The following is a 57,671-nucleotide window of genomic DNA, read 5'->3' as shown; positions in this document are numbered from 1 at the left end:
CAAGGAAATCCTAGCCTCTGAAACCGTTTAGCTTCGGGGGATGTTCGATGAAAGGACTGCCAGCAAAAATCAAGCAGAAAGCCCACCTGGCTGTATCCTTGATACTCGCCTTATTATTCTTGTTGTTCATTTTTCAAAATTTTGAACAAACTCAAATTTCTTTCCTGTTTTGGACAATTTCAATCCCCCGTGCACTACTGCTTCTAAGCACCCTGCTCCTCGGTGTCTCCATAGGTGTTATATCGATGGCAGGAAAACGGGCATCCAAAATAATATCTCCCACTTCAACAAGTGATCACAAAAATTTGGAGCTCAAAAAAAAGATTTTGGAACAAGATAATATGATTGCCCAAATGCAGTCCGAACGAGTTAAAACAAACCGCATCCTCGAAGCACACGAGACAACCCGAATGGATTTCCTCTCAAAAGAGAACTCTCATGAAAAAAAACAACGCATTGCAGAGGGGAAAATAGCCAAGACTAGCCATGCTTTAAATGATGCCACTACATTCATCGCTTCCCTTGAAAGCGAGGTGCGGCTACTCAATGAGAATATCGAGAGCAAAAAACTCATTGATGCATTGATCCAACACGATCTCAGAAACACATTGATTGCTTCCGTATCTCTGCCGAAATCAATCCTTGATGATCCAAACCTAACTGAAAATCAGAAAATAGTTGTGAAGTTCATCCAGGACAACGGAAAAAGAATGCTTGAAATTCTTGATTCAAGTTTGACGCTCTACCGAATAGAGGAAGGGACTTACCAAAAAGAATTTGCCACAGTAAACCTCTACAAAACCATTTCCGACGTGGTCGCCCGGATCAGCAATACCCTCTCGGCCTCCAAACAAGAGGTCTCAATCAATTGCATGGATCCAACAGATCAAGACAACGATACTTTTCTCGTTTATGGAGAAGAGTTTCTTCTCTTCAGCTCCTTCATGAACCTTATAACGAATGCTTCAGAAGCGTCTCCTCCAGGAAAACCCATTTCAATAACTTTCAGCAGGAACGACTACTGCTCCATCGCAATTCGAAATTATGGAGAAGTGCCAAGCAGCATACAAAAAACTTTCTTCAACAAATTGGTTACATCGGGCAAGAAATTTGGAACAGGACTTGGGACATACTCAGCCATGTTGATGATCAAAGCCCAAAACGGCAATATTGAATTGGATTGTTCTGAATCGGGAATGACAACCGTCTATGTCACCCTGCCAAAGCCCCAGAACTAAGTATTCAGCCCAACCTATCCGATATCCACTTAGAGTCCTTCCTGATCCGTTAGCCGTTGGCATTGACCTGCCGAAGCGTCAGAAAACGGGGATCGGCATAGTTGTCGCTCCCGAGCAAGACAAGGTTTATGCCGCGATACACCGTGCCGGACATGGAATTGGACAACGGCGTAGCTCAAAACTACGGCCACAGGGAAGAATTGCCACAGAGGCATTATATGCTTAACTATTTTATTGATTTCTATTTGGCGGAGGGGGAGGGATTCGAACCCCCGGGCGGTTGCCCGCCGCTGGTTTTCAAGACCAGAGCAATAAACCGGACTCTGCCACCCCTCCGCGAGAAAAAGCCTCTGGGAAACAAGGCTTGTGAAGAGAATTGGTTGTAGGGACAGGGCTCAGGATTGTCAAGAAAAGCAATCCGGAAAAGGCAACATGCAGCACGTGCGAAAACGTATCCCAATGAAGAAAATGCCAAACGCAAATGTAAACCTCACCAACTTGGTACCACCCACAAGTAGAGATTTTCTGTGGTGAATAAGCATTGAGATGCTCAACGGAAGTCAATATTTTTTGTCTGGCAATGCCCGGCCGGCTTTCAGCCGACATGAAAATGAAATACACCCTCAAAAAAGTACCGGGAAAGGCATGGGCCAAAGGTTTTGCGAATTGACACAGATGGTGACATACCGTATCTTTCAGAAAAATTAAGACAAATCAAATCCTACAAGAAAGACTCATGACCAACTCACAAGAAGCCTTCTCCCGGTATCTGGCGGAAAAGAATCTGAAAATGACCCCCCAACGCCGCGTCATTCTGGACACGCTGCAAAAACAGGACGAGCACCTCTCCTCCGAAGAGCTGTACGCACTGGTCAAACGTCATGACCCGTCCATCGGACAGGCCACGGTTTACCGGACGCTCAAGCTCCTTAACGAGGCGGGCATAGTGGAACCGCTCGACTTCGCGGACGGCGTGACTCGCTACGAATCCAGCTATGGTCGCGAGCACCACGATCATCTCATCTGCGAAGCGTGCGGCAGGAACATCGAGATCATGGACGAAGTGATCGAGCGCAGGCAGGAAGAACTCGCCGAGGAACACGGGTTCACCCTGTTGCGGCACAAGATGTACCTGTACGGCCTGTGCCCGGACTGCCGAGGGAAAAAATAGGCTCTAATCGCCCTGAATCCTCTCCAGAAACTCTCCCAGCTCGGGAATTTCCCCCTGCAGGGTCTTCCAGGTATATCCGCTGCCCATCCTGTCTCCTCTGGCCACGAACTGGATACCGAGTCCGATGCCGCCACTCTTGACCTTGAAACGGCTGCGAATGGCTCCGACCACGTTGAAGTAGAAAAATTTCTTTGTCTCGGGATTCCATACGCTGATTCGAAGAACGAGTTGATTTCCTTCCTTGAGAGGTGGCAACTCCCCTTTCGGATTCAGGATATGCAAACGCACTCCGCCGGCTGAAATGTTGGCAACCTCCAGCCGCATCTTGTCCTCGTGCTTTGCCGGATTGCTCACAGTCTGCAAATCCGGGCGAACCATCCAGAACGTCTTGCGCCTGCGAACATCCCAGGCCTTGACCCGAACCGCTCCCTGCCGAGCGACCTTCTGGCGAACGTGTTTCCTGCGAATGACAAAACGGTAGCGAATGGGCGTGAGCAGGGTCAATTCCTTGATCACCGTGCCACGCCGATGCATGTGGCGGACATAGGTGACGAAGGCATTGATCTTCCGCCCGGAGTAGGTGAACGGCTTGACGAAACAGATCACGCGCTTGTTCTTGAGGTTCAGGCTGGTGGGATGCACCTGAACCAGATCGAGCGTCATGCCGCCTCCAGCCACGGCAGACACCCGGGCGTTGCAGACCTTTCTGTCCACGCCATGGGGCGAATACAGGTAGACCTCCAGCATCACTCCTTTTGAAACCAGATAGTTTTCAATGATCTGGCTACTTTTTGCCGAAAAGATCCGAGACAGGAATCGCCCGAGACCGAACCCGAAAATGCGTCGATAGTACCAGGCAGCCATGACCGAAACCAGAGGGACGGCCACGGCAAGAATCTTGGAAAACACGGTCAGCAGGTCCAGCCTGCCGGAACCATGATCAAACGTCCGTTGCACGCTACGGAGAAAATCCAGCTGTGCGTGCAGTTCCTGAACGCCATCAAGTCCGGTCAGCCAGCCAAGGTCCATATCCGGAAGTCTCCTTTCACCACAAAAATTCTTTCGTATTCTGATACATATAGCTCCGGTCGGAACGGCAAATCAAGCCCTGAAAGTCAGGGAACCGTCGCCCCTCCCCCTGCGAAACAAAAAATATGCAGCATCCGTGCCTGAAACAACAGGATGCTGCATCACAACCGACCAGAAACACGAAGTTAATCCCGAGTCACGGAAAACAGCCGCTCCGCGTCACTCTTTTTCAAAGAATACAACATGTCGTAAAAATGCATTTGCAGGGAGCCGGGACCTTGCGCCATGGCTCCGGCCATGCCCCCGGCAATGGCCATGAGTGCCATGGCATCGACCGCGGCTTCATTCCTGTTGCGGTTCACGGCGAGAAATGCACCGCAGATCGCGGTTGCCGTGCAGCCGAGGCCGGTAACACGAGGCATGAGCGCATGTCCGCCGTTTACGCGATACACGTGATTGCCGTCCGTGACGATGTCCACTTCGCCACTCACGACCGTGGTGCAGGAATGCATTTGCGCCAAGGCTCTGGCCGCAGCCACGGCGGCGTCCGCGCCAAGGGAACTGTCCACCCCCTTGGCCTGTCCGGCTTCACCGGCAAGGGTCATGATCTCGGAAGCATTGCCGCGAATGATATCAGGCCTGTACAGGCTGAGCAATTCCTGACTGGACGAGGTGCGCAGCGTGGAAGCTCCCGCCCCGACCGGATCGAAGACCACGGGAACACGCATGGCGTTGGCGGAAGACCAGGCCGCATGCATCAGCCCGATATCCTGAGTGTTCAGCGTGCCGATGTTGATGACGAGAGCGCCGCTGATCTTCATCAGATCTTCGACCTCACGGCTGGAAAAAGTCATGATCGGAGAGGCTCCGGCAGCCAGAAGCGCGTTGGCCGTATTGTTCGTCACCACATGGTTGGTCACATTCAAAACAAGCGGGTTGCCTGTCCGGACAAGCTGAAAATCATTCCAAAAAGTATCCATATCCATCTGATTTCCCCTGAAAAACGTATTGGTTTCGACGGATGGGCATACCTCGCCTTGGTTTTGGACGCAAGGCCGGGGACACGGTTTTCCAACTTGCCCGCGCACGCAAAAAGGGAGCGACGGAAATCCGCCGCTCCCGGGAGTTCACATTATTTCAACTAACTAGCCGTCTTCCTGAGAGGCCTTGTATGCGGCTACGATCTTTTCGGTTTCCTGCGGGGGGCATTCCTCGTACTGGGCAAACTCCATGAAGAAGGTCCCCTGCCCGGCGGTCATGGAGTTCAGGTCCGGAGCATATTTGAGCATCTCGGCCATGGGCACATGAGCCTTGATCTCGGTCACTCCGGCCTGCGAATCCGAACCGAGCACCTTGCCGCGACGACTGGAAAGATCGCCGATGACATCACCCATGAAGGAATCGGGCACGGCCACGGTCACGAGCATGACCGGCTCGAGCAACGCCATCTGGGCCTTTTCCGCCGCCTTCTTGAAGGCCAGCGAACCGGCCACCTTGAAAGCCATTTCCGAGGAGTCCACGGTGTGGAACGAACCGTCATACAGGGTCACCTTGAAGTCGATGACCTGAAATCCGGCCAGCACGCCGCGGCGGGCGGTTTCCTGAACGCCCTTGTCCACGGCCGGGATGAACTGACGCGGGATGGAACCGCCCACGATCTTGTCCTCGAACTCGTATCCAGCGCCATGCGGCTGAGGCGCCACATGAATCCAGCAGTCGCCGAACTGGCCGCGTCCGCCGGACTGCTTCTTGTGGCGGCCCTGAATCTCCGTGGCTCCGGTCTTGAAGGTTTCGCGGTACGGAACCTTGGGAGTCTTGAGCAGGATATCCACCTTGTAGCGGCGCTTGGCCTTTTCCACGGAAATCTCGATGTGGTTCTGGCCCATGCCGGAAAGCAGGATGTCCGCGGATTCCTCATCGCGGGAGAGGTTCAGGGTAATGTCCTCGTCCAGCAACTTGGCCACGGCGGAATAGACCTTGTCCTCCTCGCCCTTTTCGGCCGGAGCCAAGGCATAGGTGATGAGCTGGGGAGCGAGTTCCGGCTTCCTGAGCTTGAATTCGTTCTTTTCGGCGCACAGGGTATCGCCGGTGGAGGTATTCTTGAGCTTGGCAAGAGTCACGATGGCGCCCGGACCAACGGGCTCCTTGGCCGTGCCCTGTTCCTTGCCCTGCATGAGCAGGAGCTGACCGATGCGTTCCTTTTCCTCCTTGGTGGCATTGAGCACCACGGAGTCCGGGGACAGTTCGCCGGAAAGCACGCGGACAACCGTCAGCTGCCCGGCAAAGGAATCGGCCATTGTCTTGAACACGAACGCGGCCAGAGGGGCATCCGGGGAACTGGCCCGTTCGCCCTCCTCGCCTTCCCACACGGCGTGATCGAGCGGGCTGGGGAGCAGGTCCTGTACGGCGTCCAGAATGAGACTGCCGCCCATGTTGTTCAGGGCCGCAGCCACGACAACAGGCACCAGTTCGCCGGAAAGCACGCCTGCCTTGAGTCCCTTGATGATATCTTCGGAAGAGAGTTCGCCGTCCTCGAAGTATTTTTCCATGAGTTCTTCGTCGGACTCGGCAACATTCTCCACCATTGCCTCGCGCATAGGTTCCACGATGTCCGCGAGATCAGCGGGAATGTCGGCTTCGGTAACGCCGCCGTCCTCGCCGAACATCAGGGCCTTGCCGGACAGCATGTCCACGACGCCCTTGAAATTTTCCTTGCTGCCGATGGGATAGTAAAGAAGTGCCGGGCGAGCGCCCAAGGCTTCGGAAATGGATTCGAACGCGGGATCGAATTCCGCACGATCACGGTCCATCTTGTTGATCACGATAAGGGAGGGACGTCCGGCCTTGTGCACCTCGGCCCACACTTTGCGGGTCAGGGGCTTGACGCCGTCCACGGCATCGATAACAAAGACCACGCCGTCCGCGGCGGTCAGCATGTAGGAAAGATCGCCGCTGAAATTGGAGTCGCCCGGAGTGTCGATCAGATAATGCTGGTTCTTGTTCCACTGGTAGCTGGCCAGACCGGGTTGCACGGAGCCGCGACGCTTGATTTCCTCGGGTTCGAAATCGAGAACGGTGCTTCCTTCCTCGACCTTTCCGAGACGATTGACGACGCCGGCAGTGTAAAGCAACATTTCGGCGACGGAAGTCTTGCCGCTTCCGCCGTGACCTACAAGGGCATAGGTTCTCTGCGTGTTCAGATCCGACATTCTTTACTCCATCAATTTATGCAATTTACATACGCTGGGGCACCTCTCCCCTTCTTAACACTTCCCTCTTGGTTTCCGGCGGGTTACACCCTCGGGAGGAAGTGCAACGCGAAAACGCCTGTTGAGCGCCCGCGCTCGGAAAGGGATACATCTTCGTTAAATTAAAAGGTTGTTTTTCCAATTTTCCTCAACATCTAACACTAACGGATTGCAATCCGTAGCATGTATTTCAACCAAAATAAACCAGCAGGAGGGTGCTTTGCTCCTTTCCAATGAAATTATTGCGATTCAGCCCAAAACCCTGAACAGGAAAGGAAAACACCTGTTTTGGGCCGCCGCCCCTGACAAGTTCCTGCTTCAATCCCTGCGGGATTTCGGCCAGACCATGCCCGTGCTGGCCGAGGAAACCGACAAGGGCATGTCCCTTGTGACCGGGCATGCACGGGTTGCCGCCCTGAGCGAACAGGGCACTCCGGTTCTGGCCCGAATGGTGCGGGGCGCGGACCCGATTTCCCGAGGCCTGCTCTATCTTGCGGACAATGCGCAGCGCCCGCTGGACGATGGCATGCGGCTGGACGCCATGCTGTACTTCTCGGAATGGATGGACAGCAAGCGCCTTTCCGCTGAAATCCTTCCCAGACTCGGCGTCCGTCCGGGCAGCAAGGACGCCAAGGCCCTCTTCACATGGCTCGGCATGCCCGAAGCGTGGCGAGTCCACCTCAAGGCAGGCCGCGTGCCACTGGCCTCGTCAACCATACTGGCCCGGCTCAAACAGGACGAACTCGACGCGCTGGAGCCCTTTTTCCTGCAGCTTTCGTGGTCGCGCTCCAACGGCGTGAATTTCCTGACATGGATATACGAAGGCGCACGCATGCACGATTGCGGCATTGCCCAGGCGCTTGAACAGGCCGAACTCCCCGGCATGCTGACTCTGGGACTCTCCCCCAAGGACACCATTGCCAGATTGAGCGCATCGGCCCGCGCCTACAGATTCCCGGACCTGACCGAACTGCAATCCCGGTTCACCACCCTTTCCCGCGAGCTGTCCGCCGGAACGGTCTGGCGCGTGGGACAGGCCGACAACTTCGAGACCGGTGGCGTGGAAATCTCGGCCCGCATCAAGAACGACGGCCAACTCGCCAAGGCGCTTTCCGATCTGGGCATCATCTCGGAATCCCCACTCTGGGAACGGCTTTTTGCCTTGGGGAGGTCCGATGACTGATCTCCGCGAACTGCCCCGCCAATTCCACAAGATCAACAAGGTGTACGTGGACGAGTCCATGGTGGACGTGCCCATGGCCCGCCGCGTGCGTGAACGGTTGCAAGGCACGGTCAAGCAGGACATTCCATGGGAAACCGTTCCGGCCGGCACCGACCGCGTGGTGTTCGAGGAAGACGGTCAGGCGCTCTATCTCAAGGAATACAAGGGGAAATTCCTGCGGTTCTGTCCGGGAACCCGCGCCTACCACTGCTGCGGATACCGCATCATCCACATTGGCGAGAACTGCCCGCTGGCCTGTTCCTACTGCATTCTTCAGGCATATTTTCAGGACAGACTGCTCAAGATATGGGCCAATCAGGACGCCCTGTTCCGCGAGCTGGGCGATGCGTTCGGTGCGGACCCGGGCAAACAATACCGCGTGGGCACCGGAGAATTCACGGATTCGCTGGCATTGGAACACCTGACAGGATACAGTCACGACCTTGTTGCCTTTCTGGAAAACCACCCCAACGTGGTTCTGGAACTCAAATCCAAGGTCATCGACCTGTCGTGGATGAAGGCGGCCACACGCACGGACCGCGTGCTTCCTGCATGGTCCCTGAATGCGCCATGGGTGCACGAGCACGAAGAGATCGGCACCTATTCCCTGATCGAACGGCTGGAGGCGGCCCGCACCTGCGCCGAAGCCGGATTCCGGGTCTGTCTGCATTTCGACCCCATCATCTACTATCCGGGATGGCGCGAAGGCTATGCCGAAATCATCGACATGATCTTCGACTACGTAAAACCGGAACAGATCGCCTACATGAGCCTCGGCTCATTCCGATCCATGCCGCAGCTCAAGCCCATCATCGAACAGAACTTTCCGAAGGCCAGCTACATATACAATGAATTCGTGCCCGGTCTGGACGGCAAGACCCGCCTGCTCCGCCCAAAACGCGTGGAGCAGTTCAAGTTCATGGTGGACAGGCTGCGCAGACACGGCATGGACAAACAGATGTATTTCTGCATGGAATCCACGGAAGTATGGAACGAAGTGTTCGGCTATGCGCCCGCCGACCTCGGTGGCCTGAACCGACATCTGATGAACAGAGCCTTCGGCGAATAATGGCCCGAAATACGGGTCTGGCACTTGCCAAGCGCAAAAATATGGGGTACTGACCCCCGACTTCAAATTCACACATCCCGCAGAATCTCCGGGTGGCCCGCAGGTGCGCGGCTGTTTTTTCGGACAGCGGGATGGAGGAAAAACCCAGGAGGAATTATGGCTTACGTAACCATGAAGCAAATGCTGGAGACCGGCGTTCATTTCGGTCATCAGACCCGTCGTTGGAACCCCAAGATGCGCCCGTTCATTTTCGGCGCCCGCAACGGCATCCACATCATCGACCTGCAGCAGACCGTGAAGCTGTTCGCCAAGGCCCACGATTTCATCGCGGACGCCGTGGCCAAGGGCGGCAAGGTTCTGTTCATCGGCACCAAGCGCCAGGCTCAGGAAGCCGTGGCTCAGGAAGCCGAGCGCGCAGGCATGTTCTTCGTCACCCACCGCTGGATGGGTGGCACCCTGACCAACTTCCAGACCATCAAGGGCTCCATCGACCGCCTGAAGAATCTGGAAACCATGTTCGAAGACGGTTCCATCAATCGTTTCCCCAAAAAGGAAATCGTGCACATGAACCGCGAGGTCAAGAAGCTGAATCTGGCTCTGGGCGGCATCAAGGACATGACCGAAGCTCCGGCCGCCGCTTTCGTGGTCGACCCCAAGCGCGAACACATCGCCATCCAGGAATGCCGCAAGCTGGGCATCCCGGTCGTGGCCGTGACCGATACCAACTGCGATCCCGACATGATCGACTACATCATCCCGGGCAATGACGACGCCATCCGCGCCATCAAGCTGTTCGCCACCCACATGGCCGACGCATGCCTCGAAGGTCAGGCCCAGCAGAAGGACGCTGCCGCCAAGGCCAAGGAAGAGGCTGCCCAGGAGAAAAACGAAGTTAAAGCCGAGGCCGCCGAAGGGGCCAAGGAGGAGAAGTAATGGCTATTTCCGCTGCTATGGTTAAGGCCCTGCGCGACAAGACCGGCGCAGGCATGATGGACTGCAAGAAAGCCCTGGTCGAATCCGGCGGCGACGAAGAAAAAGCCATTGTCTTCCTGCGCGAAAAGGGTCTGGCCAAGGCCGCCAAGAAGGCCGGCCGCGCCACCTCCGAAGGTCTGGTCGTGGTCAGGATTGCCGACGACGGCAAGTCCGCTTCGATCGTGGAACTGAAGTGCGAGACCGACTTCGTGGCCAAGAACGAAGACTTCAAGGCCTTCGCCGAACAGCTGGCCGAAACCGCTCTGGGCATGGCTGCCACCGACGGTCTTCAGGACCTGCCCGAAGAGGCCGGCAACATCACCGACCTCATTGCCAAGCTGGGCGAGAACATGGCTCTGGGCCGCTACGCCAAGGTCGAGGCCGACGGCGTGATCGGTGCCTACGTCCACTCCAACAGCAAGCTGGCCGCTCTGGTCATGCTGAACGGCTCCGATGACGAAGCCACTGCCAAGGACGTGGCCATGCAGGTTGCGGCCGTGGCTCCGGCCTGCGTTTCCCCGGACCAGCTGCCTCAGGACGTGCTGGAAAAGGAAAAGGGCATCTACCTGAAGCAGGCCATGGACGAAGGCAAGCCCGAGAACATCGCCGAGAAGATCGTGATCGGTCGCCTGAACAAGTTCTACAAGGAAGTCTGCCTGATGGAGCAGCCCTTCATCAAGGATGACAAGAAGAGCATCAAGAATATCATCGGCGACGCCGAGATCAAGGGCTTCATTCGCTTAGCCCTTGGGGACAACGCCGAATAGGTGATTGAACAAAACGGGCCGCAAGGCCCGTTTTTTTTGCCCGAAATCAGTGTTATGGTCCTGACGGACGAAGAAAAACCTTATTGACACACAGGGGAGAATATGGACAAAGTGCGGTTTTCACGGGTTCTGCTCAAACTTTCCGGCGAAGCGCTTGCCGGAGAACAGAAATTCGGCATCGAGCCTGCCACCATCGACCAGATCGCGGCGCAAATCGCCGACGTCGCCAAAAATGGCGTTGAAGTCGTTCTGGTGATCGGTGGAGGCAACATTTTCAGAGGCATGGCCGCCAGCGCCAAGGGCATGGACCGCGCCCAGGGCGACTACATGGGCATGCTGGCAACGGTGCTGAACGCCCTGGCCGTGCAAGACGCCCTGGAAAAGAACGGCTGCGACACCCGCGTGATGACCGCGATCAGCATGCGGGAGGTGGCGGAGCCCTACATCCGCAGGCGTGCCATCCGGCATCTGGAGAAGGGACGCGTCGTGATCTGCGCGGCAGGCACGGGCAACCCCTACTTCACCACGGATACCGGAGCGACCCTGCGTGCGCTGGAACTCAAGTGCGACGCCATTCTCAAGGCCACCAAGGTCGATGGCGTGTACGACAAGGACCCGGCCAAATTTGACGATGCGGTCCGATATGACACGGTGACCTACTCGGAGGCTCTGGAAAAACGCCTCGGCGTCATGGACGCCACGGCCCTGGCCATGGCCCGGGACAACGAGTTGCCAATCATCGTATTCAACCTGTATGCCGAAGGGAACATCCGCAAGGTTGTCGACGGCTACACGATAGGAACCACGGTCCAAGGAGGAAACTAGCATGCAATCGGTTCTGGACGACGGAAAAAAACGGATGAGCGGTGCATTCACCGCCCTGGAAAACGACTTCAGCAAACTCCGCACCGGGCGAGCATCCACTTCGCTGGTGGATGACGTTACCGTGGAATACTACGGTACTCCCACGCCCCTGAACCAGATCGCGTCCGTATCCATCCCCGATTCCCGGACCATCACCATCCAGCCGTGGGACAAGGGCGCCTTTTCCGCCATTGACAAGGCCCTGCTCAAGTCCGACCTCGGTCTGACTCCGGTGAACGATGGCAAGCTGATCCGCATCTCCATCCCGCCCCTGACCGAGGAGCGCCGCAAGGAGCTGGTCAAGGTCGCCAGGAAGTATACCGAGGAAGCCCGCGTGGCCATCCGCAATGTCCGCCGCGACCTGAACGAGCAGCTCAAGAAGCTCCAGAAGGACAAGGACATCACCGAGGATGACCAGCGCAGGGGACAGGACGACGTGCAGAAGCTCACGGACGACACCGTCAAGCGTTGCGACGACGCCTTGGCCGCCAAGGAAAAGGAAATCATGGAGCTGTAGGCTTCATTCGCGAATTATGAATATCCCGACCCATATCGCCGTCATCATGGACGGCAACGGAAGATGGGCCAAAAAGCGCGGGTTGCCCCGGACCGAAGGCCACAAGGCCGGAACCGAGGCGGCCCGCGCCGTTGTCACCCGTTGCCGGGAACTCGGCGTCCGCCACCTGACCCTGTACACCTTTTCCAAGGAAAACTGGTCGCGGCCAAAGGCCGAGGTGCGCACCCTGTTCGAATTGCTGGTCTCGTTCATGAAGAGCGAAGGGCCGAGCCTCAAGCAGCAGAACATCCGGCTCAAGGTGCTGGGTGAACTCGACGACCTTCCTCTGGCTGCGCGGCAGGCGCTTCGCCATGTGATCAAGTCCACGGCCGACTGCACGGAAATGACCCTGAATCTGGCCCTGAACTACGGCGGACGGGATGAAATCCTGCGAGCCTGCCGATCGCTGACGGCCAGGGGCGTGCCCCCCGAGGACATCACCGAGGAAGCTTTCCAAAACGAATTGTGGACGGCTGGACAGCCTGATCCCGACCTCGTGATCCGCACCAGCGGCGAATACCGGCTGTCCAACTACCTGCTCTTTCAAGCCGCTTACGCGGAGTTGTATTTCACGGACACCTACTGGCCCGATTTCACGCCTGAGGCTCTGGAAAAGGCCATACAGGATTACAATTCCCGGCAACGCCGCTTCGGCAAGACCGGGGAACAACTCGCCTGATCCAATTTCCTGCGAATCATTGCAGCAGGTTGCCCCTGCCCGGGATATGGATTACACAAAACGGGTTACGGACAAAACCGCACGCAACCCCAACCAGAGACGACACGTATGGATAACTCCACGCACCGGAAACGCATTGCCACCTCCATAGTACTCGCAGGGATTCCGGCCCTGGGCCTCGCATTTCAGGGGTGGGTGCTTTTCGTTGTCCTGGCCTTTTTCAGCGCCCTGACCCTGTGGGAATTCTACTCCATGTTCAGCCCGCCCCGCGGCATGGGCCTGTTCAAATGTCTGGGCGCGGGATTCACGTTTCTGCTCATGGGCGCGTTTTCCACCGGCAACATGGTCTGGCCCGCACTGGTCATGATCGCCGCGTTCTGGGCAGCGGCGCTGACATTCCTGTTCCGCTACAGCAGCAAGGACACCGCCACCTTTTCCCAATCCGCGATATTTCTGGCCGGACTGGCCTACATCCCGCTCAATTTCCACTTCTTCCTGAATTTCAACCGACTCGAAATCCTGCTGGTTCTGCTCGCCGCCGTCGTATCCGACACCGCAGCATTCTATGCGGGCACCCTGTTCGGCAAGACCAAGATATGGCCCCAGATCAGTCCCAAGAAATCCTGGATCGGCAGTCTGGGCGGATTTGCGGCCTGCGTGGCCTCGATCACGGCTTTGGGCATGTCCTTCGGTTCCGCCCCGGTCTGGCAGTGGCTCATTCTGGGGGCGGCGCTGAACATAGCGGCCCAGTTCGGCGATTTTTTCGAATCCGCGCTCAAGCGGACCCTCGGGGTCAAGGACTCCGGCTCCCTTCTGCCCGGACACGGCGGATTTCTGGACCGCGTGGACAGCCTGCTTCTGGTCGTCCCGGTCTACGGCTTCGCCAAACTGCTTCACCCGTTCTTCGGGTAGGCGCAACCCCCGGCTCGCATCGTGAAGACATATATTTCCCCATGGCCGCAAACGGCCGCTCTCCCGCCCTTTCCGCGCACGGTTTCCGTGCTGGGCGCAACCGGGTCCATCGGCGCAAGCGCGCTCAAGGTCATGGCCCGACACAAGGACAAATTCACGGTCACGGCTCTTGCCGGTGGCCGCAACGCCAAACGGCTGGCCAAACTGGCCGTGGAGTTCCGCCCCGAATTCACGGCCCTGCTCACGGATGAGGCGGCCCGGGAATTCAAGTCCCTGCTGCCCTCGGACTACTCCCCGAAGATTCTGGTCGGGCCGGAGGCCTATGTCACGCTGGCAACCCTTCCGCAGGCCGATCTGATCCTCTCCAGCATCGTGGGCGCAGCAGGATTCCCGCCCACGCTGGCAGCAGCCCGCGCAGGCAAGGTCATAGCACTGGCCAACAAGGAATCCCTTGTGCTGGGCGGCCACATCATTCGCAAGGCCTGTCATGAATCCGGTGCCGTGATCCTGCCCGTGGATTCCGAACACAACGCCCTGTTTCAGGGACTGCTCGGCCACTCCTCGGAAGATGGCCTGCACAAGCTCATTCTGACGGCCTCGGGTGGCCCGTTCCGTGGCCGAAATCGCGCCTTTCTGAAAACCGTGACCCGGGATCAGGCCCTTGCCCATCCCAACTGGAGCATGGGCGCCAAGATCAGCATCGACTCGGCCTCGCTCATGAACAAGGGACTGGAAGTCATCGAAGCCTGCCACCTCTACGGCGTATCCGTGGACCAGGTGGACGTGGTGGTGCATCCCCAAAGCATCGTGCATTCGCTCGTGGAATTCGCAGACGGTTCGCAGATCGCGCATCTGGGACAACCGGACATGCAGATTCCCATTGCGCACTGCATGTGCTTCCCGGAACGCGTCACTCTGGACGTGAAACGGCTCAATCTGGCTGAAGTGGCCACCCTGACTTTCGAGAAACCGGACAAGAGCGCCTTTCCCTGTCTTCGCCTCGCATTCGAGGCATTTCAGGCGGGCCCAAGCCACCCCACCGTGCTGAATGCGGCGAATGAAGTGGCCGTGGACCTGTTCCTGAAGGAGCGCATCCACTTTCTCGACATTCCCGCCATGATCGAACGCGCCCTGTCCGACCATGCCCCCATCCCCGTGGACACTCCCGAAGCCATTCTCGACCTGGATCGGGAAGTCAGGGCACAAGTCCGAGGCCGGGCCTAGCCATTGGGCAAGAAATGATTATCCTACGCAGTGACACTGCAAACAACCCGCGTACGAGGTGACGATGTTTACCAGCGGAATAGCCATCCTGCTCGTTCTTGGCGGGCTCATTTTCTTTCATGAATTCGGGCACTTCATTGTTGCCCGCGGCTTTGGCATGGGCGTGCACGCCTTTTCCCTCGGCTTTGGTCCCAAGCTCCTCGGTTTCACCCGTGGCAACACCCTGTACAAGGTGGCGGCCATTCCTCTTGGCGGCTACGTCCAACTGGCCGGGGAAACAGGCGAAGAGGAAGAGGACAGCCCGTTTCCGCCCGAGGCATTGTTCTCCAACCGCCCGGCATGGCAACGCATGTGCGTTGTTGCGGCAGGTCCGATCTTCAATCTGCTGCTTGCATTCCTGATCTACTGGTTTCTGGCTCTGGCTCAGGGCGTGGGCTACTATCTGCCCGTTGCCGGAACCGTGGTTCCGGACTCTCCGGCCATGGCCGCAGGCTTTGAACAGGGCGACCGCATCCTGAACATCGACGGCACCCCGATAGACAGCTGGACCACCATGGTAAAGGTCATCCGCCAGTCCGAGGGCAAGAAACTGCACGTCACGGTCCAGCGCGACGATACGAAACGCAATCTTGAAGTCACGCCCGAGGTCAAGACCTACAAGAACATCTTCGGCGAAGACACCCAGGTCGTGGCCGTGGGCATACAGCTCGACGGCTCGCTGGCCTTCCGCCCGGTGGAGGGGCTCGGCCTCAGGGAGGCCCTGACCATCACATGGTTCAAGACCGTGTTGATCGTGGACGGGTTCATCAAGATCGTCGAACGCCTCATCCCGCTGGATACCATCGGCGGCCCCATCGCACTGGCTCAGGTAATCCACAAGGGTGCGCAATCAGGCCTGTTCGATCTGCTCGGATGGACCGCCATCATCTCGATCAACCTTGCCATTCTGAACCTGCTGCCCATCCCGGTGCTGGACGGCGGGCACATCCTGTACTTTTTTCTGGAAATCATCCTTCGCCGCCCCATTGACGAAAAATGGCGTGCGGTGGCAACCCGTGTCGGCATCGTATTCCTGCTGGCACTCATGAGCCTGGCTATATTCAATGACATCCGCAGACTCTTCTCGTAAGGACCTTGTTCTCGCAGTCAACGGCTGCGAGGAACGGCTTCAGGTCGCACTTGGCAGAACCGAACGGGACGGCGTGCATCTGCTCGCCTCCCGCGAATGGACCGTGCCCGGGCAATCCGTGCGCTACCTTGTTCCCGGCATCAGTGAGATGCTGGCCGATTTCGGCGCAGCCATGAACCGGGTCGCACGCATGGCATGCACGCGCGGACCGGGCAGTTTCACGGGCCTGCGCCTTGCCCTGGCCGCTGTGCAGGGCCTTGCCGCCGGACAGTCCGTTCCTCTTGCCGGACTCGACTACATGCCGCTTCTGGCCAAGGCTCCGGCCCCCCTGCTGAACGGCACCCTGCATGTCCTGACCTATGCCCGGCGCAATCACGTCTACCTGCAATCCTTTTCCTGTCCGAATGCCGCCTCCCTCGGCCCGGCAACCGCGTTGAAAACCGACGCTGCACTGACTCTGCTCGAGACCGATTCCGGTCCGGCTTCAGCCTTGGGCTCGGGCCTTGCCAAGCACCCGGATTTTCGTGATGCACTGGCAGACAAGGGTATCAGAATCCTGCTTCCGCACTGGGATGCTCCGACGCCGGAAATCCTGCTTGAGGCGGCCATGAGTGCCGATTTCTCGAACACGCCCATCGATCCCCTGTACATCCGCGTTTCCGATGCCGAGGAGAACCTGCCCTTCATCGCAAAAAAACGCGGCATCGATCCCGAGGAAGCCCAACGCAGGCTGGACGAATACCGCAAGTAGAGACTGACAGCCCATTGCGGGCCGGATGCATGTTCGGGTAGTCTGCGGCTTTCGCAACCGCAACCCCGAGGCTCTCATGCGCGCCGATCCCATTCTGCTGGAAGTCTTCAGAAACCGCTTTTCCTCCATTGCCGAGGAAATGGGCGTCACCCTCACCCATACCGCGTTCTCCCCGAACATCAAGGAACGGCGCGATCTGTCCTGCGCCATCTTCGACAGCCGGGGCGACATGGTTGCACAGGCCGCACACATTCCCGTGCACCTCGGGTCCATGCCCCTGTCGGTCAAGGCAGCCATGCGTGCAGCGGCCGAATACGGCGGATTCGCACCGGGCGACATGGTCATGCTCAACGATCCGTTTCAGGGCGGCACGCATCTGCCGGACATCACCCTGATAGCTCCGGTGTTTGCCGAAGACTCTCCCTCTCCGATCCTTTTCACGGCCAACCGCGCGCATCATGCGGATGTGGGCGGCATGGCCTCCGGTTCCATGCCTCTGTCCTCCTCCCTGTTTCAGGAAGGATTGATCATCCCGCCCGTCAAAATCGTTCGTCAGGGGAAAACCGATGCAAATCTGATGCGCCTGATTCTTGCCAATGTGCGTACGCCCGGAGAACGCCGCGGCGATTTCGCGGCCCAGATCATGGCCAACACCATCGGGGTACGCAGGCTGAACCAGTGCATCGATCGCCACGGCCTGCCCCTGATCACGGACTATGCACAGGCCCTGATGGAGTATTCCGAACGCCTGACGCGGCAGGCAGTGTCTTGCATACCGGACGGGAAATACACGTTCGAAGACGTGCTGGATTCGGACGGTCTGGAAACGCGCAATATCCGAATCAGTCTGAAAATGACCATCAGAAACGACTCCGCAATTCTGGATTTCACGAATTCGGCGGATCAGGTTCCCGGAAGCGTCAATGCCGTAAGGGCCATCACGCTTTCCGCAGCGCTGTATGTATTCCGCAGCCTTGCACCGGGCAATGTACCAGCCAATGCGGGTTGCCTGCGCCCTCTGCAGGTGAAGACGCGCCCCGGCAGCATTGTGGATGCGAGGTTCCCCGCAGCCGTGGCTGGCGGCAACGTGGAAACCTCGCAGCGCATCGTGGACGTGATATTGGGCGCATTGGCCAAGGCCGTGCCGGACATGATGCCCGCAGCAAGTCAGGGCACCATGAACAACCTGACCATCGGCGGCATCCACCCGGACACGGGCCGCGCCTTCGCCTATTACGAAACACTGGCCGGCGGCATGGGCGCATCCGCAGCCGGACCAGGGGAAAACGCCGTGCATTCGCACATGACCAACACCCTGAACACGCCTGTGGAGGCGCTGGAATACGCATATCCCTTTCGGGTACGGGAATATTCGGTACGACGCGGCTCGGGCGGAGCAGGACGGCACGCCGGAGGACATGGGCTGATACGGGACATGGAAATGCTGAGTCCCTGCGAAACGACCGTACTTTCGGAACGACGCAACCATGCTCCGTTCGGCACGGCCGGTGGCGAGGCCGGACTCCCCGGCACCAACAAGCTGCTGAGACGGAAAGACACTCGCATCATGGCCGACAAGTTTCACGAAAGTCTGGACAGGGGAGACAGAATCCGGCTGGAAACTCCGGGGGGCGGAGGCTGGGGCGACAAGGCCTGATCAAACGGCAGACAAAAAAACTCCCGGAATCGGCAGGGTGACACTCAGGCTGATGCCGACTGCGCGACTCCGGGAGTTCGTGGGGGGCGTTATTCCTAGGAAACGAGACGCTCCACAGTGCTTTTGAGCTGTCTTCCCAGCGGGGTCTGCTGGGACATTTCCCTTTCCACCTTGGCAATACCCTTGAGCACCGTCGAATGACGGCGGCCAAGACGTTCGCCAATGGCCTTGAGCGACATCTCGGTATGCCTGCGGGCCAGAAAGAAAGCCGTATTGCGCGCGAGCACGATCTGCCGCTTGCGGCTCTTGGAGCGCAGCTCCTCCTCGCTGAGATCGTAGCTGCGGCAAATGAATTCGATGATGTGCGGAAAATCCGGGGACGCATTGTGCACGGCGTAATTTTCCAGCACTTCCCACGCCATGTCCATGGTCACGGTCCGGTTCAGCAGCTTGGCCTTGAGCACCAAATTGTTCAGGCAGCTCTCCAACTGACGAATGTCCGTGGTGATCCGCTCGGCCAGCAGATCGGACACTTCCACGGGCACGGACACCTGAAGCCTGCGCGCCTTTTCCAGCACGATGCGCCGTCTGGTCTCGAAATCCGGGGTGCCGATATGGGCAAGAAATCCGGAACAGAACCGCGACACGAGCTGGGAGTCGATTTTCTTGAGCTCCTTGGGCAGGAACGAACTGGTCAGGACAACGCGACAACCGCGATTGTTCAGGGCCTTGAGTGTGCACAGGAGTTCGTCCTGCATCTTCTCCTTGCCCTGAAAGAAATGCACGTCCTCCAGCAGGAGCACGTCGGCCTTCTCGCGAAAGCGGGTCTTGAACTGATTCACCTGATTGCCCTTGATGGCGAGTACGAGCCGGGTTGCGAATTCCTCGGCGGACAGGCTCATGACATTCAGGCTGTTCCGATTGGAGTGACGGCAAATCTCCTGACCGATGGAGTGCAGCAGATGGGTCTTGCCAAGACCGGGAGCCGAACTCAGAAACAGATGATCGGAATTGAAGATATTACCACAAATGGACTTGCTGGCCGCACAGGCCAGCTCATTGCTGGGGCCGACCACGAAATCGTCGAAGCTGAACCGCCAATTGCTGACGGTAACCGCCTTGGGCGCATCGGCAATGGGCAGGCCCAGCGGCTTGGCAATGGACCGGACCATGGGTTTGAGCATTTTTTTGGCAGGCGCCTTGCGGGGCGCCCCCACCTCCACGGTGACTCGTGGTGAGCCACCCATGACCTCGGCAGCGGCTTCACAGATGACCTGAAGCAGACGGTCCCTGACCCAGTTGGCCACAAAGGCGTTCGGCGCAAGCAATTTCAGCCGGTTGCCTTCGACATGGCCTTCCAGCGGCTTGATCCAGACGCTGAAAAGACCAGGGTTGAGGCTCTTCTCCAAAGAGTTGAGGATTTGCTTCCAGGCAGTTGTCATCATGGAGTTGGATTTAGTTGAAAGCTCAGTAAGGGACAATTCTCGTAATCCTTCTGTTCGCCCAAATCACGGGCAAGGTTATCGACAAGGTCAGCCTTTTACAGCACCCTGTTTTCATTGAAATTCTAATGTATTCCTTGCTACGCCTGCTTTCGCCGTCCAACAAGCATGAAACAAACGTGTCACAAGGGTTTTGCTGGTGTGAGGCGGGCAGCCTGCCGCCATGTTATCAACATGGTGAAATTTATTTTCCACACCACGAAATCTCAATTTCGCCATTTTCCGCACTATTTCATTGAAATACTATTCCCCGAAAGATTATTTCTTTACAAATATACTCTGAATTCGTTTTCTCTGATTTGCCGATCAATCCACAACACCTCGATATCATGGCAAATTCACCTCAAAACCCTTCCATATGAGAAAAAATACTGTATTGGGTACCTATTGTACCCGGACAAAAAACAGGCAACCCCAAGGCTTCCCGCCCCTTTCAATAGGAACATTTGCAACACGCCAAAATAACAGACCTTCTCTACAAGATGTCCCGAAACACAAGAGCTACGCGCCTTTCGACGCGTAGGGAAAAATCCCGGCAGTGGGAAAAATTAAGTCAGATTTTCTCTGGTAGGATATTTGCCGCAGGCGAATTTGCCCGATTCCGGACAATAACCAAGCATCTCGCACCGCGCACCACCCCGAGAGAATATGGGGGGAAGCTCCTGCTTGCATTTTTCAAGCATGGCGTCGGCAAGCGCACGAATCTCCCACTGTGCGCGATTGCAGCAGCGCAGATTGAAGAAATGGTGCAGGCTCCGGCAATTCATGGTAACAACGATCTTGGTCTCCGCGGCCTGAGGCAGGACGAAACGGGCGTCCTCGTTGGCCTTGGACTTGCGGCCATGGGCAACGAGAATGTCACGCAGGTCGGCGTAGGCATCGCCGACTTCCTGCATGAATGCCTCGAACCGGGCCTTGGCCTCGGGAATTCGCGCAATGGCCGGAGGCATGATGTAGTCCATGCTGTCCGTGACATAGCGCTGACTCTGCTGGGAATAGGACGCGATCCGATGCCGGACGAGCTGATGGGAACACGCGCGGGAAATGCCTTCCGCCGCAAACGTGAAGCAGACGTGTTCCACCGGGCTGTCGTGGCCTGACTCCAACACCTTGGAAACGAAATCGGCCTGAACCTCCCGGTCGACCTCGCCGGACAGCAGCTTGGGCCACATGTCGGCAACAAAACCGGCATGATAGCACTGCCGAAACGCGGCATAGATCAGAGACAGGGCATTCGGGGTGACAGCAAGCAGCTCAACCCTGAGCGAGGCTTCAGGCATGAAACGGGTCCTTTCTTGGTTCTTGTGTTCGTGACGGAGAAATCCTTACCCCAAACTGAATCAAAATGAAACCGCTTGACCGACATTTTAGGAAGGCATAAAGGGCTTGCCCATGGATACACAATCTCTTGTTTCAATCTTGCAGGCGTCTATAGCGCCCTTCGTGCTCATCTCGGGCATTGGACTGCTGCTGCTTTCGATGACCAACCGCATTGCCCGGCCCACGGACCTCATCCGCCAGATTCTGACGGAAATGGACACGGCCCCGGCCGCACACAGACATCTGCTCTTCCAGCAGGTGGCTCTGCTTCGCAAGCGTTGCTACATCCTGCGCGCTTCCATCGCCTTGGCCATCCTGGCCATCTTCTGCGTGAGTGGCGTGACCCTGCTCCTGTATGCGATTCAGCTCTTCAACCTGCAGCTGACGCATGTGGTGGAAATCGTATTCGGATTATCCCTGATCAGTCTGATCGCTTCCCTGCTCTTCCTGCTGGAGGACTTTCGAATCACCCTGATTTCCCTGGACATCGAAATCGGCAGAAAAACCGAAGCCAAATAATCCTTCAACCAGCAACTTTCCGGGCTGCGCATGCCCGGAAGACAAGCCCCCCCGCAAAGAATGCGGGGGGCTTGCTTTTTTTTCGACCATGCCTCAAAACGAAATCTTCTCCAACGCGCTTTGCAGCATCTCATCGGGCGATTCCGGCTGAATGATGAAATGCAGCACGGAGTAGAACACCGGCTCCATCCGTTCGAGCCGATCCGCCGTGCCTTGCCACAGCGCATCGAAATCATCCCCATCCCGAAAAACGCTCTCGGCCAGAGACCGGGCATCGCGCAAGAGATAGAGGACCTTTCCGGCACCGTGAAGTATGGACCGCACAGCCTCCTCCCGAACCAGAACATCCGCAAGCACCACGATCCCGTCCGACTTTGCCAAAGCAGCCAAGGCCTGATCCACGGTTTCCGGCTCGCACACGTCCTTGCCCAAGGCCTCGGCAATTCCCCGTGCAAGAGTCGCCTTGCCCGCACCGGGCAGCCCCACCAGAATCACGTTTCCGGTCCCGGCCCAGGCATCCGCATAATCCTCTCTGGTCTCACCTCTGCTGAAAACCCGGGTCAACCCGGATTCCTCCACATCGTGCTTTTTCTGAATAAAGGACATGATACTCCCTGTTTTTCCTGATAACATGCTTGATCGCAATGCGTTGTACCAAGTGCGCACCGGAAACCGCAAACGGAAAAACATGCCCAAGGAACTGATTCACTTTCATGTGGCGCAGGCCACGGCTGCCCGGCTGGCCGACACGCGTTTTGCCGAGGCTGCGGCCCGTCACGAATCCGCCCTGCTTCTCGGGTCGGTGTTCCACGATGCCCTGTTCTATGCGGTCACCCCGGGCGCGGCCCCTGCGGAACGTCTCGCGCACATGCTGCACGGCGCGGATGGACAGGACACCTTCGCCCTGCTCGGACTTCAGGCCGAACTGGTGCGCCAATGCCCCAAACGCGGCCCGGCAACCGCAGCATTCGTGGGAATGGCCTCCCACATCATGACGGACGCGGTCATGCATCCCATGGTCTGGTATTTCTCCGGAAACTATTACGGCGACAATCCTCTGGAAAGGACTCTGGTCCGCCAGCGGCACCGTGCTCTGGAAAGTCTCATGGACATGACCCTCGTGCCGGAGATGATCGACAACTCCCGCTACAGGTTGCGCCACCAGCTCGCATCCCTGAACGAGGAAAGGCCATGGCCCGTGCAGGGTCTGGCCCAAATGGCAGGACTCGACGGCCCACGGATGCAGCGGGCCGTTTCGACCGGCTGGCGGATATTCGGAACGCTCCAGTCCCTGTTTCCGATCCGCCCTCTGGCGCAAAGCCTGTTTGCATTGCGCCGCATCCTTCCGGACAGTGCTGCGGAAGTGGCCGCGCTGTTCTACGCGCCCCAGCTTCTGGCCCAGCAGTCTCCCTTGCAGGGAAGCATAGCCTATCGCCACCCGGCCACGGGCGAACATCATGTCGCATCCCTGCCCCAAATGGCCGAAACCGCAGCGGACCGCGCCGAGGCACTCTGCCGTAATTTTGCGCCACATCTTTTCGACAATGCTCCGCCGCCCTCCAATGCAGCCGGACCATCAATGGACGCAGGGCTGGCCGACACACCGGCTTCGGCCATGCGGCATTTCGCCAATCCGCCCTATCCCGAAATCTGAAATTCCCGGAGCATATTGCGTCAATGACGACTTTTCTTTACCTTATCTACAACCCCGAACCGTCAACCAAGGAGACCCCATGAAAAAATACCTGATCATTGCAGGCGGCGCGCTTGTCGTGGCCGTGCTCGGACTCGTCGTGCTCGCGGTTCTCAACCTCGGCACTCTGGTCAAGACCGTGACCGAGACCTACGGGCCCCAGTTCACGCAAAGCAAGGTGGAGCTCAAGTCCGCAGACATCTCCTTTTTCACCGGTTCCGGCGCGCTCAAGGGTTTCGTGCTCGGCAATCCCAAGGGATTCACCGCCCCCAATGCATTGGAATGCGATCTGGTCCGGGTCACGGTGGACAAGAATTCCCTGGCCTCCGACACCATCGTGATCAAGGAAATCCTGATCAACGGCCCTGTCGTAACCTATGAAAAAAAAGGCAACACCGACAATTTCAAACAGCTTCAGGCCAACATCAACAAGGCGGTTTCCAGCGAGGAATCCGCAGCCGCGCAGAAAAAGCCCGCACCGGATGAACAGGACAGCCAGCAGGTCAATCTGATCATCGAAAACTTCATTGTCACTAACGGCAAGGTCAAGCTCGCCGGTTCCCTGCTCAACACGCTGGGCGGCGGCAAGGCCGTGGACATAGCCCTGCCCGACCTGCACGTCAGGGATATAGGCAGGAACAAGCAGACCTCGCCCGCCGAGGCGTTCGCCGTGGTTCTTTCCCAGCTTTCCGGTGATGTGACCGGCACGGCTGGGCAGGCCATCAAGGATATCGGCCAAAAGGCCGGAGAAGTCATGGAAGGTGTCGGCAAAAGCGCCGGGTCCGTGGGCGACACCATCAAGGGGTTGTTCGGCGGCGACAAACAGTAGCCGTTCCCTGCTCACTCAACCGGGAATCCGAAAGGGTTCCCGGTTTTCATTTGGCTGTTCGGGCAACATCCTCCATCCATATATTAATGTAATGGTCGCCCGACTTGCTCGAACCCGACGCATGCAGTACCTATGAGAATCATGAAAACACCCATGCCCAGACCGGAAATATCCGCGGTACCAATCGTCGGTCCGAACGGAATCGAAGACGTCAGACTCCGGGTGGGCGACAGGACATGGCATCTCTGGGGCCGTCAGGGCAGAAAACGGGAAGCGGATTTGGCCCGAAGCGTGCCGGACGATCACGCCGTGGTGCTCATGGGAACGGGCCTCGGCCTGTGTGCAAGGGCACTTGCAAAGCGGGGAATCCCCGTGGCCATAGTGGACAGGTTTCCGGAAATCCGGTGCGCGGCAGGAATGTCGGGCCAAATCAACGGGGCCCTGCTTGTTGACGATCCAAGCCCGGCCCAAACGCTTGAAAGGCTTTTGCACTGGAAGGGACAGCACCCGGGCCGTCCGATCCGGATACTTCGAATCCCGGTCTATCTCCGACTGGATCGGGACTATTGCGAAGCCGTTGCCGTGGCTCTGGAACAAGAGAGCAGAACGGATTTATGGCAAGCCCTCGACTACCCGAAATTCCAATCCGCCCGGCCACGCATTCTGTTCTTCGATTCCGGATATTTTCTCTGCAATGAAATACGGGCCGCCCTGACGCGCATGGGCGCGGATTTCATCCCGCTGGACATCAGCGGTCAGACCACGGGCAGTACCGAATTCATCGAAACACTGTTGCACGCCACTCTCGAAGGCAAACCCGATTTCGCGCTCACCGTGAACCACTTCGGCATGGACCGGGAAGGCCGTCTGGCCGAGCTGCTTCAGCGCATGCACCTGCCTCTGGCCTCATGGTTCGTGGACAATCCCCATCTGATCCTGCACCGTTATGCCCACCCGGCGCAGGACAACACGATCCTGTTCACGTTCGACGCAGGCAACCTCGACACCTTGCGCAACCAGGGATTCCCCAACGTGCACTATCTGCCGCTGGCAACGGACCCGCAACGATTCCGGCCGGGGCTCGCCGATTCCGCTCCCGACGAATGGACAGCGGACATTTCCTTTGTAGGCAATTCCATGACCGGAGCCATAGCCAACAGTCTTGAACAGGCCCGACTTCCCCGCCCAATGCAAAAGGAGCTGCCGCACGTGGCGGCTTCATTCGGCCAGTCCGGTGAGGTGGACGTGGAATCCCACATGGCCGGGCACTTCCCCGCATGGAAAAGCCATGTGGACAGCCTTGCAAACGATCCCGAACGCCAACTGGCCACGATTTCCCTCGTGACATGGGAAGCAACGCGCCAGTACCGGCTTTCCTGCGTACGGGAAATCCAGCCCTTTTCCCCATTGATCGTGGGCGACCCGGGCTGGGATTCGCAACTTTCCGGCACTCACTGGCGCAGGCTCGATTATCTGGACTACTATGCCGACCTGCCCCGCTTCTACCCTCGGTCGCAGATCAGCTTCAACTGTACCAGCCGCCAGATGAAAGGGGCAGTGAACCAGCGGATCTTCGATGTCCCGGCCTGCGGCGGCTTCGTGCTCACGGACCGCAGGGAACAACTCGAAGACCTGTTCGAGCCGGAAACCGAATCCGTTGCCTACGAAAATCCGGAACAGATTTCGCCTCAGATTCAACGCCTTCTTGCGGACAAGGCGTTGAGAAAACGTATTTCCCGCGCAGCAAGAAAACGCATTCTGGCCGAGCACACATATGAGCACAGACTTGCCCGGCTCATATCCGTCATGCGCCAAACGTGCCTTTAGGAGACAATCATGTCCCTCTTTTTTCTTGACATTCTGGACGAAGACCTCAAACGGTCCGTTCTGGCCTCAGGACAGGGACGGCGGCATCTGCTGGAAACCGGAAACAAAATTCTGAACCGGGCCAGTACAGCCGGAGAACACACGCGAGCACTTCTGGGATTGGGACTGGACATGCTGCTCGCCGCGTGGGAACTGGCTCCGCTGGACGGCGTACTGGCCAATCATCTGCTGTCACTGCACCGCTCCCTTCCGTTCCTCGACCGGGAGTCACTTGCTGCGATCACGGCTTCGGCAACCAGTTTTCAAACTCCGGACTCACTGGAAAAGTTGCGCGCCCTGACCGATCAACGTGACTATGCCGGGCTGGAAGCCTTCCTTGCTCAAGGGTACACGACAGAGCCGGACAATCTTTTCTGGATCGGACAAATGCTTGACCTGGCCGCACTCATGAATTCCGAATCCATTTGGGATGCCGCTCTGAACGCGTCATGGCCCAACGCCTTGCAACCGCACAAATTCCGTTTTTCCGGGGATCGGGCATTTCTGAACAAGGACCACGAAACCGCGTTGAAGCTTTATGCCCAGGCTCAGGGCGGTCCGGCCCGTCTACGCCTTGCGGCCTGTCTTCTTGCAAACAGCAAGCAGCCCCGGGCTCTGGAAATCCTGCGAAACGAAATCCGACGCAGACCCTGGCAGGTCAACACGACCCTGACCGCCCATGATCTGATCACGGGCATGGACCAAGCCGATTCACAACTCCCCGGGAGCGTCTGCGTCCAGCTCTACACGTTCAACAAGGCCGACGATCTGAACAACACTCTGACGGCACTGGCCCCAAGCCTTGCCGACAACATGTCGGTAACAGTGCTGAACAACGGCAGCACCGATCACACGGACGACATCCTTCACGTCTGGAAGGATCGCATGGGCGACAGACTTTCCCTATTGACCATGCCGGCAAACATCGGTGCGCCCGCAGCCCGCAACTGGCTCAAGCACCTCCCTGCCTCCGGGGAATTCGACTATGTGGCCTATCTGGATGACGATGCCCTGCTTCCCGAAGACTGGCAGAAGCACCTTCACACAGCGGTACGGGCATATCCCGAGGCCGGCGTCTGGGGTTGTCGAGTGACGGACGCCTCCCACCCGAACCTGATTCAACACGCCGACCTGCACCTCAAGGATGCCGGGAAACCGGATGAGACACACCGGGGCTTTGCGTTCGCATTTTACGATGCCTGCAATCAGGATATGGATTTCTGCCAATTTTCATACACCCGGCCATGCCACTCGGTCACTGGATGCTTCCACCTGTTTCGAGGCCGCGATCTAACCGAAGGGCCGGACTTTGATCTCAGGTTCTCTCCAAGCCAATTCGACGACCTCGACCACGACCTGCAACTTTGCCTGCAAGGCAAGGCTCCGGTATACCACGGCCATCTTTGCGTACGCCACTGCTGCAAAAGCGGCCGCCTGACTCTGGCCGCCCCGGCAGCCAGGGGAAACATGTCCGGCAACGTCCTCAAGCTGGAAACCAAGTACGAGCGCGCTGAATTCCTGCGACTCCTGCAAGCCGACACCCTGCGCATGGAAACCGACTTTCGGCGCAAGGCGCAACTCCTTGCCGACACAAAGGATTCGTCCCGATAGTGCCCGGCCGGGCAAATCCCGCCACTTCCCTTGTCCCGGTCCGGGATATTCCTCTTGCGCCCCTGCTCCGGCAGTCCGTATTCCCTTGTTTTTTCATTCAACTATCCCAGTCTGTTCAAAAAAAAAAAAAAAACATTTCCAGCCTAAAGTTTTTTCCTCCACGGACGATGAGTTAGGCAAATGGTGATAGGTCTGCCCGGCGAAAACCATTCGGGCGACTAAACAAGGCAAGGATGCCGAACCACTTTCAAGGAGGAAACTATGGCCCTCGTTATTAACCACAACCTCATGGCCATGAATGCCGCGGCCAACCTGTCCAAGTCGTACGACGCACTTGGCGTGTCCACTCGCCGCCTGTCTTCTGGTCTTCGTGTCGGCACGGCTGCGGACGATGCCGCAGGTCTGGCCATTCGCGAGCTCATGCGTGCGGACGTCCGCTCCCTGCAGCAGGGCATCCGTAACGCCAACGACGGCATTTCCCTGATCCAGACTGCGGACGGCGCGCTTTCCGTCATCGACGAAAAGCTCATCCGCATGAAGGAACTGGCGCAGCAGGCCGCAACGGGTACCTACAGCTCGGATCAGCGCCTGATCATCGACTCCGAATATCAGGCCATGGCTTCGGAAATCACCCGAATTGCCAACTCCACGGACTTCAACGGCGTCTACCTGCTGAACGGCGCCCTGTCCGGCGAGAATTCCGCGCACAACGGCGCTGGCCTGAAGTCCACCGGTCCGGTCAAGGTCCACTTCGGTACCGGCAATGACTCGTCCGAGGACTACTACTACATCTCCATCAACAACTCCTCGGCCTCCGCACTGGGCCTCGGCCAGTCCGCCGCGGCCAAGGGTGGAACCGGCGAAGCCGCCAATGCGGGCAAGTCCATCTCCACCCAGGCGCTGGCACAGGCCTCCCTTGACGCGATCAACGACGCCATCGTGTCCAAGGACAAGATTCGTGCAAACCTCGGTGCGCTCCAGAACCGTCTGGAAAACACCGTCACGGTTCTGGGCATCCAGGCCGAGAACGTCCAGGCATCGGAATCCCGAATCTCCGACGTGGACGTGGCCACCGAGATGACCGAATTCGTGCGCAACCAGATTCTGACCCAGTCCGCCGTGTCCATGCTGGCTCAGGCCAACTCCCTGCCGAGAATGGCTCTGTCCCTCATCGGCTAGGGGTGACAATCAGCGCGGAGGGGAAACCGCACGCACAGGCCGGACCGCATCGCGGTCCGGCCTCTTTTTCATGGCATCCTGCTTGCATTTTCACCGGTGACCTAAAGTAACCGGAAAAAAATTCCGAAACAGGAAGTAGCCATGGCTGACTACACATCAGGACAAGTCAACTTCGCGGGTCTGGGCAACGGCACGGACTTCAACGCACTCATCGAGGGTCTCGTCGATGTCGAGATGGCCCGCGTCCGCCGTTTGGAGACATGGAAATCCTCGTGGGAAACGAAAAACGAGGAATTCAAGACTCTCAACACCAAGATGCTGTCCATGAAGACCACGCTGGAATCCATGGATACCATGAACGAATTTCTTGCCAAATCCGTTTCCACCACGGACTCCAAGCTGCTCACGGCCACGGCGAACAGCGATATTCAGGAAGCGGCCTACAACATCGAAATCGGTAGCCTCGCCACCAACGACATCCTTGCCACGGCATCCGGCACCAGTGCCCTGACCGATTCGATCACCTCCAGCACCACGAATTTCACATTTTCCTATGCCGGAGAGTCCTACACCCTGAGCAACATCTCCGCGGGCACCACGCTGGAAGGCCTGGTCAGCTACATCAACCACCACGCGGAATCCAAGGACAAGGTTCGTGCGAGCACCATATTCGACGGCAACACGTACCATCTGCAGATTGCCGGCAGGGACCTCGGCGCAGACAATCAGGTAATTATTTCCGACACCGGTTCCATGATCTTCAAGCCCTCGGATTTCAACGAATCCCAGAACGCGGGCAATGCCAAAATCAAGGTCAACGGCTTTCCCCCGGGTGCGGATGAATGGCTTGAACGCGACTCCAACCAGATCAAGGACGCGGTCGACGGTCTGACCCTGAACCTCAAGAACGCGGAACCCGGAACCCAAGTAACGTTGACTGTTTCCACGGACACGAACAAGATCAAGGAAAACGTCCATAAATTCGTGGAGGCCGTGAACATTGTCCGAACACAGTTGCAGAAGATCACCAAGATCGACACCTCCACCAAGGAAGTGCAGGGGTCCATCCTGTCCGGCAACTACGGCGTGGACATCATCGGCCAGAATCTCAAGAACATCGTGGCCGACGTGGGCAAGGGCTTCGAATTCTACAACGACAAGACAAAGAGCGGCGACCTCTATTCCGCCCTGTCCCAGATCGGCATTCACACCGATCCTCAGGAAGGTTCGGAAACATACGGCCTGCTCAAGATCGATGACGAGGAGCTGGACAAGGCGCTCAAGGAAAATCCCACGGAGGTTGCCAAGCTGTTTGCGGCTTCGGACCTCGGCGAAAGCCATTCCCCGGACATGACCTTCATGGGGTCCATCAAGGGCACCACCAAACCCGGGGTGTACGACGTGCAGATCCAGACCAGCGGTGCAGGCATTTCCACGGCCACCATCAACGGTCATCCGGCCAAGGTTTCCGGGTGGTACATCACGGGCATTCCGGGAACGGATGCGGCAGGTATTTCCATACGTCTGGACAACCGCACCGCAAACGCCAGCTACTCCGGCAAGGTCACCCTCAAGCAGGGCAAGACCGGGGAACTGATCGACGAACTCAAGGAACTGACCAAACCGTTCAACAAGCACACCCATCAGGGCGGCCCCCTCGCAGTTCTTCAGGAGAACTACGGGGATATCATGGATGGTATTGACGACAAGATCGATTACGAGAACACTCGGATCGACCGCATGGAGCGCAACCTGCGCCTGAAGTTCGCCCGTCTCGACGCGCTGCTGGGCCAGTACGACCAGAAAATGGCGTCACTGAACGCACAGATGGCCCAGCTGATGAAATCATAATTCAGAAGGAGAGTAAGAATGGCCAATCCAGCCAAGGCATATCTCGCGACCCAGGTGGAAACCACCACCCAGGGAGAACTGCTCATCATGCTCTATGACGCGGCTATCAAATTCCTGAAGCGCGCGAAAATGGAGATGGAGAACCGGGATTTTGCCAAGAAAGGCATCTACATTTCCAAGGCCATGGCCATCATCCACGAACTGGCCGAATGCCTGAACCGGGAAAAGGGTGGAGAAATCACGCCCAAGCTGAGCCAGCTCTATTTCTTCTGCACCACGCACCTGACCAAGGCCAACATCCGCATGGACACCAAAATGATCGATGACGTCATCAAGATCATGCAAGGCCTCAGGTCCGCCTACGCCCAAATCGTGCCCCAGCACGAAGGTACTGCTCCGGCCGCAAAGCCGCAGGCGCGTTCCATACCGCAAATCCCGAGGCCGCAGGCTGTTCCCGGCGCATCCGTCCCCACTCCGCCGACAGGCATGGCCCGGCCCAAGATGCCGACGCCCCCCCGTCCCGCGCAGAGTACGGTACGGCCTCCTGCCGAACAGCAGACCGCAAACCCCGCCCCGGAAGCTGCCGCAGCAGCTCCGGAATCGGCCCCGGCACCCAAGCCGACACCACAGCCAGTGCAACCGCCCAAACGCCCGCTCATGAATGCAACGCGACTCAGGGCGAGAAATGCCTATGGCTCCAACCGATAGCCAATCAAAGGGAGCGGTCTGAATCCAGGCCGCTCCCTTTTTCCGTGACGCGGAGTTCCCGACTGGAGCAACCTCGTTCATCCCCCGGAACACATTTACAATATTTCCCGACTGTGGCACCTTCCTGACATGCCTGAAACCCGCGTCCGCGTCCTGCATATCGTCAATGCTCTGGGGCTGGGCGGCACGGAAAAGGTGATGCAGCTTTTTGCCACGCACCTGAACCCGAGCCGCTTTCATGTCGCTGCATTCGCCTTTCAGGACGGACAACGCGGCCCGCAGTTGCGAAAGGCAGGCATCCCCACCCATGTCACCGACGATCTGCTGGGCGTACTCGATACGTTTCGCCCGCACGTGGTGCATGTGCACAGGGCGGGCTGGCCCGAGCCGAACCTGCTTCGCCCCCTGCGCATGGCCGGGGTGCCCGTGGTGGTGGAGACCAACGTCTTCGGCAGGCACGATCCCAGTCCGCACGCGGCAGTCATCGACCGAACCCTGTTCGTTTCCCGATTCTGCCTGAACCGATTTCATGCAACCACGGGAATACCGGAGAATCCGGACAGATATTCCTTCCTGTACAACCCGGTCGACACGGATTTTCTTTCATCGGCCTCATGCAGGGACCGGGACTTTTCCCGCGCCGTGATCGGACGCATCTCCCGCGCAGATCCGGGCAAATGGTCCCGGATGGCTCTGGATATCCTGCCCCTGCTGGCTCACGACCTGCCCGACTTCCGATGCCGCATCATCGGAGGCATTCCCGAAGCCGTGCGCTTCGTGGCGGAAAACAATCTGGAAAACCATGTCGCCTTTCTGCCCGCGATCTCCACGGATGCGGAGATCGCGGACTTCATGAACTCGATTTCCGTGCTGGCCCATGCCAACGACACCGGGGAATCCTTCGGGCTCGTCATTGCCGAGGCCATGGCCTGCGGCCTGCCCGTTGTCACGCATCCCTGCCCGGGCCTGCGGGACAATGCCCAGCTCGAACTGGTGGACCACGGCGAAACCGGACTTGTGGCAAACACGGCCGAAGAGTATGCCAAAGCTGTTGTCCGGCTGCTGTCCCACCCTGAAGAAGCCCGGCGCATGGGACGCAACGGACAGGAAAAGGCATCGCGACTCTACCGCGTCCAGACCGTGACGCGCCAACTGGAATCCATCTACGGCGAACTGCTCGCCGCCAAAGGAATACACGCATGAATCTCGACCTGATCAACGAATACACACGCCAGGTTCTCGCCTTCGACTGGAAGAACAAGCAATCCGAAACTGCCGAGTCGGATACGCCGGATCAGGAAACCCTGAACCGCCATGCGTCCCGAGCTGCCAGACTCGTGGAAAAACGGGGGGCCTCGGCTCTGGTGCTCTTCGGACTGGGATCGGGCTGTCTGGCCAACCGCCTTGCCCAAACCCTGCCCGAAGAAATGCCCATCATCGTCTGCGAGCTGCTGCCGCAACGGGTTCGGGAAGTGCACGACTCCATGCTCCTCGACACCCGGGTCACCGTGCTGACGGACACCTCGGCATGGGCGCACCTGCTCCTGCTTGCCCAATGCGGCATCACCACGGAAAACGCGGTCCTGATCCTGAACCCCGAACCCGATCAGGTTGAACGCACCCGATATCAGGCCATGCAGCGCGCCTTTTCCGCGGCCCGGTCGCATCTTGCCCTGAACAGCTCTCTGCTCAGCCACGTATCGGTGCAGGCCCCGGATTTGAGCGTAGGCGCAATCCTCAGCCCGGATGAACCGAATCTCGACGACTACTTTGCCCAGTTCCCGGACTGGGTCAGGGAAATCGTGGTAATCTGGGACGCGGAACAGATTCCGGACAGGGAATTTTCCTGCGCCGCGCCGATCCGACATCTGGCTCATCCTCTGGACGACTTTGCTTCCCAGCGAAACCGGATGCTGGACGAATGCGCCGGGGAATGGGTGCTCTATCTGGACGGCGACGAATGTTTCAGCCCGGACGCATGGGACCTGCTCACGGCCCTGCTTCTGGTGAAACGCCTTCAGGCCTGCTATTTCCCGCGCATGACCCTGTATCCGGATGAAACCCGCACCAAGGTGGGATACGGTCTCTGGCCCGATCTCCAGCTCAGGCTCTTTCGCAACGCCCCGGGCATCCGATTCGAACGCCCGGTGCATGAACGGCTGACCAACGTGACAGGCCGCACTGCCATTGCCGTGGACGCCCCCATTCTCCACTACAGCCGAATACGCAAAAGCCCGGAACAGCTCGCGGCCAAGCTCAGTCGCTTTGATCAGGCTGGGGGAAATTCCGTGCATCACGTGCTCAACCCGGACTATCCTTCGCTAAAGCGCGCCAGTCTGGCAGAAGCCTCCTTTATTTCCGGGGCGTTGCAACTGCTCCTGCTTGAAGAAAATCCATCCGGGGTCTAGTCTTTCCTCACCACGTCGCGCCCGGTCGAAACCGCTCCATCCCGACCGGGCCAGACAGGCGGGACGCGTTGCGCACCGCTTGATTCTTACGTACAAAATGGATAGGAGCTTTCCACTGGACCAATCGAACCCAAGGAAACGCAATGCGTATTATCTGCCCTGAATGCCAATTCACCCGGGAAGTGGATGAAACCAGGATTCCGGCCCGGGCACAAATAGCCACCTGCCCCAAGTGCAAGGTGAAATTCCAGTTCCGCGAGTTGCCTGAAGAGGAGTTTGCGGAAACGGAATCCGTTGAACCGGAAACGCCGACCACGGCCGCGGCTTCCGAACCGGAAACCGCACCGGAAACCACCCCGGAAATCGAACCGGAAACAGTCCGGCCTCCGGAATCCGAAACAATTCCCGAGAAGCCGAAACAGCAGGAAAGTCCGAAAAACGAAACTCCGGCCTTTCCCGATCTGGACAACGGCTCGGAACCGCATCACGAGGAAATCTGGGACAAGCTGGGCGGCATGACGCCCCCGGACAGCGGCGAACAGGAGCCCCGGGCCGCCATGGCCGACGAATACGAACCCGAACTGGACTCCAGCTTCGGCCCTCGCGAACCCAAGGTGCTGCCGCCGTTCGAGGACATGGAGCACTACGGTTTCTTCCCGGGATTCATCCAGACCCTGAAGCGCATCCTGATGAGTCCGGCCCTGTTCTTCGAGGTCATGCCCCTTGGCAAGGGCCTTGCCCGGCCCATGGTCTTCGCCATTCTGGTGGCCATGATCTACAATGTGGCCCAGTTCTTCTGGGGCATGGGCGGCCTGACCGCCTCCTGGGACATGACGGCTGCGGACGGCGACATCCGCGACCTTGCGGGCGGTGCTGTCCTGCTCATGATGCTCTTCTATCCCCTGTTCGTGGTCATGGCTGTGTTCGTCTCCGCCGGAGTGCACCATCTCCTGCTCCGCACACTCAAGGCGGCGGACAGCGGATTCGAAGCCACGTTCCGCGCGGAAGCCTATGCCAGCGCGCCCATGATCCTCGGCCTGTTCCCCATGCCCACCTCGGAAGTCGAACTTGCCTGGAGCGTCCTCGTGCTTCTTTGGGGTTCCGCCCTTTCCGTGATAGGCTGGTCCAGACTGCACCGGACCTCCATAGCCAAGGCCGCGATTGCCGCGGCTCTGCCTCTGGTTCTCGGGCTGGCCGCGTTTTTCGCGTCCGGCGGCGGCAACCTGACCATGATGTAACCCCGGAAAAGCCATGCTCGACCGGCTCAAGAACATGGTCCAGTCCTGGAAGGCCAAACGCAGGCTGGAAAAGGAACTGGACCCGGCGAACTTTCAGAGGATGGCCAGGGAACTTCGGGACCTGGCCGTCCTCGCCTCGCAGGTATGCCCTCCGGGCATGGACGTTCAGCACCGCATCAAGAGCATCACCGTGGAAATGGAACGCCTGAAGCAGTTGGCCGCCGCCCCCGAGTTCCGCAAGCTCTCCACGGGCCGAAAACTCCTGCTCAAGCAGGGGTTGACCCAATCCCGGAAACAACTTCTCGAAAGCATCGAATCCGCTCCTTCCCCCACCGAAACCCTGCAATAACCGCACAGTCTGCGGCACGCATATTGCTTTTGCCATTCCGAAGAACCGCGTCCGTCGAAGATTTGGCGGCCGCCTGCGAACACTGCAACCGCAATCCGGTGTGACACCATGAAAAAAGCCATAATTTTCGGAATGTTGCTTTTATTGACAGCCTGTGCCTACGTGGACCCGTCCATAACCGACCAGACCAGAATCTATTACGACTCGCCCGTCAGGAAATCCGCACTGCAGGTCACGCTGCATCCCAGAGCAAAACAGTACCGGCCCCTGACCGCGTATTTCCCGCCGTTCGTCGTCCAACAGGAAACCCCGGACTATGATCATCTGGGCCTGACCTTTGGCAGCATATTCCAGCATGCATGGCTTGAGGAACGACTCTTTCCGATCATGGAACCCGGACAAAATCAGCGCTACAGCGGCCTGCAGGCATCTCTGCGTCAGGCCCGGGACCGAGGCGCCGACCTGCTGATCCTCGGCATGGTTCCCTATTTCTATGCAGGCCATACCGTGGATGACACAGCCATCACCATTCAGATCAACATCTACAGCGCCAGCAACGGCATGCTTCTCTGGTCCATGGCCCAATCCGGGCGCATCGAGGAAAAGCAGCCGGACGATTACATCTACTTTCGTCACGAATACCGGCTGCCCACAGCCCCGTTCAACAAGATCATCCGCTCCATAGCCAAGGACATGGCAGTCCCGCTCAAAAGCTGGCTGCCCTCTCCGGACACGCCCCATCCCTTTGCCGAAACCCGCACCCAGATGGTGCAGGCCCTGAGCACGCCGCCGAGCGCAACATCACAAGTTGCCCAACCCGCGAACCAGATGGCTGAAGGAGTCGAAATTCCGGCCCAGTCCGCTCCGGACTCGCCCTTGCCGGCACAGGGAGAGGAAATCACGGCCGAAGCCGAACAGACTATCCGACCGGAAACACCGGCCGTGAATCTGGACATCCGCTTCGACTTCGACAAAAGCGTGATCAAGCCGGAATCCCATTCCCTGCTGGACAGCCTTGGCCAGGCCCTGACCAGCCCGGAACTCAAGGGCAGAAAGATCATCATTGCCGGACACACCGACTCGGTGGGCGACGCCAAATACAACATGCGACTCTCCCAATCCCGGGCCCGGGCAGTGAAGCAGTATCTTGTAGACAAGTTCAAGATCGCCCCCTCGCTCATCGAAACCGCAGGCTACGGCGATTCCCGCCCCATTGCCACCGAGGGGACGACAGAAGGACGGCAGAAAAACCGAAGGGTTGAAATCCGACTATCTCAGTAGAGAATTATCTTGACAACTTGAGAACAATTCCTAAAGAATGCAATGAAGAAAAAGGGGCGCAGCTTGCCCCTTTTTTCATCTTTTACACCACCCTCATTGTGTGGTACCCCAAAGCCCTCACATACTTTAACGAGGTTTCATTCATGATAGGCATTTCCAAGCTTTACTGTGGCGCGGTGGAACCCTCGGACGCGCTCCGTTACGGCCGCGAATCCGGGCAGCTCCCCTCCCATCTGCTGCAATTTTCCAAAGACAAGAAGCCGGTAGTGGTCTGGAACATGACCCAGCGGTGCAACCTCAAGTGCGTCCACTGCTACGCGCAGGCTGTGGACCCCAGCGGTCACAAGGACCCGATCTCCACGGAAAAGGCCAAGGAAATGATCAATGACCTGGCCGCGTTCGGCGCTCCGGTCATGCTGTTTTCCGGCGGCGAACCCCTGGTGCGCGAAGACCTGGTCGAACTGGCCAAGCACGCCACTTCCAAGGGAATGCGTGCGGTCATCTCCACCAACGGCACCCTGATCACCAAGAAGAAAGCCAAGGAACTCAAGGAAGTGGGCCTTTCCTACGTGGGCATTTCCCTTGACGGCGCCGAAGAGGTGCACGACCAGTTCCGCGGGGTGAAGGGCTCCTACAAGAAGGCGCTTCAGGGCGTGGAGAACTGTCAGGCCGAAGGCCTCAAGGTCGGCCTGCGCTTCACCATCAACAAGCGCAACGCTCAGGAAATTCCGCATCTGTTCGACCTCATCGAGCAGCGCGACATTCCCCGCATCTGTTTCTACCATCTGGTCTACTCCGGCCGCGGCTCCGAACTCATCAAGGAGGATCTGGGCCACGAGGAGACCCGCAAGGTCGTGGACCTGATCATGGATCGCACCCGCGCTCTGCATGACATGGGCAAGCCCAAGGAAGTCCTGACCGTGGACAACCACGCGGACGGACCCTACGTCTACTTCCGCATGCTCAAGGAAGACCCCAAACGCGCCGCCGAAGTGCTGGAACTGCTCAAGATGAACGAGGGCAATTCCTCGGGTCGCGGCATCGGCTGCATCTCCTGGGACGGCAAGGTGCACGCCGACCAGTTCATGCGCCACCACACCTTCGGCAACGTGCTGGAACGCCCGTTCTCCGAAATCTGGACCGACAAGAACATCGAACTGCTGAACAAGCTCAAGGACAAGCGGCCGCACGTCACCGGCCGTTGCGCCAAATGTCGCTTCCTGAACATCTGCGGCGGCAACTTCCGTGCCCGTGCCGAAGCCTACTATGATGATTTCTGGGCTCCGGACCCGGCCTGCTATCTCACTGACGAGGAAATCTCCGGCGAGCCCCTGTAGGCGGCCCGCTGAAAAAATACGAATTCAGGTTGCCCGAAATGGCGAGACGCACGGCGTTATAGAAAAGAATCCATGGCCGACGCGCATGAACAATTCGCGTCGGGATGGATTTTTTTCATGACGCGGCAGATCACCCTTTTCCAGCAATCTCCAAGGAGCCCCCATGATTCCCTTTGAATTCCACCGCGGTCGCCGCCTGCGCTCCGGCGCGACCCTCCGCGAACTTGTCCGCGAAAACGAGATCCGGCCTCAGGACCTGATCATGCCCTACTTCGTGGTCGAGACCGACGACGAGGATTTCCGGAAACCGATCACGTCCATGCCCGGCCAGTACCAGCTTTCCCTGAAGCAACTGGAGAAGCAGGTGGCTCAGGCCGTGGACCTCGACCTCAAGTCCCTGATCCTGTTCGGCATTCCTGCGGAAAAGGACGAGACAGGCTCTCAGGCCTACGCCGATGACGGCATCGTCCAGAAGGCGATCCGCATGATCAAGGACAAGTGGCCCGAACTGGTCGTCATCGCGGACACCTGTCTCTGCGAATACACCTCGCACGGCCATTGCGGCCTGATCAAGAACGGCGAGGTCATGAACGACCCCACCCTGAACCTGCTGGCCCGTGCCGCTCTGGCTCAGGTACGCGCAGGCGCGGACATGGTGGCCCCCTCGGACATGATGGACGGACGCGTTGCCGCAATCCGCGCCATGCTGGACGAGGAAGGGTTCGTCAACACCCCGATCATGAGCTACGCCGTGAAATACGCGTCCGCATTCTACGGCCCGTTCCGCGAGGCGGCCGAGTCCACCCCGCAGTTCGGCGACCGCAAGGCGTACCAGATGGACCCGGCCAACGGCCGCGAAGCCATGCGTGAAGCCGCCGCCGACCTTGAGGAAGGCGCGGACATCATCATGGTCAAGCCCGGCATGCCCTATCTGGACGTGATCCGGCAGGTGCGCGATTCCTTCGACTGCCCGGTGGCCGCCTATCAGGTCAGCGGCGAATACAGCCTGATCAAGGCCGCAGCAGCCAACGGCTGGGTGGACGAACAGGCCGTGGTCATGGAATCCCTCGTGGCGTTCAAGCGCGCCGGATGCGATTTGATCATCACCTACTTTACCGAAGACGTCCTCAGGACGCTGGGCAGATAGCCATGCAAGGACACCCCAAAGGACATCCGGGCGGCTGCCCGCCCGAAGGACACCCCGGCGGCCATCCCGGAGCCGAGACGCCCCCCCGGAAAACCCTTGAGGACGGCAGCCCGATCTGCCGCCTCATCGCGTGGGAAGTGACGCGCTCCTGCAACCTCGCCTGCAAGCACTGCCGGGCCGAGGCACATCCCGAACCGTACGAAGGCGAGCTTTCCACCGAGGAAGCCAAGGCGCTTATCGACACCTTTCCGGACGTTGGCAGCCCGATCATCATCTTCACGGGCGGCGAGCCCATGATGCGTGCCGACGTGTACGAGCTGGTCGCCTATGCCAAGACCAGGGGGCTCCGCTGCGTCATGGCGCCCAACGGCACCCTGATCACGCCGGAAACCGCGCAGATGATGAAGGAAGCCGGCATTGAACGCTGCTCCATCTCCATCGACGCGCCCGAGGCAACCCAGCACGACGAATTCCGCGGGGAAAAAGGTGCATTCGACGCGTCCATGCGCGGCATCCAGTACCTCAAGGACGCGGGCATCGAGTTCCAGATCAACACCACGGTCACCAAGCACAACCTGCCGCTGTTCAAGGACATCTTCCAGCTCTGCGAACGCATCGGGGCCGCGGCGTGGCACATCTTCCTGCTTGTGCCCACGGGCCGGGCCGTGGAACTGGGAACCGAAGTCATCTCGGCCCAGGAATACGAGGATGTGCTCAACTGGTTCTACGATTTCCGCAAGACCACGAACATGCAGCTCAAGGCCACCTGCGCCCCGCACTATCACCGCATCCTGCGGCAGCGGGCCAAGGAGGAAGGCATTCCCGTGAACTTCGAGAACTTCGGACTGGATGCGGTCAGCCGAGGCTGTCTGGGCGGCGTGGGCTTCTGTTTCATCTCCCATCGCGGTCAGGTCCAGCCCTGCGGCTATCTGGAACTGGATTGCGGCAATGTCCGCGAAACCCCGTTTCCGGAAATCTGGCGCAACTCCGAACAATTCCAGAACCTGCGCAATCCCGAAGTCTATGTCGGCAAGTGCGGACACTGCGAATACGAACGGGTCTGCGGCGGATGCCGCGCCCGCGCCCAAACCATGAACGGCAACTATCTGGCTGAAGAGCCCCTGTGCTCCTACACGCCGAAGAAGAAGCCTCGGAGCTAGCCCGATGGACAGCTTTGACAAGCAGATTCTCGACATCATCCAGTCGCATTTTCCTCTGGTCTCCCGCCCCTATGCCGAGGTCGGCAAACAGGTGGGCCTGTCCGAGGAGGAAGTGCTGAATCGCGTGCGCGCCCTCAAGGAATCCGGCCTGATCCGCCGCATGGGCGCGAACTTCCAGTCCAAGAAGCTGGGCTGGCAGTCCACCTTGTGTGCGGCCTCGGTTCCCGAGGACAAACTGGACGAATTCGTGGCCGAAGTGAATCGCCATGACGGGGTCACGCACAATTATCTGCGGGAAAACGAGTTCAATGTCTGGTTCGCGCTCATCGCCCCGGACATGGACGCCGTGGAAGCGATTCTGGCCGAGATCACGAATGAAACCGGAATAAAGGTGCTGAACCTCCCGGCAAGCAGAATGTTCAAGATCAAGGTCGACTTCAAGATGGACAAATAACGGATCCCCCGCTTTCGACGATCAAATGCAACGGCCGCGCCTTCCTGCGCGGCCGTTTTTCTTTTCTATATCCGCAAAACAATATCCTTTTATCCTTAACAGCCTGACATTCAACCATAAATATGGTACATGCGCATTCGTCTGTTTTACTATCACACGTTCTTCACGAGGGGAGGAATGCATGTCCAAATTCGCCAGCATGTTGTCCAAACAGATCTGCCTGGCTCTCCTGACGCTGGTAGCCGCCGTACTGATCATCGTTGCAGGTTACCGGGGCATCTCGGTTCTCAGCGCAAGCCTCGACGACTTCGCTCACTGGACCACCATTGACGCGACCATGCGGCAGGGGGTGGTGAATCACCTGCTTCAGGCCACCACGCGCATCGGTGCCTACATGAAGACCCCAACCAGGGAAAACTACGAGGCATACGATCAGGCCATGAAGGACACGCGCGGCGGTCTGGATGACTGGGTCGACAAGACCAGGGGCGAAGACAAGCTCCTTGCCGCCTCGGGTCCGATTTCCGCCCGGATCAACGCCATTGCCGTGGCCATGAGCAAGTATCGCACCGTGCAGCAGACCAAGAGCAAGGCGCTCAAGGATGCGGATACCGTGGCCGCGCTCCTGAACTCCGAGCTGCGTCAGGCCGTGACCATGGTCATCGTGCCGGAACGCCAGGCCGCGGAATCCCGGGGCAACGCCAAGGCCGTCAGCGAATGGAACGCCATGCATGTCGTTCTTGGCGAAAAGGTCATGCTGCCGCTCCAGAAACTGATCATGGCCATGCATGAATTCGGCCTGACCTCGGACAAGTTCCTGCTCAGGGAAACCGGAATGCAACTTTCCCAGATCGAAAGCGGACTGTACGAATGGGAAGAGCTTGCCAAGCGGAATCAGGAGCTTGCCGACACTGCGGGCTATGCCTACGGCAGTCTGGCCCAGATCAAGGTGCTGGCAAAGGTGCTGCGCAATTGCGCAGACAAGGAAGCCGAGACACGGGAAATCCTGCAGCACAATACCGTTGCCGTAACCACGGTGGTGGATCAGCTCATCAAGGAAAACATTGTTCCGGCCAAGCAGGCCGCGGTTGACAATGCCGCGAGAGCCCGCACCGAATCCCTGACCGCCATGACCGTAACCGCAGTGGTTGCCGCCGGACTGACTCTGATCGTATCCCTGATTTTCGCCCTGCGCCTGTCCCGCGCCCTGCGCAGGGTGAGCCGTTTTGCGGACTCGGTTGCCAAGGGCGATCTCGAAGCCACCCTCGAAACACGGCGCAAGGACGAAATCGGCCAGATTTGCCGCTCCCTGAGCGCCATTCCCGTCACCCTGCGCGACGTGCTCGGCGACTTCGAGGACATTGCCTCCAGGGTCGAAAGCGGTGACCTGCAAGCCCGCGCCGACCATGGCAAATACGAAGGCGCCTATGCCGACCTCATGACCAATGCCAACCGGCTCGCCGATTCCATGGTCTCCATATTCGACAGCCTGCCCCTGCCCGTGATCACGATAGACAGGGAAATGTCCCTGCTCTACATGAACCAGGCGGCCCGGGACGTGGCAGATGCAAACGAGGATTTTCAGGGCACGGCCTGCTTCGAACACTTCAGCGCTTCCGGGTGCAACAGCGACGAATGCCCCTGCCGCATCGCCATGGAAACCGGAGAGCCGACACGGGCCTCGTCCCTGACCATTGCCGGAGGACGGGATTTCGAAATGGACTTTCTGGCCCTGCCCGTACGCGACGAACGCGGAAACATCGCAGGCGCAATCAAGATTTTCATGGACCAGACCGGCATCAAACGCGCCCAGCAGCGCATGCACACCTCTGCGCAGCAGGCCGAACAGATCGTGGCCAGCCTGTCCGCGGCAGCCGACGAACTCGCGGCCCAGATGGAACAGGTCAAGACCGGTTCCGGCCAGCAGAAAGGCATGAGCGCGGAAGCAGCCACGGCCATGAGCCAGATGAACGCCACCGTGCTGGAGATCGCGCGCAATGCATCCGACGCCGCGGAAAACACGTCCGATGCCCGCGAGCATGCCTCGGTAGGCGGCTCCGTGGTGCAGCAGGTGGTGGATTCCATCCAGACCGTGCACACCCGGGCCGAGGAGATGAATCAGAGCATGCAGGAACTCGAAGGCACGGTGAAAGGCATCGGCGAGGTCATGCGCGTGATCAGCGACATCGCGGACCAGACCAACCTTCTTGCCCTGAACGCGGCCATCGAGGCGGCACGGGCCGGAGACGCTGGCAGAGGCTTTGCCGTGGTGGCGGACGAAGTGCGCAAGCTCGCGGAAAAGACCATGAATGCCACAGACGAAGTGGACAAGGCCATTCGGTCCATCCAGGCCGGGGCCGCAAAGAACAGCGAAGCCATGCGCAACGCGTCCAGAGCCGTGAATGACACGACGCACCTTGCGGACAAGGCCGGGGAAGCGCTCGCGTCCATAGTCCTGATCGTGGAATCCACGGATGATCAGGTGCACAGCATTGCCACGGCGGCCGAGGAACAGTCCGCCACCAGCGAACAGGTTTCCAGCACCGTGGAATCCGTGGACGAACTGGCAACCGAAATGGACGAGGCCATGAGCCAGTCCGCGTCCGCAGTGGCGGAACTTGCGAGGCTCGCCATGGAGGTCAAAAGTCTGGTGGACGATCTCAAGGCGTGATCCCCGACTTGCCCATCCCGGAAAAAATCACTACAAAACCGTTGCCGCGACTGGTACGCGCGGCAACGGTTTTTTCTTTCACGCAAACAATCGGAGCAGATCATGATCCTGTCCCCGTCCATGTTGTCCTCGGATTTCACCAACATGGAAGCCGAACTCAAGGCATTGGAAGCCGCCGGACTCGAATGGGTGCACCTCGACGTCATGGACGGCGTGTTCGTGCCCAACATCACCTTTGGCCCGCCCATCATCAAGGCCATGCGCCGGAAGTCGAACCTGTTCTTCGACTGTCATCTGATGATTGTCGATCCGGGCCGGTACATTGAAGCGTTCGCCGAGGCCGGGGCCGATCTGATCTGCGTGCACGCCGAGGCCTGCGATCATCTGGAACGTGTCTGCGCCCAGATTGCGGACGCGGGCTGCAAGCCTGCCGTGGCCCTGAATCCGCACACCCCGCTGGAAGTGGTGAAATATCTGCTGCCCCAGTTGCACATGGTGCTGATCATGTCCGTGAACCCGGGGTTCGGCGGCCAGAAGTTCATTCCCTTCTGCATGGACAAGGTGCGCGACCTCAAGGCCATGATCACCGAAGCCGAAACCGACACCCTGATTCAGGTGGACGGCGGCTGCACCCCGGAAAACGCCAAAGCCCTGACCGAGGCAGGCGCGGACGTGCTCGTGTCCGGTTCCGCATTCTTCAAGTTCCCGCCCTACGGCGAACGCCACCGGATATTTCAGGACGCCGTGAAATAACGCGTCCCCCCTTGAATGAAACAGGCCGGATTTCCTTGGGAAGTCCGGCCTTTCTTTTGTGTGAAAACCGTCTGTTCCGGGGCTGATTTCTTTACACGAATCGTGCGGCATGGCACTGTACCGGCGGACAGTCCCCCCGACATCACTACTGAAAAACATGGAGTTGCCATGCATACCAAATCCCTTGTCCGCTCCCACGACGCAACCGAACTGTTTCTGCGCAGGGATCTGACCGACAATGCCCGCGCCGTGTTCGTGCTGGTCCACGGTCTGGGCGAGCACTGCGAACGCTACGACTACGTGACCGAACAGCTCAATGCGTTCGGCTACAACGTATACCGCTTCGACCACAGAGGCCATGGCCGTTCCGGTGGCGCACGCGGCTACCTTGCGGACTTCAACGAATTCATCGACGACACCCATCTGATGGTGCGTCTGGCGCAGGCCGAGAACCCGACCCTGCCCGTATTCATGCTCGGCCACAGCATGGGGGGATTCATCACTGCGGCCTACGGCGTGAAATACCCTGACGTGCTGCGCGGCCAGGTTCTCACAGGCCCGTGCATCACCCTGCTGCCCGCGTTCGCCCCGCTCAGGGACGAGGACATCGAACCGTTGGACTTCATGCCCAATGCCCTGTCCGACGTTATCTGCCGCGACAGGGGCGTGGTCGAGGACTACCAGACCGACCATCTCGTGCTCATGGACTTCACCAAACAGATGATGAAGGAAGTGTTCGTGAACGGCACGGACTGGCTCTGCGCCAACATCGCCCACTACCGCTATCCCTGCCTGATCATGCATGGCGAGGCCGATCAGATCGTGCCGGTGTCCAACTCCCACTATCTGCACGACAACGGCTCGTCCCCGGACAAGACCCTCAAGGTCTGGCCCGAACTGTTCCACGAGATTCTCAACGAACGCGAAGAAAAGGATCAGGTGCTGGCCGAAATCCGCACCTGGGCGGACGCTCGCATCTGACCTTGCGTCCTGAAGGACTTTCCGCGCGGCCCGGGCTTCGGCTCCAGGCCGCGCGTATTGACGCCCCTCGCGATCCGGCCTACACATCCCATTCGGTACGCCCCGAAAAACCAACGCCAACAACGGATTCACGCATCATGGCCCTTGTCAGTCTTCAGGACATTTCCGTCAATTTCACCGGCACCATCCTGCTGGATTCGGTGTCCCTGCACATCCAGCCCGGAGAACGGGTCTGCCTCATGGGCCGCAATGGCGAAGGCAAATCCACCCTGCTTGCCATTCTCAGCAGGCGGCTTGAACCTGATTCCGGTTCCGTGGACTATGCCAAGGGCACCCGGGCCGCGCTCCTGCCGCAGGAAGTGCCCGAAGGCATTGCCGGAACCGTGTATGAAGTCGTGGCGCAGGGGCTGGGAGTCATCGGTGAACAGCTTGCGGCCTATCACCATGCAGTCCGGGAACTGAGCGACTCCCTGCCCGGCGAGGACCGCGACAGGCTGGTGACCCGCATGGAACGCGCCCAGCACGCCCTAGAGAATGCTGGCGGCTGGGAACTGCACCAGACCGTGGAAACCGTGCTGTCCCATCTCAAGCTGAACGCGGACGACGATTTCGACTCGCTGTCCGGCGGGGTCAAGCGCAGGACGCTGCTGGCCCGCGCTCTGGTGTCCGGCCCGGACCTGCTGATTCTGGACGAGCCAACCAACCATCTGGACATCGAATCCATCACGTGGCTGGAAGATTTTCTGCTGCGCCACGTCAAGACCCTGCTCTTCGTGACGCACGACCGCGCCTTCATGCGCCGCATCGCCACGCGCATCGTGGAGCTGGACCGGGGCAACCTGTACAGCTGGGAGTGCGACTACGCCACCTATCTGGAACGCAAGGCCGCTGATCTGGATGCCGAGGCCAAGCAGAACCACAACTTCGACCGCAAGCTGGCCGAGGAGGAAGCGTGGATTCGTCAGGGCATCAAGGCTCGGCGCACCCGAAACATGGGCCGCGTGCGCGCGCTCATCCAGATGCGCGAAGATCGCAAGGCCCGGCGCGAACGCGTGGGCAACGCCTCCATGATCATTCAGGAAGCGGACCGCACCGGCAAACTCGTGGTGGAGGCCAAGGGCCTGAATCTGGCTTTTGACGGCAAATCCATCATCAAGGATTTTTCCACGGCCATCATGCGCGGCGACAAGGTCGGCCTGATCGGCCCGAACGGCGCGGGCAAGACCACCCTGCTCAAGGTACTGCTCGGTGATCTGAAGCCGGATTCCGGGTCCATCCGCCACGGCATGAACCTGCAGGTCAGCTATTTCGACCAGCTCCGGGAACAGTTGGACGAAACCAGATCAGCACGCGAAAACGTGGCTGGCGGCAACGACTTCGTATCCATCAACGACAACCGCATGCACGTGATGGGCTATCTCAAGAATTTCCTGTTCACCCCGGACCGCGCACAGGTCCCGGTATCCGTGCTCTCTGGCGGGGAACGCAACCGACTGCTTCTGGCCCGGCTCTTTACCCGGCCGTCCAACGTCCTTGTCATGGACGAACCCACAAACGATCTGGACGCCGAGACTCTGGACCTGCTGGAGGAACTGCTGCTGGACTATTCCGGCACCCTGCTTCTGGTCAGCCATGACCGCGAGTTCCTGAACAACGTGGTCACGTCCTCCATTGCCTTCGAAGGCAACGGAAGAATTGCGGAATACGTGGGCGGCTATGACGACTGGCTCCGCCAGCGGCCCGAACCGGAATCCCCGAAGCCTGCGAAAGCCAGAACGGAAAAGGCCGCGCCCAAACCTGCGAAAAAAAGCTCAGCTACAAGGAAAAATACGAACTGGAACAGCGGCAGGTGGAACTGGACGCCATGCCCGCGATCATTGAAAAGCTCGAAGCCGAGCTGGAAGAGCACCAGACATACATGACCACCCCGAAATTCTACACGGCAGACGGCGACACCATCGTGTCGGCGCAGGACAAGCTCGCCAAGCTGGAACGCGAACTCGAATCCGCGTATGCCCGATGGGAGGAACTGGAAGCCATGCTCAAGGGCGTCGAGCTGGAATAGCCCACAGCCCACCAGCGCGATGGCCACAAAACTTTTCTCTCCTTTTTCTGGTCGTCGAAGGCGAAACCAAAGGCCCGGGCAACATTCATTGCCCGGGCCTTCATTTCATTCAACACCGATAATTGCTGTTCCGGAAACCGCCTGTCAACGTATCCAGTCGTCGGAATCCTCGATGGGCGCGAATCCCCGGCGAATGGTATTTTCGCAGACCAGACGCGGATCAAGAAACTGGAGCAGATAATCCGGGCCGCCGGACTTGGAGCCCACCCCGGACATTTTGAATCCGCCAAAGGCATGCCGTTCCACAAGCGCGCCCACGGACGGCTTGTTCAGATACAGGTTGCCCACGCGGAATTCCCGGGAGGCACGCTCCAGATTGTTCGGGCTGCGGGAATAAATGGCGCCGGTCAGGGCGAACCGGGTGGAATTGGCCCATTCAAGAGCCTGATCCATGTCTTTGGCACGCATCACGGACAGCACCGGGCCGAACACCTCTTCCTGAGCAATGCGATGCCCGGGCAGAATGTTCTCCACGATGAGCAGCGGCACGTAACACCCGCTGACCCGCAACTCATCGGAAACCTCACGCCTGACCAGAACCGTGCCTTCCTCCTCGGCTATCCTGCCATAACGAAGCACGTTTTCCTGTGCGCCCTTGTCCACCACGGGCCCCATGTAGTTGGCCGGGTCCTCGGCAGGCCCCAACCTGATGGATCCGGCAGCCTCGCGCAACCGATGCACGAAGCGATCATAGATGGCATCCAGCACGATGACGCGTGAGCAGGCCGAACATTTCTGGCCCTGGAATCCGAATGCGGAATACAGCACCCCGAGCACGGCCTCGTCCAGATCAGCGTCATCGTCAATGATGATGGCGTTCTTGCCCCCCATTTCCGCGATGACCCGTTTGCACTGCTGCTGGCCGGGCTGGACCTTGGCCGCCTTTTCCTGAATGCGCAGCCCCACTTCCATGGACCCGGTAAAGGCGATGACCGCCACGTCCGGGTGCTCCACCAGATAGTCGCCCATGACCGATCCCCGGCCCGGGCAGTAGTTGAACACGCCGTCCGGCAACCCGGCCGCGCGAAAGGCCTGCACAAGACCGTAACCGACCACGGACGACAAACCTGCGGGCTTGTACACCACGGGACAGCCGCACACGATGGCCGCCGAAGTCATGCCCATGGAGATGGCAAGCGGGAAATTCCACGGCGCAATGACTGCGGCAACGCCCTTGCCCTGATAGAACAGTCTGCTCATCTCGCCGGGAGCGTTGCCCATGCGACGCGGCTCGCCCAGCCGGATCATTTCCCGGGCATAGTATTCCAGAAAATCGATGGCCTCGGCCACGTCGCCCTGCGCCTGATCCCACTGCTTGCCCACTTCCAGCACCTGAAGCGATGACAGTTCATGAATGTTGTCCTTGAGATACTGCGAGGCCTTGAGCAGATATTCGGCCCGCTCGCGGGGCGGCACGTCGCGCCACGTCAGGTAGGCCTTGGAGGCGACACGCACGGCCTCGTCCACTTCGTTCACGCCGGCCTGACAAACCGTACCGATGATCTCGGACGGATCAGCCGGATTGCAGGAAGCAATGGTGTCCGAAGTTTCCACTTCGCGTCCGCCAATGAACAGGGGATATTTCCTGCCGAGTCCCGCGCGGACCTGTTTCAGGCCCTCGACAAATCCCTCGCGCTGGGACGAAATGGTGAAATCCGCAGGAGGGAAATTGCGAAACGGACCTAGCACATCCTTCCTGCCACTGCTTTTTCGACAGGATACGGACAACTGGCGCTTGAGGGTTTCCTCGGGATTTTCCAGCAGCCGATCCATGTCGGCCTCGTCCGCAAAGGTCAGCTTGAGAAACGATTCGTTGGCCGTGTTCTCCAGCAGGCGGCGCACCAGATACGCCATGCCCGGAATCAGGTCGCCGTACGGGCAGTACAGCCGCACGCGTTTGGCGACCTTTTTCAAGCCCTTGCGCACAGGCTCGGCCATGCCGTAGAGCACCTGAAACTCATAGCGTTCCTCGGGCACATTCAGGGAACGAGCCATTTCCATGACTGCGGATATGGTGCGGATGTTGTGCGATGCGCACGCGAAATGGCAGATTTCATGATTTTCGAGAATCAGGTTGGCCACGCGCTCGTAGCAGATGTCGGACTCGGGCTTGTGGGTCCAGACCGGAATTTCCCAGCCGTTCTGCTTGGCCAGCACGGTTTCGTAATCCCAGTACGCGCCCTTGACCAGCCGTATGGACACGGGCAGTTTTTCCTCCCGCGCCCACGCCAGAAACGAGGCCACGTCGTCCGGCGTGCTCCGGAGATAGGCCTGAAACACGATGCCGAGATGCGGATAATCCGGATATTTGGTGCGCAGCCGCTTGTACAGCTCGATGGTGGGTTCCTTGTACTTGAGCTGCTCCATGTCGATGCACATGAAGCCGCCCATGTCCATGACCTTGCGATACACCGGCTCGATGCGGTCCATCATGCCCTGCACCGTGCCCTCCGGATCAACGGGCTTGGACTGGGAATAAAAGGCCGAAGGCTTGACCGCCACGTTGATTCCGGGCGCATGCCCCCAATCCAGATCATCCACACCGCCGTCCAGCGGCGGCCACTTGCGGAACTCCGCGTCCACCGCGTCCAGAATCTCCATGTATCCGTCGAGATAGGCCTGCGCCTCCTCCTCGCTCACCGTGGCCTCGCCCAGCAGGTCGAGCACGAACGCGAATCCGTCCTTGCGCAGCTTGCGAATGCCCTTGACCGCCTCCTTTCCATCCTCGCCGATGATGAACTGGCGGCCCATGCTCTCGATGTTGGAACGGATGGTCCTGTTCAGCACCCGGGCCACGAGTCCGCCGCCGATCTTGGTCTTGGTGGCACCCCACTTGAGCACGTCGGGAATGTTGTCCGCATCCTCGCCCGCAAAGTATTCCTCGATGTGACGGGACAGGGATTCCGACGTGTTCAGATAGGGCAGCACGTCCACGAACCGGAACATCTGGACCTTGAAGTCCTCGTTCTGCATGGCCCAGTCCATGACCTTGCCGGTCCACCACCCCTTGTTGAAGATGGAAGGGGATTCCCCGGAAATGGCCTTGAAGAATTCCTTGCCGCGCGCAATGATTCTGGAATCGAGTCCAGCAGTCTCAACGGTCATCGGTACCCTCTCTCATGTGTGGCTGTCAGTCTTCGGATTCGATATCAAGCGGAATGACTCGGGACTCCTTGACTGTGGTAAGCACGATGGTGGAATTGGTGTCGCGCACGCCGGGCACGGCACCAAACTTGGCCAGAACGCCCTGCAATGCCTCGGTATCCTCCACACGGACCTTGACCAGATAGGAATCCCGGCCCGCAGTGTAATGGACTTCGAGCACCTCGGGGAACTGCGCCAGTCGATCCCCGATGCTTGCGGACCCCACGGCCTCGTCCGCGTTCACCGAAGTAAACGCGGTCAGCCCTCTTCCCAGGGCCTTGTGGTCCACGATACATTCATAGCCCCTGATCACGCCGCGCTTGCGCAGCTTGCGAACCCGCTCCAGCACGGCGGACGGGGCCTTGCCCACCTGCCGGGCGATTTCCGCGTTGGAAACCTTGCCGTCACTCTGAATGATGTTCAGAATTTTAAGATCCAGATCGTCAATCTTTCTTTTGTTCATAACAAAAATGAATATTGTTCTTCGGTATTTTTGTCAACATATGCCGGGCACCTGATACACCGGAAACAATTGGCCACTTTCCTTTTTCAAGATCATTGGATACATTCGGTATTCGGCAGTGTCCGGCCCGAACGGCTCTTTTTTTCCGCAACAAGGAACAGCATGGACGGCTCCGCAACATATTCTCCCGCGTCAGTGACCTCCACGCCCAGCGGCGACACGCTCCGAATCACGCTTTCCGGCGCGTTCGACGCCACGGGCACGGCTGCGGTGTGGAACGATGCACTGGGGCCGATACGCAAAGGCGGATTTTCCAGAGTCGAAGCCGACTGCTCGAAACTGGCCTACCTGAACGGATCGGGCGTTGCCCTGCTGCTCAAACTCAGGGAGGAAGCCGCACTCGCTGGTGGGAAGCTCAGTCTCAACGGACTTCGCGAAGAATACCAACGCCTTCTGGATATGACATGGGCCTGCGACCTGCCCAAATGGGATCGCGAGGCAACGGAACGACGGACCATGGCCGAGCGCGTGGGCGCGGCAGCAGACACCTTTCTCAATGAATCACGGGAAATGATCAGCTTTGTGGGCGAATCCCTGTGCATCATGGGGCAGGTGCTGGCCCACCCCTCGAAAGTGCGCTGGAAGGACGTGCTGCTCTCCTGCGTCCGGGTAGGCGTGGACAGCCTGTTCATCATTGCCCTGATCGGATTTCTCATGGGCCTGATCATGTCCTTCCAGACCGCCACCAGCCTCCAGCGCTTTGCTGCGGAAATCTACGTTCCCAACATGCTCGGGCTGGTCATGTTCCGGGAAATGGGACCGCTGGTCACGGCCATCCTGCTCGCAGCCCGATCCGGGTCCGCCTTTGCTGCGGAAATCGGCACCATGAAGATCAACGAAGAGCTCGATGCGCTGACAACCATGGGACTGTCTCCCATGCGATTTCTGGTGGTACCCAAACTTCTGGCCTCGGTGATCATGGTCCCGCTCATGACGCTTTTCTTCAATCTGGCAAGTCTGGTTGGCGGCGCGCTGGTCATGCTTTCCATGAACTATCCGCTGGTCACCTACACTTCGCGGGTCATGAGCTACGTGGACTATGCTGACTTCTGGAGCGGCATGTTCAAGGCCGTGGCCTTCAGCACGCTGGTGGCCGGGGTCGGCTGTCTGCGCGGCATGCAGACCCGGAGCGGTCCGAGCGCTGTGGGCCTGTCCACCACCAGCGCCGTGGTTTCCGGCATCATCCTCATCGCCTTTGCGGACGGCATATTCGCCGTGGCTTTCTACTATCTGGGGATATAGGCATGAACACGCAAGGCTCGGAACCGATCATCAAGGTCAGGAACCTCACCTGCGGCTACGACGACTCCGTGGTGCTGGACAACGTCAGCTTCAATGTGAATCCGGGCGAAGTGTTCATCATCCTCGGAGGCTCGGGCTGCGGCAAGTCCACCCTGCTCAAGAACATGATCGGCCTGTATGATCCGATCGGCGGCCAGGTGCTCTACTACGGACAGGACATGGTGTCCGCATCCCCGTCGGAACGGCTGGAAATCATCAAGCGGTTCGGTGTGATGTACCAGATGGGTGCGCTGTTCGGATCCATGTCCCTGCTCCAGAACGTGATCCTGCCTCTGGAGGAATTCACGAACCTGCCGCGCGAGGCCATGACGACCATTGCCAAGAGCAAGCTGGCCATGGTCAATCTGGAACAGGCGGTCTACAAGATGCCCTCGGCCATCAGCGGCGGCATGCGCAAACGTGCTGCCATTGCCCGGGCCATGGCTCTGGACCCGGACATCCTGTTTCTGGACGAACCAAGCGCCGGGCTCGACCCCATCACCTCGGCCGAGCTGGACGAACTCATCCTGAACCTGTCACGCACTCTGGGAATCACCTTTGTCATCGTGTCCCACGAACTGGACTCGATCTACAACATCGCGGACAGGGTCATCATGCTCGACAGACAGACAAAAGGCATTGTGGCCGAAGGCGCGCCACAGCAACTCCGGGACACCTCGGACAATGCCCTGGTACACCGATTCTTTCATCGCCAGACCGGAACCGCGCACGTTACCGGAAAAGGCTCGAGCCCGACCACGAGGGATGCGACATGATACGCAAGACGGACTATTTCAAGCTCGGCCTGTTCACGATCACCGGTACGATTCTCTTTCTTGCCGTGATCATCATTCTGGGGGCAGGCAGATACTTCAAGACCGACTATCTCATGGAAACCTACATAAACGAGTCCGTGAACGGACTGGAAGTGGGATCGCCGGTCAAGCTCAAGGGCGTGAGCATCGGCCGCGTGGCACACATCGGCTTCGTGGTCGGGGAATACGTGCAGGCAGCGGGAAGCGACCTGCGCTACGTGTACGTGGAATGCGAAATCGATCCCGGTCAGGTCGGCATTGCCACGGAAAAGGAATTCAAGCAGGTAATGAGTCAGGAGGTTGCCAAGGGTCTCCGGGTCCGGCCCGCAACTCTCGGCCTGACCGGACAGATTTTCCTGAATGTCGATTATTTCCCGGACGACGGAGACGCCGAACTGCCCATTGAATGGAAGCCGAAACACACCTACATTCCGGCCGTGCCCAGCACACTGAACCGAGTGGAACAGGCTGTGGCCTCCATCAGCAGCACCCTGAGCAGCCTGAAAAAGGAAGATCTGGAAAAGATCGTGGGCGACGCCAAGGAAATCGTGGGCAGCATCCGCGAATTTCTCAAGACCAAGGGCGCACAGAAGGCCGGACGCAGGCTTCTGGACATCATGGCGGAAACCCACACGCTGCTTGCCCGGGTGAACGAGATCCTGAGCGACCCGGCCACGGAACAGCTGATTCCGGAAACAACCCGGGCCGTCGCCGGCATCCGATCCATTGTCGAGGACTCGCGCAACGACATCGTGCAGGCTGCCAGCGAGGCGAAACTCGCCATGGCGAGCATGAAGACCGCGGCTGCGGCTCTGGAACGCAATCTGGCCGACCCGAGAGTGGACAAGGCCATGTCCAAGATCGGTCCCACTCTGGAAAACATTTCCCGGGCTTCCCAGGAACTGACCATCGCCGTGGGCAAGGTGCACGGACTGGTCAACAGGCTGAACGGCGTGGTGGCCACCGAGGAAGGCAACATTCACGCCATCATCAACGATGTGCGGGAAGTCATGGACAACATCAAGGAACTGAGCGGAGATGCCAAGCGCTATCCGTCAGGCGTGCTGTTTGGCCAGCCGCCCAGACAGACGGTGCCGGAAACCCCGTAGCAGGCTGCCGAAGGAATCACAAAGGCAATCCGTCTGGAAAGGACGAGAGGCAATGCTGAAGATTGTCGCCTTTCAACAGACTGCCAAAGGTATGCGAACATGAACAGACACCTGTCCCTCATCGTTGCGCTCGCGGCGCTGGCCGCGCTGGCCGCCGGATGCGTCAAGCTCGACAGCAAGCCGCTGGACAAGCATTACTACCAGCTTTCCGCTACCCGGCAGGCTGCCCCGGAAATCACGGCGAGCATGCCCACGCTCAAGGTACGACGACTCGAAACCTCGGACATGTACAGCGGACGCGAAATCATCTACCGCTCGGACAATGGCCGCGTGCAATCCGATTTCTACAACCTGTTCTTCATTGCTCCCGGCAGCATGCTCACTCAGGAACTGCGGGAATGGCTGCGCATATCCGGACGATTCGAGCATATTGTTTCCCCGGGCAGTCTGGCCATGCCCGGTCTGACTCTGGAAGGTCTTGTCAACGAGCTGTACGGCGACTATACCGAGGGCCGCACTGATGCCGTGGTGAAAATGCAGTTCCATGTGGTGGACGAGGCAAGCGGTCACAACGAGATCGTCTTCTCGGCCAGTTACGACGAACGCATCCCCACGACGAACGCGTCGACCGAAGCTCTGGTTTCGGCCATGAGTACGGGAGTGACGCGAATATTCGAACAGCTTGAAACCGATCTGGCCGCGGCCGGACTGGAGGAATGATGAAGCCGAGGCCGCCCGAGGAATTCAACAATCTGGAATACGACAAGCCGAGCCGTTCCCAGCTCAAACGGGAAATGACGGAATTGCAGCAGCTCGGAGAAGCTCTGGCCGAACTCGGTCAGGATGCCGTGCGCAAGGCCGGACTCCCCAACGACCTGCGCGACGCCCTGCTCGCCCTGTACAAGATCAGCAAACACGAAGCCCGGCGCAGACACCTGCAATACATCGGCAAACTCATGCGCAACGCGGATGTGGACCATGTCCGGGAACTCGTGGACCAGGCCCATCAGATTCGTCAGGCCGGAACCGTTGCCTTCCATGCCGTGGAACGTGAACGCGACCAGCTTCTGGACGGAGACGACATCCTGCTCAGCCAGCTTTACGAACGCTATCCGGACATGGATGGCCAGCGACTGCGACAACTGGTTCTCGGAGCCCGCAAGGAAAAGGCCAAGGGCAAATCGCCCAAGCAGTCGCGCGACCTTTTCCGCATGCTGCGCGATCTGCACGAACAGTTCGGGGACGGAGTGGAAGCGGAAGCGCCGGAAACTCCGGACGAAACACCGCAACTCCCGGGAAATGCATAAAATCGCTCCCCCCGGACTTGACCCGGGGAAAAAGCGACTTATCATGATTAGCGCGTCAGACATCAACAGACAACGCCGACAAGGAGCATAACGTGGAATTTACTTACCGCGGACATGTATATCAATTCGAGGAACGGACCTGCCCGCATTGCGGAAGCCAGTTGGACCCCTGGGTGGCTCCGCCCGCAAGCGGCTGGGACGTGGTGCTGGTCTGCAACAACGACAAATGCCCGCACTACGACGGCTCCTCGCACGACATCGAAGGTAAACGCGACGGTTCCCGTCTGGGCTGCCGCTATGCCGAGAACCCCGACAACGGGTATAAACCGTTCAATCTGCTAGCAGTTTGTCCGGAATAAGGTTATATCAGAACACCTTCCCCCTAGCGGCCCCGGATGTTCCGGGGCCGTTTTTTATTGGAAAATCACTACCTGCACCCTGTAACCGCAACGTGATCGAATTCCGTTTGCTTTCCGGTGAAAGCGTGACACTATCGCTTCCCGGAACCCCGAGAGGATACCCGAGATGTCCATGTCTGGAAAAGGAACCGCAACCATCGCACTAATCATCGCCTGCAGCCTGTGGGGCAGTTCCTTCGTTGCACTCAAGTGCTCGTTTGAATACTTCGACCCCATGGTCGTGATTTTCGGCCGCCTGTTCGTGGCCAGCATCTGCTTTCTGCTCATAGGAAAACGATTCGGCAAACAGAACTACCACCCCGGAGACTGGAAGCTCATCCTGCTCATGGGTCTCTGCGAACCCGGGTTGTACTTCGTGTTCGAGGCAATCGGCCTGACCTACACGGATGCGTCACAGGCAGGCATGATATGCGCACTCATGCCCCTGCTGGTCGGCGTGGCCGCCCGCATCTTCCTGAATGAACGCATTTCGCGACGCTCCCTGACCGGATTCAGCCTCGCCATCGTCGGTGCAATCGTGCTGTCCGCTGCCGCGCAGAGTTCGGAATCCGCGCCCAACCCCGTGCTCGGCAACAGTCTTGAATTTCTGGCCATGCTGTGCGCAACGGGCTACATGATCATTCTCAAGCATCTGACCCCGCGCTACAGCCCGTGGTTCCTGACCATGATGCAGGCATTCATCGGCACCCTGTTCTTCCTGCCCATCCTGTTCCTGCCCACCACGCAACTGCCGACCTCGTATCCGCTGGAAGGCGTGGCCTACATCCTCTTTCTGGGCATCTGCGTGACCATTACGGCATACGGCCTGTACAACTACGGAATCAGCAAGATTCCGGCCAGTCAGGCTTCCGCGTTCATCAACCTGATCCCGGTCATCAGTCTGGCTCTGGGCGTGATCCTGCTCGGTGAGCAGCTCAACGCCATCCAGTACGTGGCTTCGGGGCTGGTGCTCGGCGGCGTGTGGCTCAGTCAGGACAGAAAAAAGGCAAAACCGCAGCTAGAGAAATCCAGGACAGCGGCATAGCGTCCGTTTGCATCTGAAAAAAAGGCCGTTCAGCTATGCTGAACGGCCTTTTTTTCGGCTACTGGAAAATCCTTCAGAGCGGTCTTTGAATAAACACCTCACCGGTCGGCGGTTCCAGCCCCTCCATGTGGCAGGCTTCACCGATCAGTTCCGCGACAGCCTCCTCGCCTTCCTTGCCCACGTCCAGACTGTATCCGGTGACAAAGGTCTCGATATGCTCACAGATCACATCCTCGTCCATTTCCTGGGCATGCTCCCTGATAAAGGGAACAATGCCATCCGGATTCGAACGCGCATGGACCAGACTGATGCGAATGGCCTCGTTCATGGCCCAGGCGATTCCCGGCCCCAGTGAACGGCGAATGGCGATGGCTCCAAGCGGAATGGGCAGTCCCTTGCGCTCCTCCCACCATGCGCCGAGGTCGAGCAGCTTGCGCATGCCCTGCTCCTCATAGGTGAAACGCCCCTCGTGTATCACGACCCCGGCATCCACCTCGTTGTTCCGCACGGCAGGCATGACCTCGTCAAAGACCATTTCCCGGCGTTCCACGGTGATGCCCTTTTCCCGGCACAGCATGC

Annotated in this window: 53 protein-coding genes and 1 tRNA gene (1 of these 54 only partly in view); 43 read left to right on the top strand and 11 right to left on the bottom strand. The window is 58.7% G+C overall.

Going from position 1 to position 57,671, the window contains the following annotated elements:
- Positions 1–47: 47 nt before the first annotated feature.
- Positions 48–1,238 carry a sensor histidine kinase gene (locus tag MPN23_RS01185; RefSeq protein ID WP_243545643.1) on the top strand — a complete coding sequence of 397 codons (1,191 nt, stop codon included), beginning with the start codon at positions 48–50 and terminating at the stop codon, positions 1,236–1,238.
- Positions 1,239–1,287: 49 nt separating this feature from the next.
- Here MPN23_RS01185 and MPN23_RS17075 read toward each other — a convergent pair whose 3' ends face one another.
- Entirely contained in the window at positions 1,288–1,404 is a 117-nt protein-coding gene (locus MPN23_RS17075) for an ArdC-like ssDNA-binding domain-containing protein (RefSeq protein ID WP_341540089.1), read from the bottom strand.
- Positions 1,405–1,484: 80 nt separating this feature from the next.
- Positions 1,485–1,574 (bottom strand) — tRNA-Ser (locus MPN23_RS01180).
- 400 nt (positions 1,575–1,974) lie between these two features.
- Here MPN23_RS01180 and MPN23_RS01175 point away from each other — a divergent pair.
- Positions 1,975–2,409, top strand: coding sequence for a Fur family transcriptional regulator (locus MPN23_RS01175; RefSeq protein ID WP_243545642.1), 435 nt, complete (start codon positions 1,975–1,977; stop codon positions 2,407–2,409).
- Between the two features lie 3 nt (positions 2,410–2,412).
- Here the strand turns inward: MPN23_RS01175 and MPN23_RS01170 are convergent, their stop codons facing one another.
- From MPN23_RS01170 to MPN23_RS01160, 3 genes are all read right to left on the bottom strand, one after another.
- The gene (locus MPN23_RS01170; RefSeq protein WP_243545641.1) at positions 2,413–3,438 is read right to left on the bottom strand and encodes a PilZ domain-containing protein; all 1,026 of its coding nucleotides are present in this window, start codon (positions 3,436–3,438) and stop codon (positions 2,413–2,415) included.
- 185 nt (positions 3,439–3,623) lie between these two features.
- Complete coding sequence (thiM, locus tag MPN23_RS01165) at positions 3,624–4,424, bottom strand: hydroxyethylthiazole kinase (protein WP_243545640.1); 801 nt, start codon at positions 4,422–4,424, stop codon at positions 3,624–3,626.
- A 159-nt stretch (positions 4,425–4,583) separates the two neighbouring features.
- The gene (locus tag MPN23_RS01160) at positions 4,584–6,647 is read right to left on the bottom strand and encodes an elongation factor G (RefSeq protein WP_243545639.1); all 2,064 of its coding nucleotides are present in this window, start codon (positions 6,645–6,647) and stop codon (positions 4,584–4,586) included.
- A gap of 259 nt (positions 6,648–6,906) precedes the next feature.
- Here MPN23_RS01160 and MPN23_RS01155 point away from each other — a divergent pair, with 259 nt between their 5' ends.
- The 12 genes from MPN23_RS01155 to MPN23_RS01100 all read left to right on the top strand — a co-directional run bounded on the left by MPN23_RS01155 (position 6,907) and on the right by MPN23_RS01100 (position 18,488).
- Positions 6,907–7,869 carry a ParB N-terminal domain-containing protein gene (locus MPN23_RS01155; protein ID WP_243545638.1) on the top strand — a complete coding sequence of 321 codons (963 nt, stop codon included), beginning with the start codon at positions 6,907–6,909 and terminating at the stop codon, positions 7,867–7,869.
- Complete coding sequence (locus tag MPN23_RS01150) at positions 7,862–8,977, top strand: SPL family radical SAM protein (protein WP_243545637.1); 1,116 nt, start codon at positions 7,862–7,864, stop codon at positions 8,975–8,977. The genes MPN23_RS01155 and MPN23_RS01150 overlap by 8 nt, the downstream gene beginning before the upstream one ends.
- 156 nt (positions 8,978–9,133) lie before the next feature.
- Positions 9,134–9,910 carry a 30S ribosomal protein S2 gene (rpsB, locus tag MPN23_RS01145; protein WP_243545636.1) on the top strand — a complete coding sequence of 259 codons (777 nt, stop codon included), beginning with the start codon at positions 9,134–9,136 and terminating at the stop codon, positions 9,908–9,910.
- Positions 9,910–10,716 carry a translation elongation factor Ts gene (tsf, locus tag MPN23_RS01140; RefSeq protein WP_243545635.1) on the top strand — a complete coding sequence of 269 codons (807 nt, stop codon included), beginning with the start codon at positions 9,910–9,912 and terminating at the stop codon, positions 10,714–10,716. The genes rpsB and tsf overlap by 1 nt, the downstream gene beginning before the upstream one ends.
- A gap of 102 nt (positions 10,717–10,818) precedes the next feature.
- Positions 10,819–11,541 (top strand): UMP kinase, encoded by a 723-nt coding sequence (gene pyrH, locus MPN23_RS01135; RefSeq protein ID WP_243545634.1) that lies wholly within the window; start codon positions 10,819–10,821, stop codon positions 11,539–11,541.
- A gap of 1 nt (position 11,542) precedes the next feature.
- The gene (gene frr / locus MPN23_RS01130) at positions 11,543–12,097 is read left to right on the top strand and encodes a ribosome recycling factor (protein ID WP_243545633.1); all 555 of its coding nucleotides are present in this window, start codon (positions 11,543–11,545) and stop codon (positions 12,095–12,097) included.
- A 16-nt stretch (positions 12,098–12,113) separates the two neighbouring features.
- Entirely contained in the window at positions 12,114–12,815 is a 702-nt protein-coding gene (locus MPN23_RS01125; protein WP_243545632.1) for an isoprenyl transferase, read from the top strand.
- 108 nt (positions 12,816–12,923) lie between these two features.
- Positions 12,924–13,727 carry a phosphatidate cytidylyltransferase gene (locus MPN23_RS01120; RefSeq protein ID WP_243545631.1) on the top strand — a complete coding sequence of 268 codons (804 nt, stop codon included), beginning with the start codon at positions 12,924–12,926 and terminating at the stop codon, positions 13,725–13,727.
- A 21-nt stretch (positions 13,728–13,748) separates the two neighbouring features.
- Positions 13,749–14,951: a 1-deoxy-D-xylulose-5-phosphate reductoisomerase gene (dxr, locus tag MPN23_RS01115; protein WP_243545630.1), complete on the top strand. Its 1,203-nt coding sequence runs from the start codon at positions 13,749–13,751 to the stop codon at positions 14,949–14,951.
- A gap of 64 nt (positions 14,952–15,015) precedes the next feature.
- On the top strand, positions 15,016–16,080 hold the full coding sequence (rseP, locus tag MPN23_RS01110; RefSeq protein WP_243545629.1) for an RIP metalloprotease RseP: 1,065 nt from the start codon (positions 15,016–15,018) through the stop codon (positions 16,078–16,080).
- On the top strand, positions 16,055–16,831 hold the full coding sequence (gene tsaB / locus MPN23_RS01105) for a tRNA (adenosine(37)-N6)-threonylcarbamoyltransferase complex dimerization subunit type 1 TsaB (protein WP_243545628.1): 777 nt from the start codon (positions 16,055–16,057) through the stop codon (positions 16,829–16,831). Before rseP ends, tsaB begins: the two co-directional genes overlap by 26 nt.
- 76 nt (positions 16,832–16,907) lie before the next feature.
- Positions 16,908–18,488, top strand: coding sequence for a hydantoinase B/oxoprolinase family protein (locus tag MPN23_RS01100; protein WP_243545627.1), 1,581 nt, complete (start codon positions 16,908–16,910; stop codon positions 18,486–18,488).
- 95 nt (positions 18,489–18,583) lie between these two features.
- Here MPN23_RS01100 and dnaA read toward each other — a convergent pair whose 3' ends face one another.
- Together dnaA and thyX are read right to left on the bottom strand one after the other, a co-directional pair.
- Entirely contained in the window at positions 18,584–19,933 is a 1,350-nt protein-coding gene (gene dnaA / locus MPN23_RS01095) for a chromosomal replication initiator protein DnaA (protein ID WP_243545626.1), read from the bottom strand.
- Positions 19,934–20,538: 605 nt separating this feature from the next.
- A complete protein-coding gene (gene thyX / locus MPN23_RS01090; RefSeq protein WP_243545625.1) occupies positions 20,539–21,270 on the bottom strand; it encodes an FAD-dependent thymidylate synthase in 732 nt (243 codons plus the stop codon).
- Between the two features lie 139 nt (positions 21,271–21,409).
- On the opposite strand from thyX, the gene MPN23_RS01085 reads away from it, so the two are divergent.
- Positions 21,410–21,829: a DUF2721 domain-containing protein gene (locus MPN23_RS01085; protein ID WP_243545624.1), complete on the top strand. Its 420-nt coding sequence runs from the start codon at positions 21,410–21,412 to the stop codon at positions 21,827–21,829.
- A 93-nt stretch (positions 21,830–21,922) separates the two neighbouring features.
- Here MPN23_RS01085 and MPN23_RS01080 read toward each other — a convergent pair whose 3' ends face one another.
- Positions 21,923–22,435 carry a nucleoside/nucleotide kinase family protein gene (locus MPN23_RS01080; RefSeq protein ID WP_243545623.1) on the bottom strand — a complete coding sequence of 171 codons (513 nt, stop codon included), beginning with the start codon at positions 22,433–22,435 and terminating at the stop codon, positions 21,923–21,925.
- An 82-nt stretch (positions 22,436–22,517) separates the two neighbouring features.
- Here MPN23_RS01080 and MPN23_RS01075 point away from each other — a divergent pair, with 82 nt between their 5' ends.
- The 21 genes from MPN23_RS01075 to MPN23_RS17070 all read left to right on the top strand — a co-directional run bounded on the left by MPN23_RS01075 (position 22,518) and on the right by MPN23_RS17070 (position 47,410).
- Positions 22,518–23,483: a zinc dependent phospholipase C family protein gene (locus MPN23_RS01075; RefSeq protein WP_243545622.1), complete on the top strand. Its 966-nt coding sequence runs from the start codon at positions 22,518–22,520 to the stop codon at positions 23,481–23,483.
- 79 nt (positions 23,484–23,562) lie between these two features.
- Positions 23,563–24,351, top strand: coding sequence for a DUF748 domain-containing protein (locus MPN23_RS01070; RefSeq protein ID WP_243545621.1), 789 nt, complete (start codon positions 23,563–23,565; stop codon positions 24,349–24,351).
- 141 nt (positions 24,352–24,492) lie between these two features.
- Positions 24,493–26,178, top strand: a complete 1,686-nt coding sequence (locus tag MPN23_RS01065) for a CgeB family protein (RefSeq protein WP_243545620.1) — start codon at positions 24,493–24,495, stop codon at positions 26,176–26,178.
- 9 nt (positions 26,179–26,187) lie between these two features.
- Positions 26,188–27,828, top strand: coding sequence for a glycosyltransferase family A protein (locus MPN23_RS01060; RefSeq protein WP_243545619.1), 1,641 nt, complete (start codon positions 26,188–26,190; stop codon positions 27,826–27,828).
- 261 nt (positions 27,829–28,089) lie between these two features.
- A complete protein-coding gene (locus tag MPN23_RS01055; RefSeq protein WP_243545618.1) occupies positions 28,090–29,007 on the top strand; it encodes a flagellin N-terminal helical domain-containing protein in 918 nt (305 codons plus the stop codon).
- A gap of 141 nt (positions 29,008–29,148) precedes the next feature.
- The gene (gene fliD / locus MPN23_RS01050; RefSeq protein ID WP_243545617.1) at positions 29,149–30,858 is read left to right on the top strand and encodes a flagellar filament capping protein FliD; all 1,710 of its coding nucleotides are present in this window, start codon (positions 29,149–29,151) and stop codon (positions 30,856–30,858) included.
- 18 nt (positions 30,859–30,876) lie between these two features.
- Complete coding sequence (gene fliS / locus MPN23_RS01045; protein ID WP_243545616.1) at positions 30,877–31,566, top strand: flagellar export chaperone FliS; 690 nt, start codon at positions 30,877–30,879, stop codon at positions 31,564–31,566.
- Positions 31,567–31,695: 129 nt separating this feature from the next.
- Positions 31,696–32,769, top strand: coding sequence for a glycosyltransferase family 4 protein (locus MPN23_RS01040; protein ID WP_243545615.1), 1,074 nt, complete (start codon positions 31,696–31,698; stop codon positions 32,767–32,769).
- Complete coding sequence (locus MPN23_RS01035; RefSeq protein ID WP_243545614.1) at positions 32,766–33,974, top strand: glycosyltransferase family protein; 1,209 nt, start codon at positions 32,766–32,768, stop codon at positions 33,972–33,974. The genes MPN23_RS01040 and MPN23_RS01035 overlap by 4 nt, the downstream gene beginning before the upstream one ends.
- A gap of 143 nt (positions 33,975–34,117) precedes the next feature.
- Positions 34,118–35,212, top strand: coding sequence for a YIP1 family protein (locus MPN23_RS01030; RefSeq protein WP_243545613.1), 1,095 nt, complete (start codon positions 34,118–34,120; stop codon positions 35,210–35,212).
- A gap of 13 nt (positions 35,213–35,225) precedes the next feature.
- On the top strand, positions 35,226–35,561 hold the full coding sequence (locus tag MPN23_RS01025; protein WP_243545612.1) for a hypothetical protein: 336 nt from the start codon (positions 35,226–35,228) through the stop codon (positions 35,559–35,561).
- 108 nt (positions 35,562–35,669) lie between these two features.
- Positions 35,670–36,842, top strand: coding sequence for an OmpA family protein (locus MPN23_RS01020; protein WP_243545611.1), 1,173 nt, complete (start codon positions 35,670–35,672; stop codon positions 36,840–36,842).
- Positions 36,843–36,985: 143 nt separating this feature from the next.
- Positions 36,986–38,179: a 12,18-didecarboxysiroheme deacetylase gene (ahbC, locus tag MPN23_RS01015; RefSeq protein WP_243545610.1), complete on the top strand. Its 1,194-nt coding sequence runs from the start codon at positions 36,986–36,988 to the stop codon at positions 38,177–38,179.
- Positions 38,180–38,342: 163 nt separating this feature from the next.
- A complete protein-coding gene (gene hemB, locus MPN23_RS01010; RefSeq protein WP_243545609.1) occupies positions 38,343–39,326 on the top strand; it encodes a porphobilinogen synthase in 984 nt (327 codons plus the stop codon).
- A 2-nt stretch (positions 39,327–39,328) separates the two neighbouring features.
- The gene (gene ahbD / locus MPN23_RS01005; RefSeq protein WP_243545608.1) at positions 39,329–40,486 is read left to right on the top strand and encodes a heme b synthase; all 1,158 of its coding nucleotides are present in this window, start codon (positions 39,329–39,331) and stop codon (positions 40,484–40,486) included.
- A gap of 4 nt (positions 40,487–40,490) precedes the next feature.
- Complete coding sequence (ahbA, locus tag MPN23_RS01000; protein ID WP_243545607.1) at positions 40,491–40,940, top strand: siroheme decarboxylase subunit alpha; 450 nt, start codon at positions 40,491–40,493, stop codon at positions 40,938–40,940.
- Positions 40,941–41,121: 181 nt separating this feature from the next.
- On the top strand, positions 41,122–43,611 hold the full coding sequence (locus MPN23_RS00995) for a methyl-accepting chemotaxis protein (protein WP_243545606.1): 2,490 nt from the start codon (positions 41,122–41,124) through the stop codon (positions 43,609–43,611).
- A gap of 102 nt (positions 43,612–43,713) precedes the next feature.
- Positions 43,714–44,364 carry a ribulose-phosphate 3-epimerase gene (gene rpe / locus MPN23_RS00990; RefSeq protein ID WP_243545605.1) on the top strand — a complete coding sequence of 217 codons (651 nt, stop codon included), beginning with the start codon at positions 43,714–43,716 and terminating at the stop codon, positions 44,362–44,364.
- Between the two features lie 168 nt (positions 44,365–44,532).
- On the top strand, positions 44,533–45,345 hold the full coding sequence (locus MPN23_RS00985; protein ID WP_243545604.1) for an alpha/beta hydrolase: 813 nt from the start codon (positions 44,533–44,535) through the stop codon (positions 45,343–45,345).
- A 137-nt stretch (positions 45,346–45,482) separates the two neighbouring features.
- Positions 45,483–47,267: an ATP-binding cassette domain-containing protein gene (locus MPN23_RS00980; protein ID WP_341540088.1), complete on the top strand. Its 1,785-nt coding sequence runs from the start codon at positions 45,483–45,485 to the stop codon at positions 47,265–47,267.
- The gene (locus MPN23_RS17070) at positions 47,210–47,410 is read left to right on the top strand and encodes a hypothetical protein (protein ID WP_341540087.1); all 201 of its coding nucleotides are present in this window, start codon (positions 47,210–47,212) and stop codon (positions 47,408–47,410) included. The genes MPN23_RS00980 and MPN23_RS17070 overlap by 58 nt, the downstream gene beginning before the upstream one ends.
- 144 nt (positions 47,411–47,554) lie before the next feature.
- Here the strand turns inward: MPN23_RS17070 and MPN23_RS00975 are convergent, their stop codons facing one another.
- Positions 47,555–50,575 (bottom strand): proline dehydrogenase family protein, encoded by a 3,021-nt coding sequence (locus MPN23_RS00975; RefSeq protein ID WP_243545603.1) that lies wholly within the window; start codon positions 50,573–50,575, stop codon positions 47,555–47,557.
- Positions 50,576–50,600: 25 nt separating this feature from the next.
- Positions 50,601–51,077, bottom strand: a complete 477-nt coding sequence (locus tag MPN23_RS00970) for an Lrp/AsnC family transcriptional regulator (RefSeq protein ID WP_243545602.1) — start codon at positions 51,075–51,077, stop codon at positions 50,601–50,603.
- Between the two features lie 162 nt (positions 51,078–51,239).
- Here MPN23_RS00970 and MPN23_RS00965 point away from each other — a divergent pair, with 162 nt between their 5' ends.
- From MPN23_RS00965 to MPN23_RS00935, 7 genes are all read left to right on the top strand, one after another.
- Positions 51,240–52,379 (top strand): ABC transporter permease, encoded by a 1,140-nt coding sequence (locus tag MPN23_RS00965; protein WP_243545601.1) that lies wholly within the window; start codon positions 51,240–51,242, stop codon positions 52,377–52,379.
- Between the two features lie 2 nt (positions 52,380–52,381).
- On the top strand, positions 52,382–53,194 hold the full coding sequence (locus MPN23_RS00960; protein ID WP_243545600.1) for an ABC transporter ATP-binding protein: 813 nt from the start codon (positions 52,382–52,384) through the stop codon (positions 53,192–53,194).
- Positions 53,191–54,342 carry an MlaD family protein gene (locus MPN23_RS00955; RefSeq protein WP_243545599.1) on the top strand — a complete coding sequence of 384 codons (1,152 nt, stop codon included), beginning with the start codon at positions 53,191–53,193 and terminating at the stop codon, positions 54,340–54,342. Before MPN23_RS00960 ends, MPN23_RS00955 begins: the two co-directional genes overlap by 4 nt.
- A gap of 99 nt (positions 54,343–54,441) precedes the next feature.
- Complete coding sequence (locus tag MPN23_RS00950; RefSeq protein WP_243545598.1) at positions 54,442–55,062, top strand: ABC-type transport auxiliary lipoprotein family protein; 621 nt, start codon at positions 54,442–54,444, stop codon at positions 55,060–55,062.
- Complete coding sequence (gene yjgA, locus MPN23_RS00945) at positions 55,062–55,649, top strand: ribosome biogenesis factor YjgA (protein ID WP_243545597.1); 588 nt, start codon at positions 55,062–55,064, stop codon at positions 55,647–55,649. Before MPN23_RS00950 ends, yjgA begins: the two co-directional genes overlap by 1 nt.
- Positions 55,650–55,741: 92 nt before the next feature.
- The gene (locus MPN23_RS00940) at positions 55,742–56,008 is read left to right on the top strand and encodes a hypothetical protein (RefSeq protein WP_243545596.1); all 267 of its coding nucleotides are present in this window, start codon (positions 55,742–55,744) and stop codon (positions 56,006–56,008) included.
- A gap of 172 nt (positions 56,009–56,180) precedes the next feature.
- Entirely contained in the window at positions 56,181–57,092 is a 912-nt protein-coding gene (locus MPN23_RS00935) for a DMT family transporter (RefSeq protein ID WP_341540086.1), read from the top strand.
- Positions 57,093–57,165: 73 nt separating this feature from the next.
- Here MPN23_RS00935 and MPN23_RS00930 read toward each other — a convergent pair whose 3' ends face one another.
- Positions 57,166–57,671 carry the 3' portion of a 1,4-dihydroxy-6-naphtoate synthase gene (locus MPN23_RS00930; protein WP_243545594.1) on the bottom strand. Its footprint extends 346 nt past the window's final position, so 506 of the gene's 852 nt are visible here — the last part of the coding sequence; the start codon falls outside the window, past its right edge; the stop codon is at positions 57,166–57,168.

Origin of the sequence: Pseudodesulfovibrio tunisiensis (assembly GCF_022809775.1) — a bacterium.
GTDB lineage: Bacteria > Desulfobacterota > Desulfovibrionia > Desulfovibrionales > Desulfovibrionaceae > Pseudodesulfovibrio > Pseudodesulfovibrio tunisiensis.
This window is presented reverse-complemented; position numbering and strand designations above follow the sequence as displayed.

What these genes read in the sequence shown, in the direction of transcription:
- MPN23_RS01185 (WP_243545643.1), top strand. Translation starts at nt 48, where the DNA reads ATGAAAGGACTGCCAGCAAAAATCAAGCAGAAAGCCCACCTGGCTGTA.
- MPN23_RS01175 (WP_243545642.1), top strand. Translation starts at nt 1,975, where the DNA reads ATGACCAACTCACAAGAAGCCTTCTCCCGGTATCTGGCGGAAAAGAAT.
- MPN23_RS01170 (WP_243545641.1), bottom strand. Translation starts at nt 3,438, where the DNA reads ATGGACCTTGGCTGGCTGACCGGACTTGATGGCGTTCAGGAACTGCAC.
- thiM (WP_243545640.1), bottom strand. Translation starts at nt 4,424, where the DNA reads ATGGATATGGATACTTTTTGGAATGATTTTCAGCTTGTCCGGACAGGC.
- MPN23_RS01160 (WP_243545639.1), bottom strand. Translation starts at nt 6,647, where the DNA reads ATGTCGGATCTGAACACGCAGAGAACCTATGCCCTTGTAGGTCACGGC.
- MPN23_RS01150 (WP_243545637.1), top strand. Translation starts at nt 7,862, where the DNA reads ATGACTGATCTCCGCGAACTGCCCCGCCAATTCCACAAGATCAACAAG.
- rpsB (WP_243545636.1), top strand. Translation starts at nt 9,134, where the DNA reads ATGGCTTACGTAACCATGAAGCAAATGCTGGAGACCGGCGTTCATTTC.
- tsf (WP_243545635.1), top strand. Translation starts at nt 9,910, where the DNA reads ATGGCTATTTCCGCTGCTATGGTTAAGGCCCTGCGCGACAAGACCGGC.
- pyrH (WP_243545634.1), top strand. Translation starts at nt 10,819, where the DNA reads ATGGACAAAGTGCGGTTTTCACGGGTTCTGCTCAAACTTTCCGGCGAA.
- frr (WP_243545633.1), top strand. Translation starts at nt 11,543, where the DNA reads ATGCAATCGGTTCTGGACGACGGAAAAAAACGGATGAGCGGTGCATTC.
- MPN23_RS01125 (WP_243545632.1), top strand. Translation starts at nt 12,114, where the DNA reads ATGAATATCCCGACCCATATCGCCGTCATCATGGACGGCAACGGAAGA.
- MPN23_RS01120 (WP_243545631.1), top strand. Translation starts at nt 12,924, where the DNA reads ATGGATAACTCCACGCACCGGAAACGCATTGCCACCTCCATAGTACTC.
- rseP (WP_243545629.1), top strand. Translation starts at nt 15,016, where the DNA reads ATGTTTACCAGCGGAATAGCCATCCTGCTCGTTCTTGGCGGGCTCATT.
- tsaB (WP_243545628.1), top strand. Translation starts at nt 16,055, where the DNA reads ATGACATCCGCAGACTCTTCTCGTAAGGACCTTGTTCTCGCAGTCAAC.
- MPN23_RS01100 (WP_243545627.1), top strand. Translation starts at nt 16,908, where the DNA reads ATGCGCGCCGATCCCATTCTGCTGGAAGTCTTCAGAAACCGCTTTTCC.
- dnaA (WP_243545626.1), bottom strand. Translation starts at nt 19,933, where the DNA reads ATGATGACAACTGCCTGGAAGCAAATCCTCAACTCTTTGGAGAAGAGC.
- thyX (WP_243545625.1), bottom strand. Translation starts at nt 21,270, where the DNA reads ATGCCTGAAGCCTCGCTCAGGGTTGAGCTGCTTGCTGTCACCCCGAAT.
- MPN23_RS01080 (WP_243545623.1), bottom strand. Translation starts at nt 22,435, where the DNA reads ATGTCCTTTATTCAGAAAAAGCACGATGTGGAGGAATCCGGGTTGACC.
- MPN23_RS01075 (WP_243545622.1), top strand. Translation starts at nt 22,518, where the DNA reads ATGCCCAAGGAACTGATTCACTTTCATGTGGCGCAGGCCACGGCTGCC.
- MPN23_RS01070 (WP_243545621.1), top strand. Translation starts at nt 23,563, where the DNA reads ATGAAAAAATACCTGATCATTGCAGGCGGCGCGCTTGTCGTGGCCGTG.
- MPN23_RS01065 (WP_243545620.1), top strand. Translation starts at nt 24,493, where the DNA reads ATGAAAACACCCATGCCCAGACCGGAAATATCCGCGGTACCAATCGTC.
- MPN23_RS01060 (WP_243545619.1), top strand. Translation starts at nt 26,188, where the DNA reads ATGTCCCTCTTTTTTCTTGACATTCTGGACGAAGACCTCAAACGGTCC.
- MPN23_RS01055 (WP_243545618.1), top strand. Translation starts at nt 28,090, where the DNA reads ATGGCCCTCGTTATTAACCACAACCTCATGGCCATGAATGCCGCGGCC.
- fliD (WP_243545617.1), top strand. Translation starts at nt 29,149, where the DNA reads ATGGCTGACTACACATCAGGACAAGTCAACTTCGCGGGTCTGGGCAAC.
- fliS (WP_243545616.1), top strand. Translation starts at nt 30,877, where the DNA reads ATGGCCAATCCAGCCAAGGCATATCTCGCGACCCAGGTGGAAACCACC.
- MPN23_RS01040 (WP_243545615.1), top strand. Translation starts at nt 31,696, where the DNA reads ATGCCTGAAACCCGCGTCCGCGTCCTGCATATCGTCAATGCTCTGGGG.
- MPN23_RS01035 (WP_243545614.1), top strand. Translation starts at nt 32,766, where the DNA reads ATGAATCTCGACCTGATCAACGAATACACACGCCAGGTTCTCGCCTTC.
- MPN23_RS01030 (WP_243545613.1), top strand. Translation starts at nt 34,118, where the DNA reads ATGCGTATTATCTGCCCTGAATGCCAATTCACCCGGGAAGTGGATGAA.
- MPN23_RS01025 (WP_243545612.1), top strand. Translation starts at nt 35,226, where the DNA reads ATGCTCGACCGGCTCAAGAACATGGTCCAGTCCTGGAAGGCCAAACGC.
- MPN23_RS01020 (WP_243545611.1), top strand. Translation starts at nt 35,670, where the DNA reads ATGAAAAAAGCCATAATTTTCGGAATGTTGCTTTTATTGACAGCCTGT.
- ahbC (WP_243545610.1), top strand. Translation starts at nt 36,986, where the DNA reads ATGATAGGCATTTCCAAGCTTTACTGTGGCGCGGTGGAACCCTCGGAC.
- hemB (WP_243545609.1), top strand. Translation starts at nt 38,343, where the DNA reads ATGATTCCCTTTGAATTCCACCGCGGTCGCCGCCTGCGCTCCGGCGCG.
- ahbD (WP_243545608.1), top strand. Translation starts at nt 39,329, where the DNA reads ATGCAAGGACACCCCAAAGGACATCCGGGCGGCTGCCCGCCCGAAGGA.
- ahbA (WP_243545607.1), top strand. Translation starts at nt 40,491, where the DNA reads ATGGACAGCTTTGACAAGCAGATTCTCGACATCATCCAGTCGCATTTT.
- MPN23_RS00995 (WP_243545606.1), top strand. Translation starts at nt 41,122, where the DNA reads ATGTCCAAATTCGCCAGCATGTTGTCCAAACAGATCTGCCTGGCTCTC.
- rpe (WP_243545605.1), top strand. Translation starts at nt 43,714, where the DNA reads ATGATCCTGTCCCCGTCCATGTTGTCCTCGGATTTCACCAACATGGAA.
- MPN23_RS00985 (WP_243545604.1), top strand. Translation starts at nt 44,533, where the DNA reads ATGCATACCAAATCCCTTGTCCGCTCCCACGACGCAACCGAACTGTTT.
- MPN23_RS00980 (WP_341540088.1), top strand. Translation starts at nt 45,483, where the DNA reads ATGGCCCTTGTCAGTCTTCAGGACATTTCCGTCAATTTCACCGGCACC.
- MPN23_RS17070 (WP_341540087.1), top strand. Translation starts at nt 47,210, where the DNA reads ATGCCCGCGATCATTGAAAAGCTCGAAGCCGAGCTGGAAGAGCACCAG.
- MPN23_RS00975 (WP_243545603.1), bottom strand. Translation starts at nt 50,575, where the DNA reads ATGACCGTTGAGACTGCTGGACTCGATTCCAGAATCATTGCGCGCGGC.
- MPN23_RS00970 (WP_243545602.1), bottom strand. Translation starts at nt 51,077, where the DNA reads ATGAACAAAAGAAAGATTGACGATCTGGATCTTAAAATTCTGAACATC.
- MPN23_RS00965 (WP_243545601.1), top strand. Translation starts at nt 51,240, where the DNA reads ATGGACGGCTCCGCAACATATTCTCCCGCGTCAGTGACCTCCACGCCC.
- MPN23_RS00960 (WP_243545600.1), top strand. Translation starts at nt 52,382, where the DNA reads ATGAACACGCAAGGCTCGGAACCGATCATCAAGGTCAGGAACCTCACC.
- MPN23_RS00955 (WP_243545599.1), top strand. Translation starts at nt 53,191, where the DNA reads ATGATACGCAAGACGGACTATTTCAAGCTCGGCCTGTTCACGATCACC.
- MPN23_RS00950 (WP_243545598.1), top strand. Translation starts at nt 54,442, where the DNA reads ATGAACAGACACCTGTCCCTCATCGTTGCGCTCGCGGCGCTGGCCGCG.
- yjgA (WP_243545597.1), top strand. Translation starts at nt 55,062, where the DNA reads ATGAAGCCGAGGCCGCCCGAGGAATTCAACAATCTGGAATACGACAAG.
- MPN23_RS00935 (WP_341540086.1), top strand. Translation starts at nt 56,181, where the DNA reads ATGTCTGGAAAAGGAACCGCAACCATCGCACTAATCATCGCCTGCAGC.